Genomic DNA, 54,742 nt, shown 5'->3' with positions numbered 1-54,742 from the left:
GCATTTCCTCGAACTCGTCGCCGTAGCAGTTCAACCGAGCGGCACGCTTCCAGATGTAGTCGAACCACTCGTCACCAGCCGTCAGGCGGGGTGCCTGCGACTCTTTCAGTTTGTAGAAGACGACAGTCGAGTCGATTTTCGTTCGCATAAGGAAGTCGAACGGCAGGCTGTTAAGCAACCCGACGGCGACGAACAGTTCTTCGTCCGAATAGACCCGTTCGTAGGCACCATGTAGAGTTGGTTCCTCAAGGTCGTCCTCTTCAGGTTCGATTCGGTACGGGCGAAGCGTCGGGGCTTTGTCGTGGCACACTACTCCCTTCGGTAGCACCGAGGCAATCATCGTGCGCTCGTCGCTGGCACGGGCAATGTCACGGTATGAGATACGATATTCCGTGCAATCAAGCAGTACGTCGTCCTCTGACAGTGGTTCGCCCCGTCGCTCTTCCAGCAGTTCATTGACGAACCCGACTTGCGAACCGGACCCATCGAAGGCGTCGTATATCCCGCGTTTGAGTTTCGGCAGGCTCTTCTCCCGAATCCGCTTTTTGGCGCTCAACTCGGGGTCTTCGTCCTCTGGTACGCCCCAAAACTTCGGCCCTTCCAAGTCGTCCAAGAACGACGGGTCGTACATGAACTGGTAGATGTTGCTTCCGCCGAGAACCGGGTACTCTCCCTCGTCTTCCGATTCAACGAAGCGGTCCACATCATTCCCCCTGTCAAGTTCCCGATATGGCTCAACATACCATCTCTCTCCGACCCGTTCAGAGATTGACGGGTGCTGAAGAATCTGATTTAGGATACCGACTTCCTGTTGCGAATCTACGTATGGGAAGATAGCCGCTTCAGGCGAATAGTCACGAAGCACACGACGGGGGATAGAGAGGGCGCTCTCTTCGAGTTGTTGTAAGACTCCCACGTCGTGTTGTTGGAAGATTCCACGCAGTTCGTCAGTGGCCCCACGGTTCTCGAAGACGAGGGTACCGAAGTTGTAGCGGTTGTCAATTTCGGGGAAGATACCCTTGTTCTCGAAGGTCACGAGCGATTGAATCTCGGCTTCATCGAGAAGGTGTAGCCGCAGGTCTTTCGTGGAAGAGCCATTGAAGATTGCCCCCGGAAGAACTTGGGCAACGTAACCATCGTCACGGGCAATCTGAAAGACTCGTTCGAGGAAGAGGGCGGACAGGTCATTTTCTGTAGCCGAGGTTCGACCGGCTACCTTTGGACGCTGAAGTTCATACTCTTCGGAATTATTGAAGTAGTCCGCTTGAATCTCGACTTGGCGCTTGTACTCTTCCCACCCTTCCGCAATATCGGAGTCTTCCAGCAGTTCCTCTTGACGCTCTTGTTTTGCTTCGGGTAGCAGAGTTCGGAAATCGGAATCGAACCGGGTGAAATAGTCGTCGCGCTGTGGCGTGATACGGTCCCACGGCGGATTCCCCACAACCACGTCGAACCCACCATCTGCGTAGACTTCAGCGAACTCAAGCACCCAGTTGAACGGTTGCATTTCCGCGACCGTCTCCTGATTCAGCCCTTCGATACCGGCCTCAACGAAGTCTGCGTGAATATCGCTAATCAGGTCCTCGCGTGCTTCGCGTAGTTTCTCGAACGCTTTCTGCCGGTGGTCTTCGGCAACGTCAGTGTCCACCGCTTGCTCGTGCTTCTCGATTTCGTCTATGATACCCTGATAACGGTCCCGAACGCTGTCTTCGGTGAAACTCCCGAGCGTGTATTCGCCGTCGTCAGTCGTCTCGGGGAAACCAGTGTACCCGATTAGGCTGTTGCCTTCACGCAGGTTGAAGACGATGTTCGGTAGGGCGAGTTCGTCGTCGTCAAGGTCGTCCACTACGTCTTCGTCCAACTCCGATATGATGGACAACCACAGCCGGAGTTTGCCGATTTCGACGGCTGGTCCCATCAGGTCCACACCGTAGATATTGTTCAGAACCGTTGTCTTCTTCAGCCGATATTCCTGCGGGTAGTTCTCGTTCTGCGCGTACAGCGCCTTGCGGACGTTGACGATTTCTTCGAGAACCGACGTGAGGAAGTGTCCACTCCCACAGGCAGGGTCCACGACGCGGAACTCGTCTACCTCTGCGAGAAGGGCGCTAATCAGCCCCCAATTCCCCGGCAGGTCCTCAATGAGCGAGTACACCGAATCGTAGTTCTCGACTTCCGGCTCGGGCCAGTCACGCTCTTCGACCAGCACGCGACCGAAGCGGTCCAGTAGTGCCGGACGAACTGTCTCTTCGGCGCAGAAGCGCGTAATCTCGCTCGGCGTGTAGTAGGCCCCAAGTTCCTTGTTCGTATCCGCGTTGTCGCTGGTGATGTAGTTCACCGTCTTCTCGAAGACGTTACCGAGAACACTCGGGTCAAGGTCGGTCGGTGAGCCGCCCGCCGAGAAACTGTATCGTTCCAGCAGGTCGATAATAGACTTCAGCACCGAGTTCCGCACGTCGAAGTCCTCTTCATCGAACTCGTCCCCACCGAGCGACGGACGGAACAGCCCACCGTTCAGGTACGGAATGTCCTCGAACACCTCAATGTCTTGGACCGTCGGCGGTCGCTGGTCGGGCTTCTCGTTCATCACGTCGTAGAACAGCGGCTTGATGAAATCGTCGTAGAGCGACCCAGTGTGCATACCGTCTTCGTAGGCGTCCGTGAGTGTTTGTAGCAGGTCGGGGTGAACGATTGCCTTGTCTTCAAGGAACTTGATGAACACGAGCCGATTCATCAATTCGACGGCGAACAGTCGGGCGTCGTCCTCGGTCGCGCCGTCGGGTTTGACAACGCCGTCGCCAATCAGCGAGCGCGGCGTCTCTTCATCCTCGTCCACGATACCGAAGACGTAGCGAATGTAGTCGTCGTAGAACTCGTCAGTGATTTCCTCTTGAGTTCGCTTGATTACCTGCCGGGCCTCGACGGCGATGGAAACGAAGTTCTCGAACTCGAAGGTGCGGAGAAGATTGGCGACACGTTCGCGGTCGGCGTCGAAGACGGCTTCTTCGACAGATTCCCGCGCCCCGACTTGATTCTCGAAGAGCGCGAGGAAGACGGGCTGAAGGTCCACCTCTTCGATTACGTTGTGACTGTACGAATCGGGGTCGTACCGGACGAACGCCCACCGAAGCCCGTCGGTAGCGAACCCGAAATCAGACTCAAACTCACGTTGGCTCAACCAGTCCCGAACCTGCCCGATACCGTGTTCACGGGAGTCAAGGTCCTTGTTGATGGGTTCGGCTTCGATAAGGAGCCGGGTCGAATCCGTGTCGAAGTCGCGCAGGGAGACAGTGTAGTCCGCGACCATCGTCCGACCACCGGACAAGCCGCCAGCCTCGGTATCGAAGGAATGACCCAACTCCGAAAGCAGTGGTTCGATAACCGCCTGCTGTGTGAAGGGTTCGGGCTGAAGCCCGTCGCGGGTCATGCCGCCCCGAAGCCGATAGGACCCGGCGTCAGCCCGTAGGATGTTTTCGAGGGTATCGTCGTCTATCTGTTCGCGGAGTCGGGATACAGCGTTGTCTATGGCTTCGAGAAGCCGCTTCTCGTCGTCGGCTTCGACGGTCGTCTCGAAGGCTTCCTGAACGAACTCAGTTTGCGAGGTAGATGTAGTGGCAGGTGGCATATGACGTACACCGAAGGGATGTTTCAACCCAACCAAGCAAATCGGGTTAAAGATTTGGAACAAGTGGCGAACGCTGAATTACTACACGTCGGTCAACGAGGAAAGCGAGATTATCGAAACATACCTGCCCTGTTCAGGCCCGACTGGTAGGTCGCTCTATTTATTGGCCTGAACCGACGGGGGTACGCAACCTCTTCTGTATCTGCCGGAGTTCCCGCTTCTGGTCGTACTCGAAATCCGGTTGGTCAGTCGAGTTGAACGGCACACCGTCGTTCCGGTAGGCGTCCGATGGGGGTTCTTCGAGTGCGAAGTCGCCGGATTCGACAGCGGCCACGAACTCCCACGGAGCGTAATACGTCCACGGCCCTTCCTCTTCCAAGTCGCTCACATCCGCGTCGTCAACGACGACAAACCGGAAGTCCTCGTCGGGGAACGCTTCTTGATACACGTCCTGAATCAGTCGAAGACCGTCCCGGCGGCGTGGCTTGATGTGGTTCTCGAACTCCGAGTTTTCGTACTCGTACTCGTCCCCTTCGAGTTCTTCCCACAGCCGCTCGGCTTCTCGAATCCCCGGAATCTTCGCCTCGGTGCGTAAATGCTGGTTGCCCGTTGCGAAAACCGGAATTTCGAGTTCGTGCGCGTACCATTGGACGTACCCTATCGGCACCGCTCGGTGTTCCGGGTGCGGGTTGACCGAAAGGGTGTCGTCACGGTCGAAGCACAACACGACCCGAGTCGTCGTATCTACAGCGTTGCTCACTGGCGGGCCACCTCTATGTCATATTATCGGCAAGAAATATCAAAAGGATTCCGGCGGCCCCACTTGACACCGACGCGAGGTTGTCGAACCTATCTGCGTGTTTCCTCTCTCGGCTAGTCGGTCAATTCAGAGAGTGTTCTGATACCCCTATCGAGAGTCCGATACTCGCTATTATCCCTACCAGCGCGAAATTCTACACGCGAGCGTGAAGCCTTGAGGTACGCCTGTGCGACAGTTTTAATGTACGGAGAAGGAAGGTGAACCAACCACACGAAACGCACCGCTAATCAGTTAGTTGCGAGGAAGAGGGAAGGGCGACCTTGGCGGGCTGGCCCGTTCCCCTGTCGTGGACGTGAACGACAATGCAAAGTACGAACGCTGTCAGTAAGAATCCACCGTATCGGCCACCCACCTTGTCTGACGTTCGACACCGCGTGGAACAAGCAATCAGAGGAATCTACAACGGACACGGGAATGTGTTACTCGAAGCACTGCCCGTCTCGGGGAAGTCCTATTCGTCCCTGAACGTTGCCAGTGAGACAGAAACGCTGTTACTCTATCTTGCGTCCCGAGACTACCTAAAGAGGGACGCTGAAGAGTTGTGCGACCAGTTCGGACTCACTCATAAGTGTATCCCGACCCCGCACAAACACTGTCCTGCGTTCGATAAGAGCGACCAAGACCACTACGACTGGCGGGCTGTGAAGGCATACGAGAACGGCGTCGGCGGTCAGGAAATCCATGACCGACTTGACGATATACGGTGCGGCGAGGACTGTAGGTATCTTGACTTGCTTGATTTCGACCCGTCAGCACCCGACGTTCTGATTGGCGACCCGAGCCATGCCTACCGGGACGAGTACCTGAAGGGGCGCTTCGCCGTCAAAGACGAATTTTCGGTGAGTGAGTTTGAAACCGAGTTCGAGAACCCGGAACAGGTCGTTGACCGCTTCCTTCAGAATGTCACCCTACGCTACGACAGTTATCAGGACGTGCTGAACGCACAGTCCGACAGCGACAGGTACGCCGACGCCCTCGATTGGTTCCGAGAACACGGCCTCTATCAGGACACCAACAACGTTCTCAAATCTCCGAACGAAGAGTACCACGCGCTCGCCCCGACTTTGACGTTCGTGCTACTGGCAGGGCATGAGTTGGGGAACGGGTGGGAACGGCTACCCGTCTCGGATTGGGCTGACTTGCATGGTATCGACGCCTCGGGTATCAACTCGAACGCCATCTGCGTGCGCGACCGAGACGAAGATACGATGTACCTTCTCAATCCACCGAACTTCGAGATTGCTGACGGCTTCCTCGGATTGGACGGCACTCCGACGCCCGCGATGTGGCGAATAGCGACCGGCCTTGACCTTACGCACTGTGACGTTCTCGAAGACCACGAGAAGCGAAAGTACGTCTCGGACGTGCTGAACCACACCATCATTCGGACGAATGACGACCTGAAACCCTACCAGAACGACGCAGACGGGCGTATCACGGCTCCGAAAGATACCCAAATCGCGCATTGGATACACCGGAGAGAAGGCGAGAACCCCGGCTTAATCACGAGCAAGAAGGCGATTGACAACGTGTACCCGGAGTCCAACGACGGGGAGTTGTTCGACTACGTTGGTACCCCTCGGAACTTCAGCAACGTCTTGAGTTACCAAGGCTTCAAGAACAAGCACCTCGGGTTCGTCTCCGGCTCTCGGCACTACGGCGACCCATACATCAAGAAGTGGGGGGCGTATGCGGGTGAGACGGTCGTGTCAAACGGTAGGCGCGGGACAGCGAAGAGTTACGGCGAGTTCGGCAACAAGATTCACCGACATATGAGGCGGCAGACGCTTCAGGACGTGCTTCGGTTCGGACGAGATACCAAACCTACGACGGTCTACGTGAACACGGCGGCGCTTCCCGATTGGGTGCCGAGTAAAGCGGCACACCTCGTTCTGTTCAGCGAAGACGCCCGAGAGGTAGCCGAGTATCTTCAGGACGAAGGGGGCGCAGGTGGTACAGTGAACGAAATCGCTACCGAAACGAGTGTCCGGAAACGAAGCGCCCGAAAGAAGACCGAAGCACTCGCAGAAAACGGATTCGTGACCAAGTACGACGACCTTCCCGACGCGGCGGCGTATGTGTGGAACGACGCAGAATAACTCACAGTGATACCCATATCAGAATATATTATAGCGTCCGAACAGCCCTACTCATAGTTGTTATTAGAGGGTGCGTTCGACCCTGTTAATAGAAGTCGGTGTGGGGATTACCGAGAGTTATTTGACGGTAGCGACTCTCGGATTAAGGTGTCGGAGTCCCCTTCAGGGTTTGTGAGCGACGTATCCCGTGTCATTCCTAAATGGGGGATGGGGAGAGGGTGGATTGGTCATTTTTGGTTCGTCGGCTATCGCGGTATCCTTCACTCGAAACCCACCCGTAGAACAGGGCATTTCTACCCCTCTACGGCCCGCTAAGTCTTTCTAAGGCAGAATTAGCAGAAAGTAGCGGCCTGCTACGGGCCACAGGGGCCGTCTCTCTGGTGGGGCCAGTCCGACTCGTCCACTTTCCTACACACTCGCACAGCAGGTACAGGTACCGCACGAACGCTCTACAGAGGGGGCCAGTGGGGTACCCCGTAGGAGCGGGTGGGCTGGTAGGGGTGCGAGAGGGCGGGTGGCTGGCCCGGTAGAGGACGGGGTTCCGGGTCGGTCGGGCCGGGAGAGCCGGGGGTAGGGTGGGGTTCGAGCGGTGTCGAAAAGTCTGAACGGCTCCGGCTCTGACTCTGACAGTCATTTTCAGAGGGGGTGAATCGGCAGTAGTTTCATGCGCTCGTGAAGCCCGATAGCGGCTCATACGGACCGCATAGTCGTCGTGAGCGTCGTCCTCGTCGGTGTGGGCCACACGGCAGAGTCGTAATTCGAGGGCGAGAGCGATGGACTGCGAGCCGAGAATAGGTTGGCGAGGGTCGTCTGAACAAGGCGGTTGTGGCGGCGTCGTTGGGGCATGGCTCTTTAGTATTCTTATGTTGTCAGCGTGGGCGACTCGCTCTTTACCTTGCCCGAACGGTGGTGAATCGAGTTATTCGGCGGGATGTGATTAGCGATAATCGGCGTCAGAAAACTGGTCGGCATATCCTTTATCATATTCAACCAGCGCACCACGAACTTCCTCCGAGTTGAAGTGGGGATGTGCTTCCCAAACAAGGAGTACGTCGTCTACTTCTTTTTCATCTTCTTCCTCGGCTCGGCTTTTCGCACACTTCAACAGGTCTTCAGCCGTTCCTCGGACATGGATTGTTTCATCGAATTGCTCATTCCACTGGTCGTACTTCCACTCCGTATCCGGAGCGTAAACGGATAGGATATTGTGTTTCTGGTTTACATCTAACCGTGACATTTCGTCCATAGCCGAGAGGCCCAAGTACTTGAGCGGGTTTGGGGTCTGTCCAATGAAAATATCAGTGGTGAATCGACCTATTTGGTCGGCTTCCCTCTGTACTTGAACTGTTTCATCAGGAAATTCAGCGTCTCCGCGAGTACTAATCAGACCATCTGCTTCGCCTGTCTCAACCTCGTGAACACCTTCCATTTCGTCTTGTTTGTAAACCGGGATATTGACGTAGATTCTAACACTGCTGTCAGGTGTCTCGGACATACGCCACGAATAACATACTACCGTGTTGAAATTACTGGTTTGCTACTGACTCGTCACACCTCGTCCGAGTTCGTCCAATCGGCCATAGGTCACGTCGTCGGAGTCTTCATTGGTCAGGCCGTATTGAGAGAGGTACTTTCGCACCGTCACGGGGCTACAGTCGAACCCGTCGCGGGCCGCTATCTCGTCCGCTGACAGGCCTTCTTCGACGTACAGACGCCTTAGGGTTTCCTCATGACGCCACGGTCGGAGTACCCCCAAGCGCTCGGCGTGAACCGTCACGCGGCTCTTTGAGACACCGAGTTCGTAGGCGATAGTTCGAGAGGACAGCCCGCGTTCGTGGTAGCACTTCCACAGAAACTCGCGGTCACGGTGTGGTTTTTCGTCGGGGATATCGTCTTCGGAGAGCCTGAAGGCCATGTACATAACTACGTGATTCGTGCGAGTAATTGATTCGATAATCTCTCAAACGCCAGTACATTCAATATTCAGACCTACGGTATTCCTTTTGACCCGATTGAAATGAGTCTCAACAAAACCACTATTGAACGGCTGTCGTTCAATAAATACCTCGTCAGGATGGGTGAAGAACAGGCACAGGAACCACAGCCAATGGCGGCAACGGCTATTTTATCGTTTCACGACGCAGTTGAGTTGTTTCTACAACACGCCGCTGAGTACCTGAACTCACACCGTGCCGGAAAGAGCCATGTGAACTTCATGGAATATTGGGAAATCATTGGTAACGAACTTCCGGATGAACAAGAACTCGGGCAGAAACCAGCAATGCGTCGTTTGAATGATTCGAGAGTGAACCTAAAACATCAAGGTACAAGGCCCAATTCAGCAGATATTCAGTCTTTTAGCGTGGCTGTTCGAGATTTCTTCGAAGAGAACACTCCGAAGGTATTTGGAATTGAGTACACCGATATTTCAATGGTATCTTTGGTCGAATACGACAGTACAAGAGAGACACTACAGCAGGCAAAAGAGTATCTTGCAGATGGACAGAGGAAAGAAGCAATAAAGGAACTCGCTATCGCCTACGATAACCTATTCTTTGAATACAATCAACGAATGCAAGAAGAGTTTGGATACCAACCATTTTCTATCGATGATTCTGTTGGAATCTCGCCTTCAAGCAGAGATATGCGCGAGTTCGGTAGAGATATGGAAAAGTTTGTTGAGAGAGTGAATAGTTCGATAGACGCCATCGAAGACGCGATTCAGGTTCTTAGTCTTGGAATAGATTACAGACGGTATTCAAAGTTCGATTCGCTAACTCCGCGAGTTCTACGTAGCATTGGTGGCGGTGTTGATGTTCCGGACCTGCCAGACGAGGTGGAAATTACTGAAGATGATGTTGAGTTCTGCCTTGATTTTGTGATTGAAACAGCCATCGAACTACAGAAAATGGATGTTACTGAGGAACTCGAACGCTGATACTATTCGTAGTAACTCATGCGCTCGATAACTTCCGCGAAGGCGACGTTCTCACGAACATCAGTAATCTCGACGGTAACGCGCTCGCCCTGTTCGGTGTCGGGAACAATGACGACGAAACCACGCTCGACCCGAGTGATACCGTCGCCTTGGTCACCTATATCCTCGATTTCAACCGTTCGCTCTTCACCTTCCTCAACCGGTGGCTTCGGTGGGCCACGCTCGCGCTCTGATTCAGTGTACGTGTCGCTGGTGTCGTCAGTCGCAGGTGACGGCAGAACGGCCACACGGTACGTCTCGCCCGCCTGAAGGTCGCCAAGGCGAATCTCTTGCTCGGGGACTTCAACGACAAACGACTCGTCTTGCTCTTCGACAGTGGCAGAGAACAGACAGCGCAGTTGGTCGGAAATTTCCATCAGTGAGGTCTTGGACGAGGTAGCACAGGGAGAACACTTGGTTCTGCTGTCTCCGACTACTCCGGCGCTACAACATCCTCACAAGATGGACACTCCGCCCAAACGCCCTCGGTACCGTCGGCCCGTTCGTACTCGACAAGGAGCCACGCAGAGGGAATAGGCTCGCCGCAGTCCGGACAGCGACCGAGTGACGATTCGTCGGGGGTCATGGGTCGGTGGGCGTCGTCGGGCTACTCGTCCGGGTCAGAATCCCCGAAGGCGAACCTGTGCTTCAGCGAGATTACGACGCTGTTCATCGGTCATTCCGTCTTCCTCTTCTTCCTCGGCAATCTCGTAGACACCATCCATATCTTCGGGAATACGGAGAGGTGGGTTCTGGTCGTGGCTCATGCCTATCTGTTGGTAGCACGCCGACAATTATCCTTCGGCGTTGGACACGCTGGTTGCCAGTGTCTCGGAATCTGAAGGGCGTCACGGTGGACGCAGGTCACGCCAGCGGAAGTTCTCTACGTGGCCGTCTTCGAGTGCAATAGCAACGGACGGCGACGGGATTTGGTGGCTATTCAGTCCAAACCTATGGACACATATAAACCAGACCGGCAATCCACCCCTAAATTACGCTTACCGAGTTAAAGATAGGAACAACATAGGTCAGACTTATGAACCTATAATTTTATAAGTGCGAATCAACTATACACAAGGTAGAAGGCGCTTATCGGGTGATTTCACGGGGCCACAGGAATCCGTGAGGATACCTGCTTTCAAGGCAGGCGCAATAGGCCGCTCTGCCATCCCACCGCGCAGTCCTAAATTTCGCCTCGCCCGTCTAAGAACTGTCGGTCTGCGTTCGGGTCAACTCGGGGCCAGCGTCGCCCTCCTCGACGCGCAGGCCCCACTCCCGGAGGAGGCCCGCGGTGTGTCCCGGCACGATGCGCTCGGCCGTGACGCGGGCGTTGAGTTCCGGCACCAGCGAGACGAGGTCCGCGCCCGTGGCCACGCTGGTCGCGGTCGGCAGGAACCCGACCTCGTGGCCCGCGTCCGCGGCGCGCCGGGTCAGCGTTTCGATGGCTGGCGTGGCGTAGGCCTCCTCGAAGTCCACGGTCTCGGTGAAGCCCGCGAAGTGGACCCGGCCGCGCTCGCTCGGGCCGAGGACGACCTCGTTGCGCCGGAGCTTCATCGCGGCGCTGTCGATTTCCTTGCGCGTGAGCATCGGCGCGGTCCCCGGCACGACCGCGACCGACTGGGCGTCCTCCTCGCCGAGCAGGTGCGAGACGGTGTTTCCGGCGCGCGCCGAGAACGTCGAACCGACCTGCACCTCGAAGCGGGCCTCGTCGGGGTCTTCGAGCGCGTCGGCCGCGAGCGCGCGGACCTCGGCTTCGGCGCTCTCCTCGCCCGCGTCGGCGAACTCGTCTGGCAGGGTCTCGTCGTCGCGGTAGTTGACCAGCAGTTCGCCGCCGCTGCGCTCGGCCGCGCGCATCGTGTCTTTCACCATTGCGGCGTAGAGGTCGGCCGCCTCCTCGTCGGAGACCGGCGAGGAGTCGGCGAGGTTCGGCAGTACCAGTCCCGGTCGCGGCGGGTCGGCGAAGACGGCGATGACGGTCATACCTCCCTCTCGGTGGGCGCGACCCTTGAAGCTTTTAATCCGCGCCACCCTTCGTTCGCGTATGAACTGGTCGAGACTCCTCGGCGCGCTGGCGGTCGCGACGGTCGCGTTCGTCGCGGTCGGCGCGCTCGTCGGACTGGTCGGTGTAGTTCTCGGAAGCATCCCGGCGCTCGCGGTCGTCGCCCTCCTCGTCGTCGCGGTCGCCGCGGCGAGTCGCTTCGGGTCGTCGCCGAATCGCGAGCTGTCGAACCCCTACTGGGGGTAGCTCAGCGGCTTCGCCGCCCCTTCGTCTGGCGGTAGTCGCGGTCCATCAGCGACTCGAAGTGGTCTATGAACTCCTCGCGCTCGCTTTCGGCGAGGTCGAGCGGGTCGGCCATCGGGACGATTTCGAAGCCCCGGCCGCGAATCGTCGTCGCGTGGTCCGCAGTTACGTCGAACTCCTCGGCGGGCGTCGTGGTGTACTCGGTCGCTATCTCGGTCAAGGCACGCCCGCCGACCGGCACGAGGATTTCGGGGTTTATCATCCGAATCTCGGCGTTGAGATAGGGTTCGCAGGTCCGAATCTCGTCGTCGGTCGGCGGACGCTCGGGGTCTCGACACCGCGCCAGATACGTCAGAAAGGCGTTTTCGAGTTCCGGCTCGTCGTCGCTCGGCAGGGAGTTGTTGAGACCGAGGAGGCCGAGGAGGTGCTGAAGCTCCTCGCCCCGCTCGTCGCCCGTGAAGGGGACGCCCGTCCGGTCGGCACCCCGGCCGGGGACCTCACCGACGAACAGGAAGTCCGCGCCCACGTCGCCGTACCCGTGAACGACCTGCTCGCGGGTCGCACAGAGGGCCGGGCAGTTCTCGCAGTCGGCGTCCATCCCGAACGGGTTCGCCGGAGTCTGCTGGTTCGCGTCCATCGTCGGTATCGAGGAGCGCGCGAGATAAAAACCGGTCGGAGCGAAGCCGACCGGGCGGAGCGACGGACTGGTCGGAACAGGTCGGAGGTACAAATCGAACTGGGCGGAGAGTCCGGCTACGGCGAATCGGACCGAGGAGCGACGCCGCTCAGTATCGGTCGTCGTCGGCTCCGCGGAGCCGCCGGAGGTACGGTTCGACGCGCTCGAAGTAGTCGCCCGGTTCGACGCGGTCGGCCGCGCGGTCGTGGACGACGACGCCGTACTCGGCGAGTTTCGGCAGGTGGACGTGGCGAAGCGAGGTCGCGGCCCGGTCGCGGTCCACGGAACTCCGGTCGGCGATTCGGTCGGCCAGCGCCGGGACCGAGCGCGGGTCGCCGTCGGCCAGCGCGTCGAGGACGCACCGGCGTCGGGGGTCGGCGACGACGTGGAAACAGTCGTCCACCGAAGGGCGAGTCACCGACGGAGCCGCCGTTTCGACGGTCTCGACCACGGTGTCGAACAGCGAGGCGACCTCGCGGACGACCCGACGCTCGTGGGCGGCGGGGCGCAGACAGAAGTAGCCGACGGCGTCGCGGGTGTCCAGCGCACGGAGGAACTCCTCGAGGAACTCGGCGACCGCCGAGGAGTCCTCGCGTGCGAGGAGGTCGGACAGCGAGTCGAAGTAGACCATCGTGTCGCCGCCGGACGGCCACCCGTCGAGGTAGTTCGTCACGGCCGCGCGCATCCCGTCGGTGTCGGTCGGGTCCGCGACGCCGCGGAGCGGCGTCCGGTCGGCAGGCAACGGCGCGCTCGCGGCGGCCGACGAGCGCATCTGTTCGCCGACGCTGACGACGCCGACGTTTCGGGGCGGCCGGTCCACGCGCTCGCGCCACTCGTGGAGGAAGCGTTCGGACTGTCTGTACGTCACCGCGACCGCCTCCGTGGGGTCTTCGGTCAGCAAATCGAGCAGTACGTCGAATCGCGAATCGTCGTCGTTCGTCCGGCGCAGGACCAACTTGTGTGGGTCGCAGTCGATGCAGGTCCGGACGAGTTTCGTATCTTGCACACCACTCACCTCCTCAGTCGTCTGAAACGGGTTCGTCTACGATTCGGACGCGGCCGTCGCTCCGCACGAGGACTTCGAGACCGCAGACCCGAAACGCGGTCCGGGCCTTGCCCTCGTCGTCGGCGAACAGCGAGTCGAGTGCATCCGGGTCGATTCTCTCGGCGATGGGGATGACCGTCTCCGTCGGGTCTACGTCGGCGACTTCGGCGATAGCTTCGATGACGACATCGCTCAGCGTCGCCGGGCCGTCCGGGTCGTACGTCGCGCGGTAGACGCCGGAACGGTCGGGCGATTCGGTCAGCCCCGGATTTTCGTTGGTATCGTTTCCCATGTTACTTTTAGACACGTTTCCGACCCTACGTCGTATTCATCACGAAGGTCCAATAAATTTACGGGCAGATGGCTCGCGAGGGTCGAGCGGGCGAATCGCTCGACTGAATCGGGTCCCCCTGCGTAATAGAACAGTAATTTTAGCAACGGTGGGACGCTCGGCACCGCAAAACTGTTTTCGTCGATTGGAAAGGTTTCATTACGACTGTCCCGGCGACTGAGAGCGTACAACGATTGACCCCATTTAATCCGTTGGCGGAGGACTAGAGAGTGAGGGGTTTCATGACACAACAGTCATCCCGTCGTCGTTTCCTGAAAGCGACGGCAGCGACAGGCGCATTGGCGGGTATCAACGCGACGGTCCTCGCACAAGGCCAGAGCGGGAACGAGGAGGTCATCCTCCTCGGCGGATACACGAGAGCGTGGCAGGGGTATCGGCTCCCCGGAAGCGCAGAGGCGACCGGGAGCGCGAACCCGACCCTGAACCTACAGGCGGGGACGACCTACACGCTGATGTGGCAGAACGGCGACGGGGTGGGCCACAACTTCGCGATTCAGGACTCGCAGGGTAACAACCTCCAAGTCCTCGAACCGCTGTCGGTCCAGCCGGATGTCTTCGAGCAAATCAACCAGACCCAAGCGGGACAGAACGTCACGCTGGACGTATCGGGCGGCAACGTCACGGGCGTCAGTAACGGGACCGGCGGCAACGCGACCGGTGGCGGCGGCCAGCAGTCCACCGAATCGCTCGTCGCGCAGACGGAGATAATCTCCGAGCAGGGCGCGGTACAGGCCGTCCGGTTCACCGCGACCCAAGAGATGGCCCAGTACATCTGCATCGTCCACCCGAACACGATGGTCGGCGACGTGTCGGTGTCGGGCGGTGGCGGCGGCGCGGGCAACAACAGTTCCGGACAGTAGCGTTCCGGACAGGACCGCGCCGAATCGGGGTTCGACCGAACCGTCTCTTTTGCCATTTTCACGGTCTCTCGACCTCGCCGAGACGCTTCCCGACCTCGCTAGGACGCTACTCGTTGTGCGGACTGCTCGGGTGGTAGTCGGTGTCGTACTCGCCGGGTCGGTCGTCCACGCGGTCGGGGTTGATGCGACCGCCCAGCAGCATGAAGTCCACGAGCGTCAGCGCGAGCATCGACTCCACGACCGGGACGCCGCGAGGAGGTAACACCGGGTCGTGGCGGCCGATGACCTGTTCGTCTTTCTGTTCGCCGGTCTCCCAATCGACGGTGGTCTGGGTCTTGGGAATCGAGGTCGGCGCGTGGAGCGTCACCTCGCCGTAGATGGGTTCGCCGGTCGTGATGCCGCCCTGTAGCCCGCCGTGGTCGTTCTCGACGGGTACGGGGTCGCTCTCGTCGGGGTTTTCCGGGTCAGTGAATTTCCACTCGTCGTTGCGCTCGCTCCCGGTGTACTCGCGAGCCTCGCGGCCGAGACCGAACTCGAAGGCCGTCGCGGCGGGCACGCTCATCATCGCCTGCCCGAGTCGGGCCTGCACCGAGTCGAACCGCGGCGCGCCGAGTCCGCGCGGGACCCCGCGAGCCTCGAAGTAGATAGAGCCGCCGATGGAGTCGCCCTCCTGTTGGTACTCGTCGATGCGCTCGCGCATCTCGTCGGCGGTCTCGGGGTGAGCGCACCTGACCTCGTTCTCCTCGCTGTGTTCGAGTAGCTCCTCGAAGGAGACCGCCGGAGCCTCGATGTCGCCGATCTGGTTGACGTGGGCCTTGAGTTGCACCCCCTCGCTGGCGAGAATCTTCTTCGCTATCGCTCCGGCCGCGACCCAGTTGACCGTCTCGCGCGCGGACGACCGGCCGCCGCCGCCCCAGTTGCGTGTGCCGAACTTCGCCGAGTAGGTAAAATCGCCGTGGGAGGGCCGCGGCGCGGTGATGAAGGGTTCGTACTTCTCGGAGCGGGCGTCCTTGTTGTCGATGACCATCCCGATGGGCGTCCCCGTGGTGTAGCCGTCTTGGAGGCCGGACTTGATGGACACGTGGTCGGGTTCGCCTCGGCTGGTCGTTATCATCGACTGGCCGGGCTTCCGGCGGTCGAGGTCTTCCTGTACGTCCTCCTCGTCCAGTTCCAGTCCGGCCGGACAGCCCGAGACGGTGACACCCATCGCCTCGCCGTGGCTCTCGCCGAAGGTAGTCACCTGAAAGAGGCGTCCGAAGCTGTTTCCGTTCATTGCAGGAGTGTTGGTCGGCGCGGGTATTTATGGTTTGGAGATGCCGCAATCGGCGTCGGCGGCGGGTCGCCGACGATTCTTTGCCGTTCCGGCCGGTAGCGAACCCACGAACCTCATGGCAGGACAGTTGGTCGTGCAGGTCGGTCTCCTCGTCGCGACCGTCGTCGGTCTCTGGATAGGCGCGCGACTGCTGGTCGATTCGGTCGTTCGACTCGCCCGCGGGGCCGGACTCTCGGAGCTGGTCATCGGACTCACCGTCGTCGCGGTCGGCACCTCGACGCCGGAGTTGGCCGTCAGCCTCGACGCCGCGCTCGCCGGGGCGGGAGACATCGCGGTCGCCAACGTCGTCGGGTCGAACATCTACAACGTCGCGTTCATCCTCGGGGTGGTCTCGCTGGTCCGGGTCGTTCCCATCGAGCGGTCGCTGGTCCACCGCGACGGCCTCGCGCTCGCCGCGACGACGCTGGCCGGGGTCGCCGCGATGGCCGACCTGACTATCGGACGCGTCGAGGGACTGGTGTTCATCGCCTCGTTCGTCGCTTACACGTGGTATCTGATTCGCTCGGAGTCGAACCCCGAGGAGGGCGACGGCGGTCGGTCCCCGACCGGCGCGGCCCCGGACGACCGGGAGACCGTCCCCGTCGCCGGAGGGGCGGACAGGGCGACGACGGCCGACCGCGCGGAGACCGCGACCCCCAACGCGGAGCCGCCGGCCGACCGCGCGGAGACGCTGGCCGACGACGGCGAGCGGACCTCCTCGACCGCCCGGAACGCGGGCACGCTGGTCGCCGGACTCGCGGTCGTGTTGGTGAGCGGTCACTTCATGGTCGAGGCGGCGACCGAACTCGCGCTCGCGGCTGGCGTCTCCCCGTGGGTCGTCGGCGGGACCATCGTCGCCGCGGGGACCTCGACGCCCGAGTTCGCCGTCTCGCTGGTGGCGATGCGCCGGGGGAGCGTCGGCGTCTCGGTCGGGAACGTCGTCGGGAGCAACGTCTTCAACATGGTCGGCGTCCTCGGTCTGGCCGCGCTCGTCCGCCCGCTGGCGGTTCCGGCCGCGGCGCTGGAGAGTCTGGCGTGGCTCACCGTCGTCGTCGGCGTTTTCGTCGCGGCGCTGTGGTCCGGGCGCAGACTCTCGCGCGCCGAGGGCGGCCTGTTCGCGCTGTCGGAGATTCTGCGGTGGATTCTGGGACTCCTCGGCATAGTCGGGTAGTCGGCCCCGCGGGTCTCGTTACACTCCGACCGTCTCGGCAGGGTTCCGTCGCGGCGAACGTGGAACGTCCGATTGCCGACGGCCCGGCGTCGCCGACGCAGTAGAGACTTATTTACCGTTCTTTACGAAACATTCGTACGTGCGAAGACTCACTCAACCAGTTCGTCCGCGCGAACGGCGGCGAACGGAACCAGCATCTCGTCGGGGTGGAGACCGCCGTGCATCCCGACGTACGCGAGTTCGCCGGGTTCCTCGTCGCCCCACCAGACCCCGAGGTCCCGATGGCAGACGACCACGTCGCCGAGTCGCCGCCGGAACGTCTCGGACGCCGGAGCGTCACCGAACAGGTCCCCGTCGAACGCCTCGCCGCCGGACGCCTCGCCGCCGAGGAGGTCGCCCTTCTCGAACACCCGCGCGTCCAAGTCGGCGCGCAGGTCCGCGACCACCGCTTCGGCGGCGTCGGCTCGCTGGCCCTCCTCGGCGCGGTCGTCGCGCAGATGGAGGTGGACGTTCCGCATGCTCCCGGCGAACTTGACCGGCGCGCCGTCTGCGCGCCGCCGGAGCGCCGCGAGGAGGTCCTCGCGCCGGTCGAGGTTCACGTTGCGCTCGGGGTCGGTGTTCACGTGGCCGTGGTCGGCCGTGACGACCAGCAGGGTCTCGTCGGCGGTGCCGTCCGCGTCGAGCGCCGAGACGGCCCCGTCCAGCGCGTCGAACACCGCTCCGACCGTCTCGCGGTAGTTCGGCGACTCGGTGCCCGACTCGTGGGCCGCGGCGTCCACGTGGTCGAGGTAGGCGAAGCAGTAGGCGGGGTCGGCGGCGTCCGCGACCGCTTCGGCGACGACCGCCGGGAACTCGTCCAGCGACTCGTAGGAGCGCGTCGTCGCGCCCGGTTCGGCGTCCTCGAACGGGACGACGTGGTGAGACGACACGCCCGCGTCGGCCAACTTCGGATAGAGCGGGTCGGCGTCGGCCACCTCCGAGCGCGGGACCGACGGTTCGTCGCCGTCTTTCGTCCGATAGAGAAGCGACTCGAACTCCTCGTCCGCGGTCGGTTCGTAGACGTTCCACCCCACCACGCCGTGTTCGACCGGGAGCGTCCCGGTGTGGAACGTCGTCATCGCCGCGGCGGTCTCGCTCGGGTAGATGGACGTGAGTGGCGTCACCCGACCCGCGGAACTCAGGCGGTCGAGGAGCGCGTGGTGGTCTCGCTCGCGTCGCCACTGCCGGAAGCCGAAGCCGTCCACCAGCACCACGAGGACTCGCTCGAACTCGTCGGAGACTCCAGCCAGCACGTCGTCGGGCAAGGTCCGCCCGGTCTCGACGCCCAGCGCGTCGGTCACGGTGTGAGGGACGTTCCCGAAGCAGTACCCCTCGTAGTCGGGGAACAGATAGCCGTCCTCCTCGAACTCCCGACGGAGGTTCTCGGCCACGTCGGTTCGGAGCATTCGCTGGCGATTTGATTCGTCGGCGAAAGTACGTTTCGAAGGTGTGAGAGAGACTACCGTTCGACGGTCGCGCCGAGGTCGTACAGCACGTCGAAGAAGTCGGGGAACGACACGTCAACGTGTTCGCCGCCCGAAATCGTCGTCGGACCGTCGGCCGCCAGCGCCGCGACGGCCAGCGACATGACGACGCGGTGGTCACCCCGGCCGTCGAGTTGCGCACCGGTCAACGCCGACTCGTCGCCGCGGATGGTCAGGGTCTCCTCGGTCTCGCTGGTCTCCGCGCCCAACTTCTCCAACTCCTCGGCCATCGCGCTCACGCGGTCGGTCTCCTTGTACCGGACGTGTTCGCAGTTGACGATGCGGGTCTCGCCGTCGGCGACAGCGCCCAGCACCGCGATGGTCGGCAGGAGGTCGGGCGTGTCGCCCACGTCCACCTCGACGCCGGAGAGTTCGGAGCGTTCGACCGTCGCCACGCCGTCGTCGCGGTTCCAGTCCACGTCCGCACCCATCCGACCCAACACGCCGACTATCTTCGAATCGCCCTGCGCGCTCGGGTACGCGCCCCGCACGCGGACCTCGCTCCCGTCGTCGGCGGCCATCGCACCCGCCGCCAGCAGGTACGAAATCGAGGAGAAGTCGCCGGGGACGTGGTACTCGCCGTCTTCGGGTTCGTAGAACTGGCCGCCCTCGACGTGGTAGGTGCCGCCGCTCGGACCGTCGTCGCCGTCCGCGCCGACGCCGCGCTTCCCGGCTTCGACGCCGAACTCGTCCAGTAGTTCGAGCGTGATATCGACGTAGGGCGCGGACTTGAGTTCGGTTTCGAGTTCGACCTCGCACCCTTCGTCCGTCACGGCCCCGGCCATCAGCAGGGCGGTCACGAACTGCGAGGAGACATCGCCGGGCATCGAGACGGTTCCGCCGGAGATGGGGCCGTCCACGACGAGCGGAGCCTGCCCGTTCTTGCGCGTGCTTCGGGCGCTCCCGCCCAACTCGTCGATGGCCCGAAGGAGCGGACCGTGAGGGCGCGAGCGCAGGGACCCGTCGCCGGTCAGGACCGTCCCGCCGTCCGCGAGCGCGGCGGCTCCGGTCACGAGGCGCATCGTCGTCCCGCTGTTTCCGCAGTCGATAACGTCGCCGGGCACCTCGGGGCGGCCGTCGAAGCCGTCCACGTCGAGGTGGTCCGACTCGCGGGTGACATCGCCGCCGAAGGCGTCCACGGCCCGCATCGTCGCTTTCGTGTCGGCGCTCACCAGCGGGTCGTAGACCAGCGCGCCGCCGGAGTAGCCCGCGGCCAGAATTGCCCGGTGCGTGTAGCTCTTCGAGGAGGGCGCGCGCGCCGCCCCCGAGAGCGTCGAAGGAGTTATCGTTACGTCCATATCCCGGCCGACGGTCCGGGGGCGTATCAGAATACCGGAGGTGGCGAAGTATTCGTCCCGCGAGAGGTAGGGTCTCCTTACCCGACGACTGCGACCCCGAGCGGGCTACCGGACGACGGTCACGGGCACCGTCGCGCGCCCGACGATCTCCTTCGCGGTCGAACCGACCAGCCCCTCGTAGCGGTCCGAGAGGCCGCGGTGGCCGACGAAGATGGCGTCGTACTCCTCGTCGTCGGACCCCATCCGACTGCTCGAAGGGCCTCGCCCTTCGGCGAACTCGGTGACGACTTCGACCGGTTCGCCGTACAGGAGACCGGTCTCGACCTCGACGCCCGCCTCGTCGCCGACCTCGGCGGCGTCTTCGAGGGCGGCTTGGGCATCCTCCTCGGCATCTTGCACGTCCTCGGCGACGAGTTCGTCGGCGGCCTCGGCGTAGCTCGTCGGCGGGTCGTCCCCGCCGGTGAAGAACTGCTCGGGCACGACGACGCTGACCGCGGTCACGTCGGCCCCGGTCGCGGCCGCCTGCTCGACCGCGTACCGGAGCGCGTCCATGCTCGGTTCGGAGCCATCGACCGCGACGAGGTACTTCATGCGAGATACTTCGACGCGACGGACAATCTGGATTGCGGCTAGGTCCCGCGCTCAGCCGTCGGCTTCCATCGCGTCGGCGATGCGCTCTACCGCCGCGACGAACCGCACGCCGAGGAGGAACCACCGCCACGCGAGGTACGCGCCGAACACCAGAATCACCAGTAGCACGCCGAGGAGTGGCCGGGTAGCGACGAGGACGCTGTAGAGCAGGACGAGGGCCGCGATGACCCCGAGCGCGACCCGCGTGGCGGTTGAGGGTTCGGAGGCACCAGAGGGTTCGGGGCCACTGGAGGAGTCACGGTCGGCGGCGCGCGACGAGTCGTCTTCGAGTGACATGTTCCGGGGTTCGGAGTCGGGGGTCGAAAACCTTCGGTCCGACCCCCGGAGAAAATTTTTACCGCGCCCGCGAGAGTCGCCGGACGTGCCACCGTCGAGACGAACTGCCCTCCGACTCTGCGCGGCCGCGCTCGCCGGGTCCGTCGCCGGATGCGCGGGGGCGTTGGACGGCGAGTCCGGCACGAGTGCCACCGACGCGACGACGACGGACGCCGAGGCCGAGACGACCCACGCGCTCGGCGTCGATACCTCGCTTCCGGAGGGTTCCGTCGAGTTCCCGGAGGGACCGAAGTCCCGACCCGAGCGCCCGGCCGACCTGACCGCCGAATCGGTCCGGGAGTTCGTCGCCGACTTCGAGCGCCGGTGGGTGTACAACGAACTGTACCGCGGCGAGTCGAGTTCGGTGCATCGGGAGTGCGGCGTCGAGTCGGTGCGGGAGTACGGCGAGGAGTTCCGGGTCGTCGCGTGGTGTTCGGCGTGGGTGAACTCCGGCGCGGGCGAGACGACCGTTCACGCCGATTATTTCACGCAGTACGCGACGTACTTCGTGGGACCGGACTCGCTGGTTCGACGCGAGGGGAGGTCGAGGACAAGAGATTGAGGGACTGGATTATCGGTCGTGTGGAAAACTGCTGTGATGGTAGCAGTGAGGTCTCAGAAAGCCCCCGCCCGCTCGCGGTCGCTCGGCGGGATATTTCGGGCGCGCAGAATTGCGCGCCCGAAATACTGACCACGCCGAGACGACCACGGCGAACGCGAGCGGGCGGCCCCTTTCAGCCCACCCAAACTGTGGTCTGTGACACTCAGCCCATCCTCGTGGTCTGCGTCACGGAGCGCACGTCGGACAATCTGGCCCGGTTCCCGCGTTCCGGAACCCGTATCGTTTTCTCCTCGGCGAGGCTTGCTGTCGGTATGAACCCCGACCTGTCGCCGTTGGCGGACGCGCTGGACGCGACCGAGGTAGACGGCTACCTGCTGGACGCCAGTTCCGAGGAGTCCGACCAGTTGTACCTCTCGGGCTTCGACGCGCCCGACCCCTTCGTCACGCTCTACACCCCCGACGGGACGCACCTGCTGGTCTCCGGACTCGAATACGGTCGCGCGACCGACGAGAGTCGCGCGGACTCGGTGGCCCGTCTCTCGGAGTACGGCTATCAGGAGAAGGTCGCCGAGTACGGCCGCACCGAGGGCAAGCACCGCGTTGTGGCGGCGTTCTTGGACGACCGCGGCGTCGAGTCGGTCGCCGCGCCCGAGCGGTTCCCGCTGGGCACCGCCGACGACCTGCGCGAGCAGGGCGTCTCGGTCGAGGTGCTGGACGAGGACGCGCTGGCCGAGATTCGCGCGGTCAAGACCGACGACGAGGTAGATCACGTTCACGCCGCACAGCAGGCCAACGAGGAGGCCATGCGCGCGGCCGAAGACCTCATCGAAGCCGCCGCGGTCGAGGACGGCGTGCTGTACCACGACGGCGAGGAGTTGACCAGCGAGCGCGTCAAAGAGGAGATAGAGGTGACGCTCCTCCGGCAGGGCTGTGCGCTGGACGAGACCATCGTCGCCTGCGGCGCGGACGCCGCGGGGCCGCACAACCGCGGGAGCGGACCGCTCCGGGCGAACGAGACCATCGTCATCGACATCTTCCCGCGGGACAAGGAGACGAAGTACCACGGCGACATGACCCGGACGTTCGTCAAGGGCGAGGCCAGCGACGAAGTTCGCCGACGCTACGACGACACCTACGACGCCTTCGAGGCCGCACTCGACGCGGTGGAACCCGGCGCGACGGGCAAGGAGGTCCACGACGCGGTGTGCGACTGCTACGAGGAGCGCGGCTACGACACCCTCCGGAGCGACTCCTCGGCCGAGACGGGCTTCATCCACAGCACGGGCCACGGCATCGGACTGGACGTTCACGAGGAGCCGTCGGTCAGCCCGAGCGGCGAGGAACTGAAGCCGGGCCACGTCATCACCATCGAGCCGGGCCTCTACGACCCGGACGTGGGTGGCATCCGCATCGAGGACCTCGTGGTCGTGACCGAAGACGGCTACGAGAACCTGACCGACTACCCGATTCACTTGGAACTGGAGTGAGTCGCCTCGAAAGCCCCGGACGTTACCGCTGTCGTGACATTAGAACGACAACTTTCCGACGCTAGTTTTATGTCCGGGCGTTTTCCAAGTCGTTCCATGAACGCAGTGAGTAACGAGCCCCATCTGACAGATTTCGACACTTCGTCGGCGCTCTCGGCCGTCGAGGAGGTCGCTGGCGACGGCCTCCGGGCGTTCGTCGAGTACGACGACGAGACGTACAATCTCCTCTACATCGCGGAGCGGGTGGTCCAAGAGTTCGGCGACGAGGCGACGCTCGAGGAGTTCGCCGACAGGCTCCACTACAACTACAAACTCGACTTCAACGAGCGGGAGATGTACGCCGACCTCTACGGACCGCTCGGGGAACTGGCCGCGTTCGCGGTCTACTTGGACGACGAGACGCTCGTCAGGTACGTGGGCGAACGGGAGGGCATCTACGTCTCGGTCGAACCCGACGTGAGCGCGAACGGCGTCGTGGACGCGCTGACCGAGACGGCGGAGGCCGACCGATGACCGACGGAGTGATCGAGAAGCTTTCCGGGGCGCGCAACGTCCTCATGCTCGCGCCGTCCTTGAGTTCGAAGACCGACGACATCCACGACCACCTCATCGCCAAGCGGTCGCTCGACGAGGAGAACCTCCTCGTGTTGACGTTTCAGGACCCGGAGCGTTGGCTGGCCCGATTGGACCGCCACTACGACGGCCTCCCGAACAAAGTTACCATCGTCGCGATGGACGAGACGACGCGAACTCCGGCGGGGTACGGCGACGACGTTTCGGTGACGACGGTCAAGCCCGCGGACCTCACCAGCGTCGGGATGGCGGTCACCGACTGCATCACCGACTGGGCCGACAGCGACGCCGAGACCGTCGTCTGCTTCGATTCGGTGACCGACTTCCTCCAGTACGCCGACCGCTCGACGATGTACCGGTTCCTCCGGGTCGTGACGCGGCGCTTCGACGCGGTGGACGGGTTCGCGCACTTCCACATGGACCCATACGCCCACGACCGGGAGACCATCGCGACGCTGAAGTCGCCGTTCGACGCCGTGGTGGACGCCAGCGGCGAGGGCGACGAGTCCGTCACCGTCTCGACGCGCTATTAGACCGGAATCCGGTCCACGACGGTGTCCTCGTCCACGACGAGATTGTAGGCCTCCTCGTCGTCGTTCCAGAGTACCAGCACGTTCTCGAACGACAGTAGGTCCCCGTACTCCGCACCCGCGAGGTCGGCGTTCATCGCCGTCTCGCGGGTCAGGACCGCGAAGTGGTCGGTCTCCTCGCTCCCGTCGCTGACCTTGAACAAGGGATTCCGGTCGCCCTCCGACAGCGAGTGGCTGAGTTTGAGCGCCACGAGGTCGATGCGCCCGGTGACGTGGCGGTCCATGTCGGCCATCTTGGCGACGTGTTCGGTGTCGAGGTCGAACTCGACTTTCCGGGTCCCGTCGGTGCGCAGAATCGAGTAGGAGAACTGCACGTCCACGTTGACGAACTCGCCGGACGCGCCTGCCGCCTCGTCCAACTTGCGCTGGAACGCGGGCACCTCCACGTCGGGTTTCACGTCGAACGACCACCCGCGGTCGGTCGGGCGCTCGCCGGGCCAGAGCCGGAGCGTCGGGTAGAAGACGGTGGCCGCCCGCGCGTCGTCCACGACCGCGCGCTCGACGCTCCGGAGGCCGATGCTGGTCTCGCGGTCGGCGGGTTCGAGCGCGACGAGCGACCCGTCCTCGGCCACGAAATCGAGGTACCGGGTCACGACCGCGGCGGGGTCGTCCAACTCGTTGAGGACGTTGGCGAACAGCACGAGGTCGTACGGTTCGTCGGAGTCAGGTTCGAACTCCTCGGCGCGCTCCCGATGCACCTCGGCGTGGAAGTTCCGGTCGGCGTCCGCGAGCATGTGTTCGAAGATGTCGGCGGACGCGCTCGGTTCCACCGCGTCGTACTCCACGAGGGCGTCGTCGGGCAGGTAGTCGGCCAGACCGAGCGCCGGGCCGCCGACGCCCGCGCCCACGTCGAGAATCCGGAGTCGCCGGTCGAGGAGACCCTCCTCGGCGAGTTCGTGGACGACGTACTGGACCGCGGCGTAGTTGTCCGGCAGGTGGTAAATCGCGTAACCGAGCGCGGCCTCCTCGTCGTACTCGACGGGGTTGTTCCGGAAGTAGTCGGACTTGAGCCGCTGGATGGTGTTCCGGAGTCGGTTGCCCGACTCGCCCTCGTGCCAGTCGGGACCGAACCGCTCGACCAGCAGGTCTTCCAGTTCCATCCCGTACTCCGGCGGAAACGCCTCGACGCCGCGGAGCGAGGGCGTTATCGGCCCCTCGGCGACCGGCTCGAAGGTCCGGTCCTCGCGCTCGACCAGCCCGAGCGACGGGGCCTCCTCGCGGAGAATCTGGCGGACGACGCCGGGATGTGGCTGACTGTCGATGTACTCGGAAATCTCGTCGGCGTCGATGGGTCGGACTTCCCGGAGATACTTGGCGTTCTCCCGGACCCGCTGTCGTAGTTCGTCGTTCATGAATCGTCTGCCTCCGTCGGGGTCGCTTCGCTCGCGGTCGCGTCCTCGTCAGTCACGGCCTCGTCGGCCGCGTCCTGCATCGTCTCGGTCGCCTCGCGGTACAACTGCGCGAACGTCTCGTCGTCCCCGTCGTCCGCGTCGTCGGCCGCGGCGTCGGCGAGGAGGGCCGCCGCCTCGGCGACCCGGTCCGCGCCGTCGAAGGTCGTCTGAATCTCGGCGTAGACCGCCGGGTCGTTGCCCGTGACCTGCTCGGCGACCGCGGCTAGCTCCTCGAAAATCGGGGTCGTCAGCCCCTCGGGGACCTCCTCGGCCGTCAGCGCGAACGAGAGTACCGCGGCGTGGGTCCCGGCTTGGACGGTCTCCATCGCCGAGTCGTGTTCGTCGGGGGTCGTCTCGACCAGTCGGTTGCCCGCCGAGTCGAGCGCGTCCAGAAGTCGGTCGGTGACGGGACCCGACTCGTCGGTCACGACCGCAACGTTGCCCGGCGCGTTCGACGCCGCGAACAGCGGGTGGAGGCTCGCGCGCTCGCGGTCGGGCGCGGCCTCGGCCATCGCGGCCACGGGGTCGGCCATCCGACCGGTCACGTCCACCAGCGCCCGGTCGGCGTTGGGAGCGTGGCGTTCGATGGTCTCCTCGGCGACCGACATCGGGACCGCGACGCAGACCGCGTCGAATCGCTCGTCGGTCGAGAGCGCGACGGCGCGACCGCCGACCGCCTCGGCGGCCTGCCGGGCGACCTCGGGGTCGGTGTCGGCGAACGCGACGCTCGCCGGGTCGAGTTCCGCGGCGACGACGCCGCCGACCCACCGGCCCATCTCGCCCGCGCCGACGACCAGTAGCTTCATCGAGAGGAGGTAGCCGGTCGGGTCTCAAAAGGGGTTCGCTACGGAGCGCGTCACCGGAGCGAGCGCGCCATCTCCAGTTCGCCGAGTCCGCTGTCGGTCGGCTCGAACCCGGCCCCGCGGTAGAGGCTGACCGCCGGGCGGTTCGTGCGCTCGACCGAGAGCCAGACGCGCTCGACGCCCGCCGACCGCCCCTCGCCGAGGAGTGCCCGAACGAGCGCGGTCCCGATTCCTGCCCCGCGGTAGTCGGGGTGGACGAACAGCGCGAGTTCGTGGCCCGGCCCGCCGTCGAGCAGGATACCGTGGCCGACCGCGCGCTCGTCGTGGCAGGCGACGACCTCGATGCCCTCGCGGAGCCTGTCGAGCCACTCGCCGCGGCGTCGGGGGTTCGCGGGCGGGATGCCCTGCGCGCGGTCGCCCGACTCGAAGGCGTCGTACATCGCCGCTAGCTCCTCGTGGTGGTCCGAGGAGGGAGAATCGCTCGGGGACTCGTTGTCGGACGCCGCGGACGCCTCGCTGGCGAGCAGTCGGAGTACGCGCTCCTCGCCGTCGGTGAACGTCCGGGGCGGCGCGGGGAACTCGTCGCCGCCTACCTCGTCCCCGGTGGCGTCGCTCCCGGCGTCAGTGGCGTTCGCTTCGGCGTTGGCCGCGTCCAGTTCGGCGTCGGTGGCGTCCGCGCTCATCGTCCTCCGGCGCGGCCGCGCAGACCGAGCGGGTCCGAGAGCGGACCGTCGGTCGGTCCGATGCGAAGCGAGTTGTACGGGGCTATCGACGTGGGTCGTCGTCCCATTGCGACCCGACCGAGGACGTTCCGGGAGTTAAAGATAATGGTCTTTCATGATAAAAGTCGTAATATGCCCTTAGTTCACACACCCGTCGCAGAGCGCGTTCGTCCCTCCCCGTCGCCGAGGAGGGCGGTCGTTCTGCCCCATCGCCGACTCACTCGTTCCACGGCGCTTCGTCGGGGTCCACGATGCGGCGGCGCTCGTCGATGGCGTCGATTTTCTCCACGTCCTCGTCGTCCAACTCGACGCCGAGACTGAGCCAGTTCTCCCGGAGGTGGTCCTCGCCGGTCGCCTTCGGGATGGCCGTGACCTCCTTCTCGCGGAGCCACGCGAGGCTGACCTGCTGGGGCGTCGCGTCGTGCTTCTCGGCGACCTCCTGTAGCGCGTCCACGTCCGACACGTCGCCGCGGGCGATGGGTGAGTAGGCGACCAGTTCCACGTCCACGTCGTCTTGGGCACAGAACTGCTGGAGTTCGGTCTGGGGGAGCAGGGGGTGCATCTCGACCTGATTGGCGAAGATGGGTTCCTCCGATACTTCGATGGCCTCCTCCAGCAGGTCCACGGTGAAGTTGCTCACGCCGATTTCGTCTATCATTCCCTCCTCGCGGAGTTCCGCGAAGGCATCCAGCGTGTCCTCGGCCTCGTACTCGCCGAGCGGCCAGTGGACGTACAGCAGGTCCACCGACTCGACGCCGAGTCGGTCCAAGCTCTCCTCGGCGCTGGTCAGCACGTGGTCGAAGTCGAGATTGTCCGGGCTGACCTTCGTCGCCAAAAAGAGGTCCTCGCGGTCCACGTCGGCCTCCGCGATGGCGTCGCCGACGGCCTCCTCGTTCTCGTACCCCTCGGCGGTATCGACGTGCCGGTAGCCCATCTCGACCGCTCGCCGGACCGCATCGACGCACTCGTCGTACTCCTCCATCTGGTACGTGCCGAGACCGAGCATCGGCATCCCGTGAGCGGTCGGCGGCGAGAGCGCGGCGACCTCCTCGTCGGTCTCGGTTTCGGCTTGCTCGGTCTCGTCCGCTTCGGCTTCCGTCCCTTCGACGGCCTCCACGTCCTCGGACTCGACCTGACTCTCTGCGTCCATCTCCTCGCGGTCGGCCTCCCCGCGCTCGGGCGCTTCGGACTCTCCCTCGGCCTCCGCCTCGCTCTCGCCAGGGGTCGCGCGTTCCCGGACCTCGCTGGCGGCCTCGCTCAACTCGTCGCCCTCGATGGCCTCGGCCCCGTCGCCCCGCTGTCGGCCGAGGAGAAAGCCCATGGCGAAGGCGAACGCGAAGGGCAGGCCCTTCCGGAGAACGCCGCCGTCGCTCGGTTCTTCGCGTGGCTCCTCGGTCTGGAGTCGCTGTCGAAGCATGGTCTCAGTTCGGCGGTCCCACACTTGCCGGTTGTGGCTGGTCTCCGTGAGAAACAGGTTCTTTGCTCGGGAACCGGTGGTCTCGGTACTTCGAAGACTGTTGTTGACATCGAAAAGCTAGTTTCAGGCTTGAGCAGAGGAGTCTACCGCACCGCGTCCGCACGGCACCTCGTCCTCCCCATCCGATTGCGCTTCTCACTGCGTTGCGATGTCTGCGAACGACGTTCGCAGATGGGCGAGACGCGTCGTGTCTCGCAAGCCTCATCCCTCGCGCGGAAGGGCGCGGCCACTCGCGGGCCGCACCGTCGGGCAAACCGCGTCCGACGAGCCGTGCGCTCACGTCCGTTCGCGCAGACGCCCGCACGCGCCGAGAGGTCAGTATCTCGAAGTCCACGTGAGTCGAACGCCGAGGAGTTCCCGGAAACCCCCGACACCCCGAGTCGTCGCAGTCTCCGGACGGCTTTGCCGACTCGGACGACTTTTAGCGCGCGAGACGACAACCACGGGTATGGCAACCTTCCGCTCCTTCGAGGGACTCCGCGACGCGCTCGCGGACGCCGAGTTCGACCGACCGCCAGCAATCGTCTGTAACGCCCACGTCACCGGCCTGAGCGTAGCTCGCGCGCTTCAAGCCCGCGACGTGCCGGTAATCGCTATCGACCGCAACGAGAAGGGGGTCGCGCCCTACTCCGACGCGGTCGATTTCGCGGGACAGGTCACCTACCCGCTGGACGACGAGGAGGGCTTCCGTGAGGACGTGGAAGCCCTCGCCGCCGCGGTGGACCACGAACCGGTCGCCTTCGGGTGCATGGACGAGTGGGTCCACGCCTTCTCCCGAACCGAACCCGAGGGCGTCCGGCTCCCGTTCGCCGAGCGCGCGACCATCGACCGCGTGCTGGACAAAGAATCGCTGTACACCGTCGCCGAGAAGCTGGACGTTCCGTACCCCGAGACCTACCGCATCGCCGAGACCGACCCCGCCGAAACCGGCGGCGAGCAGGGGCCTGCCGGGCGCGAGGCCGGACCGGGCGACGCGGGCCGCGAGAGCGTCCCCGCCGCCGAGGCCGCCGAGCGACTGGGCTTCCCGCTCGTAATCAAGCCCGCGCTCAAGCGGAAGTTCTCCGAAGCCGTCGGCACGAACGTCATCGAAGTCGCCGACGAGGGCGAACTGGAAGACGTGGTGGCCAACGCCGCCGCGGAGGGCATCCGCGTGATGGCCCAAGAGAAGGTCCCGGCAGTACAGGGCGAGGACTGCTCGCTCGCCTCCTACGTGCCCGAGTCCGGCGAGGCGGTCTCGTTCGTCGGGAACGCCCGCGTCCGATACCCGCTGGGCTACGGCACCTCCTGCGTCGTCCGGCGCGCCACGGGCGAAGCCGCCCACGAGGTCGAAGAGAACGCGCTCGCGGTCTTGGACGAGACCGACTACTATGGCATCAGCGAGGCCGAGTTCCTCTACGACGGCGACCGCGAGGAGTACGTCCTCATCGACGTGAACACTCGCCCGTGGAAGTGGATTTCCCTGCCGGTGCAGGCCGGAGCGAACCTCCCGCTGGCGGCCTACAGCGACGCCGTGGGCGAGAGCTACGAGGCCGACGAGGTCCGCGACGCGAGTTGGGTCTACCTCGCCGACTACCTGCAACTGCTCTCGTCGGACGAGACTTTCGCGGACGTGCTGGCCCGCGACGACTGGCTCTCGCTGTTGTCCGGCGACTTCGAGTCGAGCGCCGACCTGACGACCGGCGTCTATCGGCCATCGGACCCCGCTCCGGCGTACCAACTCCTCTCGACAGAGTTCGGGACGAGCGAGTACTACTGTTCCTGCTAGCCGACCGCTCTCGTCGGTCGCGGCCGAGTCGGACGCCTCCGAGGTGGAAGCGTTCGAGTCGGGAGCGTCCGAGGTCGGCCGCACGTCTCGCCGGTTTCCCGGTCTTTTCCCGCGGGCGACCCCACCGACTCGACAATGAGTAGCGACTACATCCACCTCAACCTCTTCACGATGAACTCGGTCGAACACGTCACGACCGGCAACTGGCGGACGCCGGGCGACCAGTCCCACCGCTACACCGACGTGGAGTACTGGCTCGACGTGGCCCGGACCGCCGAGCGCGGCGGCTTCGACGCCGTGTTCTTCGCGGACGTGCGGGGCATCTACGACGTGTTCGGCGGCGACAGCGACACCGCCATCGAGAACGCGGTCCAGACGCCCGCCAACGACCCGCAAGCCCTCGTCCCGGCGATGGCGACCGTGACCGACAACCTCGGATTCGCCGTGACGCGCTCGACGACCTACGTCCACCCCTACCAGTTGGCCCGCGAACTCTCGACGCTCGACCACGTGACCGACGGCCGAGTGGCGTTCAACATCGTGACCTCCTATCTGGAGAGCGCGGCCCGCAACCTCGGGCTGGACGAGCGCATGGACCGCCAGACCAGATACGACCGCGCCGACGAGTTCATGGACGTGTGTCATCGGCTCTGGGAGGAGAGCTGGAGCGACGACGCAGTAGTCCGCGACAGGGAGTCCGGCGTCTACACTGATCCCGAGGAGGTCTCGGGCATCGACTTCGAGGGCGAGTACTTCGAGGTCCCCGACGCCCACAGTTGCGAACCCTCGCCACAGCGCACGCCCGTCTTGTATCAGGCTGGCTCCTCGGACCGCGGGCGGGACTTCGCCGCGGACAACGCGGAAGCCGTCTTCGTCAGCCAACCGACCGAGGAGGGCGTCCGGGACTACGTGGCGGACCTCCGCGAGCGCGCCGAAGCGCGCGGCCGGGACCCCGACGAACTGCGCTTCTTCCCCGGCGTCGTTCCCGTCGTCGGCGAGACCGAGGCGGTCGCCCGCGAGAAGTACGAGACCTACGCCGAGAACGTCGATTACGAGGCGACGCTGGCACTACTTGCCGGTTTCACTGACATCGACTTCTCCGAGTTGGACCCCGACCAGAAGGTCGAACACATCGAGACCGACGCGATTCAGGGCGCGGTCAACGCCTTCACGCAGAACGACCCCGACCGCGACTGGACGGTGGGCGAAGTCGCCGAGTTCGCTGGATTGGGGTCCACGTCGCCCGTCATCGTCGGGAGTCCCGAGCAGGTCGCCGACGAACTCCAGTACTGGTACGAGGAGGTCGGCGTGGACGGGTTCAACGTCAAGGAGGTCGTCCGGCCGGGCACCCTCCGGGACTTCGTGGACATGGTGGTGCCGGAACTGCGCGAGCGCGGACTGGTGCGCGACGAGTACGAGGGCGAGACCCTGCGCGAGAACCTGTTCGAGGAGGAAGGGCGGACGCGATTGGCCGACGACCATCCGGCGTGGGACTGAGGTCGGTCGCGCCCACTTCTCCCAAAACGGTGCTTCAGATGTAAATAACAATAATTTTTAACATCCGCCCGTGCGCGGCCTCTGGTAGAGTATGGCAACCGCATCGCGCAGTTTCGTCGGCGGTATGGCCGACCGGGCGAACCCGGCGTTCGCGGCGGGCGTCGTCGCGGTCCCGCTGGTCGCGCTGGCCTACGGGGTGACAGCCGGGCCGCTCCGCCACCTGATGTACGTCCACGTCATGGCCGGGGTCCTGTGGACCGGTATCGACCTGTTTCTCGGACTGGTCCTCGGGCCGGTCATCGGCGGCCTCTCTACCGAGGAGAAGGCGTCGGTGTTCCGGCGGCTTACCCCGAAGACGACGTTCTTGATGCCGTCGCTGGCGCTCGTCACCGTCTTCGGCGGGGTGACGTTAGCCGAGCGACTCGGCAAGTTCCCGCACGCGGAGCCGTGGATCGCGCTGATGAGTACCGCGATTTCGTTGCCGGTGATACTGCTGGTCGCGCGCCAGTTCGGCGCGCTGACCGACCGTCGCACGCTCACGGTCTTCGGCGTCGCGGGGGTCGGACACGCGGCGTGGCTGTTCCGGACGCTCCCCGAGTTTGCCATGACTGACCACGAAATTGCCGCGGCGCTCGGCATCGTGACCGCGCTGTCGATTCTCGGCTTCGGGGTGTTGCTCCCCGGCGAGGTTCGGATGTATCGGGAGATGACGACCGCGAACCCCGACGAGGAGCTAATCGGCGCTATCGGGATGCGCAACGCGAAGTTGGCGGGCGTGCAGGGCGCGCTCCAGTTGGCGATTATCTTCGTGATGGTCTACGTCCGGTTCTGAGTTCTCGCGGCGTCTCTTTTCCGATTCGGTCGGCGAGCGATTCGAGGTCCCGCGAGCGCGGCACCGAGAGCGGTAGGACTTTTGACCGGCCCCCGCAACCACGGACACATGAGCGAATCCCTCGAAATCCTGCTGACGAACGACGACGGGATAGACAGCCCCGGCATCCGCGCGCTCTACGACGCCCTCTCGGAGGTCGGCAACGTCACGACGGTCGCGCCCGCCGACGACCAGAGCGCGGTCGGCCGGGCGATGACCTACGAGGTCCCCGTCGAGGAACACGAACTCGGCTACGCCGTCGAGGGCACGCCCTCCGACTGCGTGGTCGCGGGACTCGCGGAACTCGGTCCCTACCCCGACATCGTGGTCTCGGGCATCAACGAGGGCGCGAACATCGGCGCGTACGTCCTCGGCCGCTCGGGCACCGTCAGCGCCGCGGTCGAGGCGGCGTTCTTCGGCGTCCCCGCAATCGCGGCGTCGCTCCACATCCCCCAAAGCGAGTGGCCCCGCGACACGACCGTCGAGGAGTACGCCGAAGTCGCGGAGTCGGTCCGCTACCTCGTGGAGCGCGCGCCCGAGGCGGGCGTCTTCGAGGAGGCCGAGTATCTGAACGTCAACGGCCCCTTGCCGAACGACGCGAGCGCGGTCGAAGACGGTGGCCGCGAGGCGACGACCGGGAACCGCACGCCGATGGAAGTCACGCGGCCCTCCCACGTCTACGACATGGACGCGACCGAGGAGGACGGCGTGGTGACGCTCCACGACCGGACGTGGGAGCAGATGGACGGCGACGCGCTCTCGGACCCCGAGGGCACCGACCGCCGGGCGGTCTTTGAGGGGAAAATAAGCGTCTCGCCGCTGACCGCGCCCCACACGACCGAGCATCACGAGGCGCTGGACGGACTCGCCGAGCGGTTCTGAGCGCGGCCGTCGGAATGAGAGAGTGAGTCGAAAGCAATATTTTCGTTCTTCTACGGTGGTTCGAGAGTGCTATTGAGCGGGTCGGTGGTGTCGGAACTGTCGCCGCTCGTCGGGACCTCCTCCTCGGAGCCTCGGAGTCGAAATCGCGATTCCGAACCGACTGTCTCCGGTTTCAGCGACTTCCGGTCCCGGAATTTCCGATTTCGGTTCCCCTCCAATTCCGGGATTCTCCGATTCCGGCGGTTTCCAACTCCGGCAACTGCCGACTACGACCCGTCGAAGCCGCTGTCGAAGCGGTTGCCGGTCTTGTTCAGGTGCTTGATACCCGGACAGTCGTGATTCTCCGGGAGTTGGTGGTGCGGACAGAACGTGCCTTCGCAGTACGAACAGCCACGCGTGCCGACCAGTTTCTCGCCGCACTCCTTGCAGGTGGCCATGAGTGATGTAGACAATGCACAACCAAGGAAGTATGGGTCAGGTTTTTCGGGCCTTCCCGAAACCAGATGCGCCGGGAAAAGCCCCAGCGGGCCAGCGAACGGCATCTCTCGGCCACCCGAGTCAGCTGTTGCCAAGGTTTATTTAACAGCCTTGAGAATAGTGTAGACACATGGTCAAGAGTACCGTCCGATTTCCCGAACCCGTCGTCGAGGAAATCGAAGCACTCGTCGAGGAGGGCGTCGTCGAGAGCAAATCGGAGTTCCACCGCTTCTGCTCGGAGTACGTCCTCGCGCAACTCGACCCGGACTTCGAACCGGAGACGCTGGATTTCGAGGAGTTGGAGGACGCGCTCATCCGCGACGCCGGTCCCTCGGAGGGCGAGGGGCTCTCCTTCCTCGAATCGGTTCTCTTCGTCCGCAAACACGCGCTCCGCGGGAACGTCCAAGACGCCGAGGACTTCATCGACCACCACTACGACCCCGCGGACCGCGACGCGGTACTCTTGGAGGAACTACTCTCGTTCTACCACGACTCGTCGCCCGACTCGGCCGCGACTCCTCGGCGGTCGGTCCACCCCGAACAGCGATAACGGGGGCGCGACGGGGCCGAATCGGAGCGCGACGCGACACGTTCGCTCGCCAGTGAGTCCGAACCCGAGGAGTAATTTTCCCCGAGTCCGTCGGTCCGAGCATGCAGGAGACGGTCATCGAACTCCTCGAAGGCAACGCCGACCACGCCGAGCAGTTCCAATCGCGCTTCGGCGACGTACAGGACTCCCAACACCCGGATGCGGTCACGGTCTGTTGTTCGGACTCGCGGGTCTTGCAGGACGCGATGTGGAACAACGACGAACCGGGCCACGTCTTCACCTGTAGCAACATCGGCAACCGCGTCGTCCAGCGGACCGACGCGGGCGAAGTCGTCTCGGGCGACGTTCTCTACCCCATCGCACACACCGGCACGGACACCGCCGTCGTCGTCGGCCACACCGGTTGTGGCGCGGTCACGGCGACCTACGACGCGCTGACCGACGGCCTCTCGGACTCGCCGGGCATCGAACACTGTATCGACCTGCTGGCCCCGCGCCTCGAATCGGGCGTCGAGGAGCTTCCCGACGGTCTGGACCGAGACGAAGCCATCAACCGACTCGTGGAGTACAACGTCGATAGGCAGGTCGAACTCCTCCGCGAGAGCGACGACGTTCCCGACGACACCACCGTCGTCGGCGTCGTCTACGACTTCCAAGACGTGTACGGCGACCGCCGGGGCGAGGTCCACGTCGTCAACGTCGGCGGCGAGCGAGACGCCGAGACGCTGCGCGACGCCCATCCCGAAATCGACTCCCGTATCGCGCGGCTCTGGGAGTACTGAGCGGCCGCGACCGAAGCGAGTAGCGGAACCGAGAAGTGTAATCTTTTCGTTGCCGGACCGGTAGTAACCGAACGTGAGAACAGCCGAAACGCGACCGGACTCGTGGCTCTGGGCAACAGTCGATGTATTCCTCGCTTTCGTCGGGTTCGTCGTCGTTTTCTATCCGCTCGTGACGTTCGGCAACGAGATTCTCGGCTTCCCGGTCACGCAATCGACGGTGAACCTCGTCGTCGCCGTGCTTGCGCTCGGGGGCGCGTACCCCGTCGTCGCGGGCGACTGGTCGCTCGGACGACTCGGCGAGTTCACGTTCGTCCTCGTCGCGTCGGCGATGGTGACAGCGGTCGCGGCGATGATATTCATGGTGGCGTCGGGAACCCAACTCGCCAGTGATACCCTACTTTTTCGAGTGGCCGTGTGGGGACTCGCGTACCTCTTGGCCTACGTCGTCTACAGGACCAATGTGTCGGTTCTCACGTGAACTCGTCGTCAGCGCGTCTCGCGCTGTTCGACCTTGTTCAGCTCTATCAACAGCCTGAAAATCGCTTTCACGAGGTTGGCGTCCACGTCGAACTGCTCGGCGTTGTCGCCCGCGCGGTCCATGACGCGCTGTTCTTGGTCCTCGTCGGTCGTGGGCATCTCCCGTTCGGCCTTGACCTGCGCGACCGTCTCGGCCACGTAGGTCCGGCGGGCGATGAGTTCCACTATCTCTCGGTCGATACTCTCTATCTCCTCGCGGAGTTCCGCGAGGTTCATCTCGTCCGGGCGCCGTCGTTCTGTGTCGTCGTGAGCCATGTCGTACCCTCTCGTTCGCTCCAGTGGTCGCGTACCTGTTCGACCGCCGTCTCCTCGCCGACCGCGACGAAACTCGGGCCGGTGCCCGACAGCGAGACGCCCGCCACGTCCGGCAGGGCCTCGACCATCGGGTCCGCGGAGAAGCCCAACGCCGCTGAGAAGGCGAAGCCGTTGACCGTCATCGCCTCGCCGTACCGCCCGTCCAGCGCGAGGTCCGCGACGAGTTCGGCGACGGGGGCGATTCGCTGGCATCGCTCCACGTCGGCGTCCGCGCTGTAGGCCTGCTCGGGCGGCGTCCAGACCGCCACGTCCCACTCGACGGGTTCGCGGGCCAGCAGTTCGTCGGTCCGGTTGTCGGTGACGGTCGCCCCGCCGAGCATGCTTGCGCTCGCGTCGTCGAACGCGCCGGTCACGGTCACGCCCGCGTCGCGGGCCGCCTCCACCCCGAGGAGACAGGCCTCCTCGTGAGCCACCTCGTCGGCGACCCCGAGCGCGTCGAGCGCGGCCAGCACGGTGGCGTTGGCGGCCGCGCTGGAACTCTTGAGTCCGGCCGCCATCGGGACCTCGCTCTCGGTGCGGACGTGGCCTCCGGAAATATCTGCTCCGTCGTCGGCGTACTCGGCGACGACCAACTCGACGCACCGCTCTATCAGCGTCGTGTCGGCGTCGGGGGCGTCCGCGATGTCCGCGTCGAACGACCCCGAGGAGTCCAACTCGACGGTGGCGGTCGTCTCGGCGTCGATGGCGAACGCCGACCCCTTCCCGCAGGCGAGGGCGTTGAGTATCGTGCCCGCCGCGGGTGCGGATGCTCGGCCGTCCATGCTCGGGACTCTCTCGCGGGGCGTAAAGACGCTGGTGGTTCGTGCAATCGGGGACCGTAGTCGATGCAGTCGGGACCGTGGTTCGTACGGTCGAAGCGGGAGCGTCCGAACTATAGTCCCGGAGCTTCGACGCTCGGAAACGGGAAGTGGAAATCGGTGACAGACCAGCGTTCGGAGCGAGCGACCGAGACGGCAGAACACGCGGAAGCCGAGGAGTTCACGACCGACGCGACGACCGCGCTCGCGGTGAGCGTCGTCGTCGCGCTCGTCACGGCCGGATACGTCCTGTCGATTCGAGGCGTGGCGGAGGCGCGATTCGTAGAACGGACCGTCCCGTTTCTCGCCGACAACGTCGGTCGGTCGCTGGCGTGGGTTGGCGCGTTCGCGGTAGTGAACCTCGTCGGGAGGCGGTTCGCCACGCCCGTCTCGGTGCGCTACCCCGGCCACGAATCGGCCGCCGCGAGCCTCGGTCGGCTCGCCGTCGTCGCCGCCGTCACCGCGGCGGTCCTCGGGGCGACGCTGGAGCTGACCGTCGGGTCACTCGACGACGCCGTCTATCGCTGGTTCGGCGGCGGTGGGGTCGCTCTCGCCGCCGCGGTGACGTACTACGTGTTGGTCCGAGCGCCCGACCTACAGCAGTGGGTCTCGTGGGCGAAATTTCTCGGAACCCTCCTCGTTCTCGGCGGGGCCTCCCTCGTCGTCTCGTGGTGGGAGACGACGAACCAAACGTGGGACATCTACGTCGCGGTCGTTCGGTGGGTCTACACGCCGGTCGTCTTCTGTTCCTTCGCGGTCTACTACCTCGTGGCGTTCGCGGATACCAGCCAGCGAAGCGACGACGAGGGCATCGGCGTACTCTCGTTGGCGGCACTGGTCGCGCTGGTCGAGTGCTATCGCGGCCCGACCGACTTCTGGAAGTTGCTGGAACGCGAGGACGACGAGACGGAGACGACGGTCTGACCCGCGCGCTCCTCGGCGCACTCGGCCGCCGAAACACGCACTTTTTCCCCCGCCCCGACGAAAATCCGGGCATGAGCGCACGCAACGACGTGGCCCCCGATACCCTCGGCGTCGAGTTGGCCGAGGACGGCATCGTCGTGGAGTACACCGACGGCCGGGAGGCCTACTACCGCGGCGTCCCGGAGAAGGAGTCGGGCACGCTCCGGACCAGCCCCGGCAAACTCGTCCAGATTCTCGTGACCGACCCGACCGAGACCGAGGGCGTGCTGACGTACGTCAACGACCGCAACACCCACGACGACATCCTCGAATCGACCGGCGTGGGCCGGGTGATGCTCGAACCCGACGAGGAGGAAGAGCTGTTCCCCGGCGTCACGGTGCGCGTGGACGGCTACGCCATCGAGGTCGAGGCCGACCCGGAGGTCGCTCGCGGCCGCGTGTTCGTCTTCGAGGAGGACGAACTCGGCGAACGCTCCTTCGAGTTGGTCAACGAGGACTGAGAGGCGAGAAGACAGATGCCGCTCCCGAAACGCTGGCAGACGCTGAATCGCCCGACGGTCGGCTCCGCGCCCGAGCAGTACGGCGTCTACGAACTCGGCGAGGAGGGCGAGGTCGTCGAAGTCGGCTGGGGCGTCCTCCGGGACGAACTCAAGGACGCGCTGGCCTACGGCTCGGGCGACGAAGTGCGCTGGGAGACTTGCCAGACGAAAGCCGAGGCGAAGGAACTGGCCGCCGAACACCGCGAGCGCGCCGGGTTGTAGGTCGGGAGTTCGGGGACTTCGGCACTCCTCGGACGCGCTCGACTAGATTTCCGACCCGGCGCGTGCGGGCGCGTCGCCCACGGCGACGCGCCCAGCGCGCGAGGGACGGCGGCCGCATCCGCGGCCGCCGAGGTTGGGGAGGCGTGAGGCTGGTGCGGTGCTGCGCGGTGACGGTTGCGGTGCTACGCGGTCAACTCCGTGTTGTCGGCGATAGCTAGCTTCTTTTTTACCTTCCACGTTCGATTTCCGCCGACCACACCGACCACCGAAACTCCACGACCACCGAAACTCCACGACCACCGAAACTCCACGACCACCGAAACACCGCGACCACTGAAACACCGCGTCCCGACTCACGAACACCCCGAGAGGAGCCGACCCCCGACTACTGGATGTACGAGGGGTCCTCGTGGTCGCAGTTCGCCTCGTGTTGCTTGGCGTCCTCCTCGTCGTCGAACATCATCCCACAGCCCTCACACTTGTACCACGTCATCTCGTCGCGCTCGGTTGTGACGACCATGTTCGTGGGTACGCCGGTCGAAAGTAAATCGTTTGCCCCGACGAGACCGACTGCTCGCCGGACCTCCTCGCGGTAGGGGAACCCTCAATACGGAAGAGCGACGAGAGGGTGTCATGAACGCGAAGGGTTCGGCCGCAGTCGAACTCACCGTACAGGGCGCGGAGAAGCGCGACGCGGGCCGGGGAATCGCGCGCATCCCCGAGTCGGCCCGGTCGGCGCTCGGCGTCCTGAGCGGCGACACCGTAGTGATAGAGGGCGAGCGAGAGACCGTCGTCAAGGTGTGGCCCGCGGGGACCGACGTGCAACGCGGCATCGTCCAAGTGGACGGCGAGACGCGGGCCAACGCCGGAATCAGCATCGGCGACACCGTGACCGTCCGCCAGATTTCGGTCGCGGACGCCGAGGCCGTGACGCTCGCGCCGACCGCGAAATTCGACGAGGAGGACCGCGAGACCCTCGAAACCGCGCTCAAGCGGACGCTCCGGGACCGGCCGGTCAAGGAGGGCGAGCGCGTCCGCATCGAGCGCCTCGGCGACGCCGGGACGTTCACCGTCGCGGGAACCGACCCCGACGGCGTGGTCCGCGTGACCGACGAGACCGACGTAGCAGTGACGGTGTCCGGCGGTTCCGGGTCGGGAGCGAGCGTCGGGTCGGTCGGTGGCCCCGGAACGAGTGCGGGGAGTGGAGAGGAGTCAGAAAGCGTCTCGATTCCCGTCGGCGGCGACGACGACGGGAGTCCCCAGCGACCGACCGGCGCGACTTACGAGGACATCGGCGGTCTCGAAGAGGAACTCGAACGCGTCCGCGAGATGGTCGAGTTGCCCCTCTCGAACCCCGCGCTGTTCCGGCGCTTGGGCATCGACCCGCCGAAGGGCGTCCTGCTGTACGGCCCGCCCGGCACCGGGAAGACGATGATAGCGAAGGCGGTCGCCAACGAGGTGGACGCTCACTTCGTCACGGTCTCCGGTCCCGAAATCATGAGCAAGTACAAGGGCGAGAGCGAGGAGCGCCTGCGCGAGGTGTTCGAGCAGGCCCGCGAGAACGCCCCGACCATCGTGTTCTTCGACGAGATAGACGCCATCGCGGGCGAGCGCGACGAGGACAGCGACGTGGAGAACCGCGTCGTCGCCCAGTTGCTCTCGATGATGGACGGACTGGAGTCGCGCGGCGAGGTCGTCGTCATCGGCGCGACCAACCGCGTGGACGCCATCGACCCGGCGCTCCGGCGCGGCGGGCGCTTCGACCGCGAAATCGAAATCGGCGTGCCCGGCGAGGCTGGCCGCCGCGAGATTCTGGACGTTCACACCCGCGGGATGCCGCTGGCCGAGGACGTGGACCTCGACAGACTCGCGGCCGGGACCCACGGCTTCGTCGGCGCGGACCTCCACACGCTCTCGACGGAGGCCGCGATGGCCGCGCTCCGGCGGGCGCGCGACGACGGGGCCGACGAGGAGGAACTGATGAACGTCGAGGTCACTCGCGCGGACTTCGAGACGGCGATGGCCTCCGTGGACCCCTCGGCGATGCGGGAGTTCGTCGCCGAGTCGCCAGAAATCGACTTCTCCGCGGTCGGCGACTTGGACGAGGCCAAGCAGACGCTGACCGAGGCCGTCGAGTGGCCGCTGGCGTACCGCAACCTCTTCGAGCAGACCGCGACCGAACCGCCGACGGGCATCCTGCTACACGGGCCGCCCGGTACCGGCAAGACTCTGCTGGCGCGGGCCTTGGCGGGTGAGAGCGGCGTGAACTTCATCCACGTGGACGGGCCGGAACTGCTGGACCGCTACGTCGGCGAGTCCGAGAAGGCCGTCCGGGAGATCTTCGACCGGGCGCGGCAGGCCTCCCCGGCGATCGTGTTCTTCGACGAGATAGACGCCATCGCGGGCGAACGCGGCGGCGGGATGGGCGGCGGCGCGGAGGTCAGCGAGCGCGTCGTCTCCCAACTCCTGACCGAGATGGACGGACTGGCCGAGAACCCCAACATGGTCGTGCTGGCCGCGACGAACCGGCGCGACGCGCTCGACCGCGCGCTCCTGCGGCCCGGCCGACTGGAGGAACACATCGAGGTGCCCGCGCCCGACGAGGAGGGCCGCCGCGCCATCCTCGCGGTCCACGCCGACGACAAACCGCTCGGCGACGACGTTGACTTGGACGAACTGGCCGCCGAGTTGGAGGGCTACAGCGGCGCGGACTTGGAGGCGGTCGTCCGGGACGCCTCGATGCGGGCGATTCGGGAGGCCGCCGACGCGTGGGGCGTCGAGCAGGCCGACGAGAACGCCGACGAGATAGCCATCGGGAAGAAGCACTTCGACGCCGCCGTCGAGAAGGTCCGGCCCTCCATCGACTGACCGAACCACGTCCCGCCGTCGTCCCGTCTTCGCCGAGTTTCCGGCTGGCTCCCTTTTCGTTGAATTACATTGACATACCGCGAGAGTGATATGAAAACGTCCGCGTACGTATTAAAAATATTTAGTTTACTTATAGAATATTTTATGTAGTGTCCGGAGAATTAAATGGCCGAAGTCATGACAGACGACTCCCCCGACCGTCGTTCGAGCGACGGCACTCGTCGGCAGTTCCTGCAAAGCATCGGTGCGGTAAGCGCGGGCGCGTTCGGTCTCTCGCTCGTCTCCGGCGAGGGCCGTGCGGCTTCGGACTCGACCGGTCCCGAGAAGTTCCGCGTCACCGGCCGTGAAATCGTCCAGACGAAGATTCGCCCCGAGGAGGTGACCGTCAGGACGAAGAAAATCAGTTCGGACCTGAAGAAACGCTACGGGCTGACCCCGCCGGTGTTGACGAAGACCGAGACGTTCCAGCGGCCCAAGCCCGAGGCCGACGACCTGCCCGAGCGCGACACGCGCACGGACAAGCGAAAGTGGGACACCTACTACGCGAAACCCGACGAGTGGAAAGACTACCACCAGCGAAGCGGCGGCGTGAGTATCCAGTCGAAAGACCCCGCCGAGGAGGACCACCCCTACGGCATCTGGGATTACGAGGCGGTGGACGGCGGCTACGAGACCTCGGCTCCGATGAACGTCATCTCCGAGCAGAGTACCGGCGACGTGGCGGGCGTCCTGACGAGCAACGGCTGGACCGACATCGTGATTCAGTACAACCGCTACGCCTACAACAGCGCGACCAACCGGTTCGAGCAACAGGACAAGTCCGTGGCGACGGGCACCTTCGGCTTCCTCGGTCGCAACCACCTCAAGATGTGGGAGTTCGAGGGCTACGTCTCCGGGTCGGCGCACACCGATAGCGCAGTCCCCCACGAGGCTACCGCCTTCGAGGACGCCGAGCAGGCCATCGAGGATATCTTCGACAACGCCTCGGGTTGGTACGGCTACAAGGACTACTACCAGATGGACAACGGCTACCAACTCGACCACGACAGCGAAGCGACGAAGCTCATCAAGTACTGAGTCCGTTCCCGACCGTCGGGTATCCGCGCGGCGGTCGAGCGCCCACCTTTATTTTTCCACCGCGCGTACGTCTCGGTATGAACCCGCGAGCCGTCTTCAAACCGCGCAGAAGTCTGGTCCTCCCGTTGCTCGTGTTGGCCGTTCCGACGCTGTACTTCGTCTACCGGGACGCCGCCATCGGCTGTCCGCCGGGCCGGACCTGTCTGGAACTCGCGCACCTCGGGGCGGTGGCCGGAGGGCTGGCGGTCGAGTACCTCGTCGCCAGCGTCGCGCTCGCAATCGTGGACGCGGACGCACTCGCCGACCGGTCGGCGCTCGCCCGCGTCGCGTTCCGGCCGACCGACCGCACGCTCGCGGTCCTCGCGCTCCTCGTCGCGGCGGTAGTGGCGTACGTCGTCGGGTCGGCCGCGACGACGCTTCCGGGGTGGCTCGACGCCGCGTTGGCTCCGGTCGGTCTCGTCGTCGGCCTGCCGTTCGCGGTCGCCGCCGTGGGGACGACGCTGGTCGGGAGCGCGCTCGGCTACGAACCCTCGCTGGCGGTCCAGTCGGCCGTCGTCGCAGTCGGTCTCGGAGCGACCGGCGCGTGGCTGTTCCTGTTGGCGACGGGCACCGCGGGACTCGTCGGGTCGTGGCTCCCCGCGAAGATTCGGTCCCAGTAGCGCATTCACTCCAAACTTGTCGCCGAACTCGGCGAGGAGGGCGCACGACGACGCGATAGCGGCCGGGGAGGCCGGACCAATTGTTTCGGCTCTCACGGCGGTAAACCAATATCTATCCTCTAAGGTAACTATTCATAGAAATTAAAACAGTGTAAGAGAGACTGACCATACGAATGTCTGGTGAGTCTCCCGAACTGACCCCCGAAACTCCTCGGCCCGAACCGACTTCCGAGGAGTACCGCCGCCGTCGTCTCATCGAGGACGACGAGACCGCGAGCGAGGCGGTCGTCGCCGCGGTCGCCAACGCCGAAGACGCGGAACGGGACGCGCTCCCGCCGCTGGGCGACCGGTTCGACGTGGAGAGTCTGGACGCGCTCGTGGACGCCGGAACCGCGCCGTCGGCGGGCGGGTTCGTCTTCACGCGCACCGAGGAGTTGACCGCGGAGATAGAAGTCTCGTTTCGCTACGCGGGCTACGACGTGACGGTCTCGGAACACTACGTCCTCGTCGAGTAGTGATTTCACTCTTCTCTCCGATAAGTCAAAAAGCGATTTGAGCTTACAGAAGGTCCTTTGAACTGGCTCTCGAACGACGAGGTATGAACCGACGCCAACTCCTCCGTCGCACCGGCGCGCTCGCGGCGGCAACCGGTCTCGCGGGCTGTATCGGCAGTTCCGGCACCGGCTCCGGTCCCGGTACGACCGGGGACGGGACGACCGAGCGAACGACGACCGAGGCCCGTGAGCGATTCTCGGGCGTCCGGTCCGACGACGACGAACCGTTCGAGACCGTCGCGGTCGGCGACCGCGAGTCGGTCCCCTTCCCCGACAACAACCGAGCGTACGGCGTCCGCGTCTGGAACGCGGCCGACGAAGCCCGGAGAATCGACCTGCAAGTCTCGACGGGTGCCGACATCCTCGTGGACCGGACCGCCGAGTTCGCGGCCGACGCGTACCTCGAACTCGCGCTGAACGAACCCGCCGACTACAGCGTCTCGGTCGGTCTCGCAGACGCCGACGACGAGACGACGTTCGAAATCGAGCGAAGCCGGTTCGACTGCAACCAGTCCGGAACCGACGTGGGCGTCACGGCCGACGGTCGCGTCGAGACCATGTCGATGTCCACCGCGATGGGCTGTCCCGGCCCGCGAGTCGCCGACAGCGATCTCTCGGTCGGCGAGGGCGAGTGCGGGAAGACCCACAGCGCGAGCGTCGCCTTCGAGGCCGAGGAGGCCGCGGTCGAGGGCGCGGTCAGGACGCCGACTCCTCGGTCGGACCTCGAACTCGCGGCCGCCAGCTACGACCGAGAGACCGGCACGCTCACCGTCCGAGTCGTGGAGAAAGAACCCGACGAATCCGGCGTCGGCACCCAGTGCATCGGCGAGGTGCCCTACGAGGCGACCGTGACCTTCGACAACGCGCTCCCGGAGACGGTCGTCGTGGTCCACGAGAGCATGGACGAGACCGTCGAAGTGACCGAGAAGACGCGATGAGGGCGCGCGCAGGGACGCGACAAGAGTGAGCGAGGAGACGCGGCGGGGCGGCTACCGCGACAACCGGATGCGTCCGCCCAGCACCGAGTTCACCACCGCGCCGACGAGGACGACAGCGCCCGCCAGATAGAGCCACGTCAAGAACAGCAACACCGCGCCGATGACGCCGTAGGCCCGATACTGCCCGGCGTACGTGAGGTAGAACTGGAAGACGGCGTGGAGGACGACCCAGCCGACTCCCGCGACGACCGCGCCGGGAACCGCCTCCCGGACGGTCATCTCGACCGGCGGCATGACGTAGTACAGCGGGAGGAACGCGACGACGAGTCCGCCGACCAGCGCGATATTTCCGACGAGATTCCTGAACGGGACGTTCGCGGCGAGAGAGGGCGTCCGCAGGGCGTAGCCGACCGCCGCGACGAGACCGACCGCGACGACGACGAGGCCGATAGTGACCGCGCCGTCCACCAACTGTTCGACCAGCGAGGGGTCGCGCTCGGTGCCGTACGCCTCCGAGAACGCGATGTCGAGTCCGCGGAACAGTTTGAGCGCGCTCCACGCCACCGTGACGAATCCGACGACGCCCGCGCCGGTCCGGCCGCTCGAACTCGTCAGCGCCTGCTGGAGGACGCGCTCGCCCGACGTAGAGAGCGAACTCGCGACCTGCTGGACCACGAAGTCCGCGAACGCCTGCCCGCCGACGACACTCCCGACGACGATGACCAACAGCGTCAGCGGAATCAGCGAGACGAACGCGTAGTAGGCGACGCTCGCCGCCAGAAACGTGACGTTCCGGTCGCGCGCAACGTCGAAGACTCGCTTGACCCGACTCCGGGAAGTAGCCATGTGCGACAAGCAGACGCCAGCCACGCCTAAAGGCGACACGGCCGACTGGCGGTTTTCGGCCGGTAGAGGCGTCACCGAGGCATCGACTCGTCGGGTGGTCGGCTCGCCGAGCCATCAGCCCGCCGAGGAGTCGGTCGCTACTCCGTCGTCGTCTCGCCGCCAGAGGGCGTCGCGGTCGTCTCGGGCGGGTCGCTCGCCTCGACGGTGAGCGCATTCAGGCCGTCGCACGGGTCCGCGCTGGCGACCCGGTACCACGCCCCGAGTTGGATTTCGGGGAGTTGGCCCGGTGCGACGGTGGTCTGCTGGCCCGCCGCGGTCGTGGTCTCCCCACCTGCCGCAGTCGTCGTCTGGTCCTGCAAGGCGGCTTGGGTCGTCGTCTCACCGGCGGGCGTGGTCTCGGTCATCCCGCTCTCCTCGGTGGTTTCGGTCATCCCGCCCGCCTCGGTGGTCTCCCCACCTGCCGCAGTCGTCGTCTGGAGCAGGTCCTCGGCGAGCGCCTGTTGGGGTGCCAGCAGGCCCCGGAAGCCGAGGTCGGTCCCTCCTCGGAACACCCGGACGATGAACAGTTGGTACTCCTCGGACTGCTCGGTGCCGAGACATCCCGCCGGGACCGTCTCGGTCGCCGGTTCTCCGAAGGGGTCTCGCGGCCGGAACCGGACCCGGAACAGGTCGCCGTCTTCGAGGCTGAAACTGAAGACCCCCGTACCGCCCTCGCCCTCCGCCGGTGTCGTCGTCTGCTGGGTCGTCGTCTCTTGGGCCGAGGCCCCGTTCAGCGAGAGGCCCGCCACCCCGAGGAGGCCCGCGGTCGCTCCGGCCTTGAGCAGGTCGCGCCGTCGTGGTGAGTTATCGTCCGTCATGCCAGAGAAGCCACTACGTCCCGAGTTATAGAGAATCGGCCGTTTCTCTGCCGCAGCGTGCGGCTATTTCGGGGAACGAGGATTACGGCAGCGGAATCGACGCGACGCCGCGGTGCAATCGTGGTTACGCCGCGGAAAGGAGCGGTTTCGTTAGTCCCAGAACGACTGGGTGCGGGCGTACTGACGCTCCTGTTCCAGAATGTCGCGGTAGAACTCGTCTTCGTCCTCGCGCAGTTTGGCGATGATGCGCGCGGCGTTCCGGGGACCGACCCCGCGGGCCGCGAGGGCTATCACGGCCTGCTTGCCGTGGCTCTGGACGAGGTTCGCGGCCTTGTGCGCTCGCCGGGTCATCTTCTCCTGCTCGTCGTCCTTCTCGGGGGCACGGACCGCTTTGACCACCTCGTCGGCCCACGGGTTCAGCGCGGCGACTCTGGTCGAGTCGCACTCGGGACACTTCGGCTGGTCGCGGACGCGCCGGACCGGTTTCTTGCGCCGGTACTCCTCGCAGTGGAGACAGAACAGGATGACCTCGTCGTCCCGGATGCGGTCTTTGACGGTCTGGATGACGCTGGCGTCGGCGTTCTCCGGCGCGAGGAGTTCCCGGCCCGACGAGCGCCCGCCCGACCCGACCGGGGTGCGCCCACCCGTGGTCACGACCTCGATCTCCTTCTCTCGAATCCGCCGCAGAACGTCGGCGGCGGCCTCGACCGCGAGGTCGTCGTGGAACACCTCGCGGACCGCCTCGTCGTACATCGGCGTGCCTTCGAGCGCGGCCATCAGTCGGGAGATTTGCGGTCCACCGGCGCTGTTTCCCTCCCACGTGCGGAGCGCGCCGAACTTCGCGGCGACTTGCGAGAGCTTGAACTTGAGGGTGTCGGAGTGCTTGAGGCTCAACTCGATGATGGCCTCGACGTGGCCGGGGTCGGTCTCTCGGAGGACCCCCGCGACTTCCTGTCCGTTGACCTTCGCGGGTACGTCCAACTCGATGCGGTAGGGGTCCACTTCGAGGCCGACCGACGAACCGGTGCGCTGGCCCACCAGCGACGAGAGGACCCGGCCGAGCGTCTCGTTGACCTTGTGGCCGAAACAGGAGTTGACGACCACGGTGTTAGCGGCGTGTTCGACCACGATTCGGTCCGCGGTCGGGAGCGGGGCCTCGGTCTCGGCGTGGCGGTCGAGTTGCGAGAGGGCTTCGCTGGCGGTGTACTCGTCGGTCGGGTAGCGGTTCGTGAACTCGCGGGCGACGCCCTCGCGGGGCGCACCGCGCTCGAACTGCGGACCGGCGACGGCGCGCATCTCGCCGACCTCTTGGGCCACGTCGTAGGGCACCGGAATCTCTTGGCCGACCCACGAGGGAATCTCGCCGCCGGGGTCCTCGATGGGCGAGACCTTGACGGTCTCCTCGTCGTCCTCGACCTCCGTAATCCGCCACATCTCGCCACGCTGGACGAAGATTTCGCCGGGTTGGGCGAAGTTGACGACGAACCGCTCGTCCAGCGTCCCGACCTGCGACCCCGACGCGATGTCCTCGACGGTGTACTTCTGTTCGTCGGGAATCATCGACAGGTTGGCGTAGAAGTACTGCCACGTCTTGCTGGACTTCTCCAATTGGTCGTGCTGTTCGTCCAGCCAGACGAGTCGGTTGCTCTTCAGTTCGCGGCAGACCTCCTTGAACTCCGATTCGGACAGGTCCCGGAAGGGATACGCGCGGGTCACGATGTCGTAGGCCCGCATCGCCGACAGCTCGCCGAAGTCCATGACGAGACCCACTATCTGGTTGGCCACGGTGTCGAGGCTCCCGTCGTGAATCTCGGCGGCCTCCACGTCGCCCTGCTTGGCCCGGCGCGCGATGGCCAGCGCTTCGAGGGTGTCGTCGGGGTGCTTGGTGATGATGGTGCCGTGGGAGACCTCCTCGCTCCGGTGGCCCGCGCGCCCGACCCGCTGGAGGAGGCGCGCGACCTCGCGGGGACTCGAATACTGGACCACGTGGTCGATGCGGCCCACGTCGATGCCCAATTCCATCGAGGAGGTACAGAGAAGCGCGTCCAGTTCCCCGGCCTTGAACCGGTCCTCCACGTCGATGCGGGCCTCCTTCGACAGCGACCCGTGGTGGACCCCGACGTTCGCGTCCAATTTCTTGAAGCGCGAACCGAGGGCTTCGGCGGTCTGACGCGTGTTGACGAATATCAGCGTCGAGTCGTTGGCCGCCACGACCTCCAGAATCGCCCGGACGTGGCTGGCGACCGACTCGTCAGTGACGAGTTCGCCCGCCAGACGCTCGTCCTCGTCGGTTATCTCGGGTTCCCGGACCTCGAACTCGACTTTGCTCCCCACGTCCACCTCCACGATTTCGCACTCCTCGGCGTCGCCGTCGTCACCGTCGCCTCCGTCGTCGGCCGCGCGTCCGGTCAGAAATCGCCCGACTTCTGCCGGGTCGCCGACCGTCGCCGAGAGGCCGATTCGCTGGAAGTCGCCCGCCAACTCGCGCAGGCGTTCGAGTCCGACGGTCAACTGCGCGCCGCGCTTCGCGCTGGCGAGTTCGTGGACCTCGTCCACGACGACGTGATGCACGTCTTCGAGTGCCTCCCGGAGTTTCGACCCGGTGAGCATCGCTTGCAGGGTCTCGGGCGTCGTGACCAGCACGTCGGGCGGGTCGTTGGCCTGCTTCTGGCGCTGGTAGTCGGTGGTGTCGCCGTGGCGCACGTCCACGTCCAGATTCAACTCCTCGCCCCACCACTCCAGTCGCTGGCGCATGTCGCGGTTCAGCGCGCGCAGTGGCGTGACGTACAGCGCCGAGATGCCGAACCGCGGCCCGTTCTCGGTCTGGTTCCGAGCGATGGCGTCGAGGACGGGCAACATCGCCGTCTCGGTCTTGCCGGTCCCGGTCGGCGCGACGACCAGCGCGTGGTCGCCCCGAGCGAGCGGCGGGATGGCCCGACGCTGTGGCTCGGTCGGGGTCGAGAACCCGCGCTCCGAGAGCGCCGCCCGCACCTCCTCGCCGAGTTGCGCGAAGGCCGCAGAACCCGCGGCCCGGTGGTCGCTCATTGGTCGTTTTTAGCGGTTAGAGGGTCATAAGCACGTTGCCTTCGAAATTCGAGAAGTCGACTTCGAGGGTTGTTCCGGCCGCTGAGTTTATAATATACTGCCCTGTCTTTGAACCGGAATGAGGTACAAATGAACTCCGAGCGGAGTACCGACGGGAGCGCGACGAGCGACGGCGTGTTCACGACCGAGGAGGCCGTCGAACTCTACACCGAGCGAATCCGAAACCCGACGCTGTTCCCGCAGGAAGAGAAGATAGTCGAGCGATACTTCGGCGACGCGGAGGGGTCCGTGCTGGACGTTGGATGCGGCGTCGGGCGCGTCTCGTCGCTGCTCGCCGACCGGGGCTTCGACGTGACCGGCATCGACGTGAGCGAACCGCTGGTCGAGAAGGCCCGGTCGCTGTTCCCGGACGTGGAGTTTCACGTCGGCGACGTGCGGGACACCGACTTCGAGTCGGCGTCGTTCGACTACGCCGTCTTCTCGTACTACGGTCTCGACTACCTCCTGCCGAAGACCGAGCGCGTGGCCGCGCTCCGGGAACTCTACCGCGTGTTGAAACCCTCGGGCATCGTCGCGTTCTCGTCGCACAACAACTGGTCGCCGCTGGTGCCGCTATCGGCTGGCGACTTCCGGCGGGCGGTCGGCGACGTGGGCGACTTCTACAAGAAGCCCAAGAACCACGCCCGCCTGTTCTCCAGATACAAGTTCGAGACGGTGCCGCTGGGCGAACTGGAGGTCTACCTCTCGAACCCGCTCCACCAGTGGCTCCAGCTTCGGAAGTGCGGGTTCACCCTCCTCGACGTGGTCGGCGAGCGGGAGAGCGTCGCCCGGTTCTTCGAGCGCGACACGCACTACGTCGCCAAGAAGTGAGTAGCGTCCGCCGAACGTATTCGGGAAAATAACTTTATTTCTGACGCGTTGATGTCCGTTCGCGCCGGTCGCTTTCCGACCGGGAATCGAGTCACGACTATCGCAGGGTCGCCCTCTGGCGGCCACGACGAACACGGATGTCTTCAGGAGATACCCTCTACCATCGGTTAGGCGGCGACGAACAGATTTCGAACATCGTGGACGAGTTCTACGAGCGCGTGCTGGCCGACGAGTCGGTCGCGCACTTCTTCGACGACGTGGACATGGCGGCCCAGCGCGCCCACCAGACGCAGTTCCTGAGCGCGGTCGCTGGCGGACCGGTCGAGTACGACGGCGAGGAGATGCGCGCGGCCCACGAGGGACTGGGACTCGAACCCCAACACTTCGAGGCCATCGCCACCCACCTCGACGCCGCGCTCCGGGAGTTCGACGTATCGGACGACGCGAGAGACGACATCATGTCGGAGGTCGCCGCGCTGGAAGACGACGTGCTGGTTCGCTAACCCTCCTCCGGGGACGCTCCGTCGTTCGGCGGGGCGGCCTCCTCCGGCGAAGCCTTTTCTCCGCGAACGTCGAAGTCGTCGCATGGAGACCGAAGTCCACTTTCGGGAGACCCAGCGGTTCGACCAGCCGTGGCTCTGGGGCCTGCTCGCGCTCCGGACGTTCGCGGACCTCGTGGCCCTCGTGCGCGGGAAGCGAAGCCTCGGCGAGACCGTCCGCCGACTCGCCGCCGTCGGCGCGGCCGCGCTGTTCTTCCGGGTCGCGCGCCTCGACACGGAGGTCCGCGACGACGGCCTCTACGTGAAGTTCGCGCCGCTCCACCGGTCGGCCAAGCGCGTCCCCTTCGCGGACCTCGCTGACGTGCAGGAGACGGGCTACAGCCCCCTGCGCTACGGCGGTTGGGGCCTGCGCTGGACGCCGAGCGGGACGGCCTACACGGTCCGGGGCAACAGCGGCGTCCGGTTCGAGCGGACCGGCGGGAAGTCGCTGGTCGTGGGTTCGTCGCGCCCGGACGAACTCGTCGCCGCGGTGCAGGAGGCGACCGAGCGAACGGTGTGACGAATCGAAAATCGGCCGCCGAGTGCGCTACACGTCCCGGTATCTTCCGAGTCGCGTCCCGTCGAGGAGATACGCCTGTCCGTCGGCCAACCCGGCGGGCAGGAAGGGAGCCAGAAACTCCTGTCCCGGAACGTTGACCCACGTCTTGCCCACGAGGTCGTTGAAGGCGGGGAAGACGACCAACTCCGCGCCGGGGCGAACCGCGCCCTCGCGGTCGGCGAACGCCTCGGGAGCGAGCGACCCGCGGAGCCAGACGCGCTCGGCGCGGCTCCCGCCCACCTCGTCTTCGAGTCGGACCGCGGGGTGTTCGTGGCCGACGCAGACGACTTCGCCGTCCAGCACCTCGGGCGCGGGCCACGTGTGGCCGTGGGCGAAGCCCACGTCGCCGAGTCGGACGCCCGCACCGTCGGTCACGTCGAGGTCGGCCCACGACTCTATCGCGCCGTCGTGGTTGCCCTTGACCAGCGTCGCGGCCACGCCGCGGTCGGCGAGGCGTTCGAGGAGGACCTCGATTTCGCCGCGCTCCGCGCCGCCGGGGTCGCCGATGGCGTGCATCAGGTCGCCCAAGAAGACGACGCGCTCGGCGTCGGTCCGGGCCACGAGCGCGAGGAGGCGGTCGCGGCGCTCGCCCGCGCGGCTGTCGATGGAGACGCCATCGGCGCGAAGCGCCTGCTCGACGCCCGCGTGGAAGTCCGCGACGACCAGCGCGCGCTCGCCGCCCAACTCGGCGACCGCGGCCGGGTCGCCGGGGACCGGCTCCACGAGGCTCATCAGATGGGCTTGAGGGTGTCCTCGCCGGACTCGTAGCACCGGCCCGCCATCAGCGCGGCTTCGAGAGCGTCGTCCACGTCGGCGGGCGTCACGTCGTAGTCCTGCACGACCGCGGCCAGTAGCGTCTCGCGTTCCACGCCGTCGCCGTCGTTCAACTCGCGCATCTCGGTCATCACGGTGTCTTCGAGGTTCGCGGGCGCTTCCTGCTCGCCGTCGTCGGCCGAGTCGGTCTCCACCGCGGCGTCGGCCGTCTCGGTCGGCGTCTCGTCGGCCGCGCCTACACCGCCGTCGTCGGTCGAGTCGGCGGCGTCAGCGTCCGGCGTGTCGGACGCGGGTTCCTCGTCGGAGCCGCCCCCGAAGTCGCCGAGGTCGTCGCCGTCGCTCTCGTCGGTTCCCGCCTCGGGTTCGGCTTCGTTATCGAGTCCGGCCTCGGGGTCGGGTGCGTCAAGGTCGGACTCCTCGGGACTCTCGACTTCCGAGCCCGAGGAGAACTCCAGTCCGTACTCCGCTTCGACCTGTTCGCGCTCCTCGTCGTCGAACTCGTACATCTCGTCGCCAGCGCCCGCGGTGCCGATGTCCGGCCCCTCGCTGTCGTCGCCGGTCTCGGGCGCGAACTCGTCGTCGGTCGAGGTCGCCTGCTCGTCCTCGACGGTCGGCGGTTCGTCGGTGCCGATGTCGTCCTGTAGCTCCGCGGCGTCCTCCGCGTCCTCGACGGTGTGGTCCTCGGGTTCGGTCGCGGACTCGTCGGCCGTGCCGGTCGGCGCGTCGCCGAGTTCGGTGTCTGCGGTCGCGGACTCGTCGGCGGTCGATTCCGCGTCGGCGGTCGATTCCGCGTCGGCGGTCGTCTCGGTCTCGGGTTCGGGAGTCTCACCGAGGTCCGTGTCGGCCGATTCCGGTTCGGATGCGGTCGAATCCGGTTCGGACGTGGGCGACTCCTCGGCGGTCTCCTCGGACAGCTCCGTCGTGCTTTTGGAAACTTTTGCCGTTTCGTCGGCACTATCTGGCGTGCTTTCGCTCGGTTCCGCATCGGTCTGCGTGGTCTCCTCGGCCTCGGTGTCGAGGGCAGAGACCTCGTCGGTCGCGTCCGGGAGCGCGTAGTCGAAGTCCACGGCCGCGTCGTCGCCGCCCTCGCCGGGCGCGAGTTCGAGCGGTCCCACGTCGTCGGCCGCGAGTTCGCCCGAGACGACGCGGGCCGAATCGACCGCGAGGTCCCACATCTCCGCGAGGTACGCCTTCGTCGTGCCGTAGTGGTCGAGCGCGAGCGGGATGCCCGACGCGAGTCCCGCGTCCACGCCGTTTTGCTCCAGCGCCGTCCGGAGCGCGTCGCCGCGTTCGCCGGAGTCGATGGCGTCGGCGACCGTCGAGACCCGCGAGAGGGTCTGCTCGGCGGTCTGGACCACCCAGCGGTCGCGGGTATCGGCGTCCACGCGGTTGATGGACTCGGGACGGATCGAGGTGAACACGCGGTCCGAGTCGTCGGGTTGGAAGGTCCGGGCCTTGCCCGTCACCGCGACGAACGCCGGAGGAGAAGCCTTCTCCAAGAAAGCCATCTCGTCGGGCTGGTACTGCCCGGCGTAGAGGACGAACGCGCCGGTCGGGTCCACGACCCGGCCGCGCAACACGTCGTCGCTGACCGCCTCGACCTCCGTCAGGACCCCGACCACGAACAGGCGGTTGACGCGGGCACCGGTCGGCGTGACCACGTAGTTGGGCGCGCGCTCCTCGTCGCTCTCCGAGTAGTCGAAGTCCGAGTCGTCGTACTCCGCGGCGAAGACGCGCCACGCGACCTCGCGGCGGCCCGCGCCGCCTTGGTCGTCGCCGTCGCCGTCTCCGTTGGAACTCATTCTGCCACCTCCGCCAGCAGGGCGTCCGCGCGGTCGGCGGGCGAGTCCTCAGAGCGGGCGAACTCGGTGACTTCGAGGTTCGCGCCGTAGTCGTCCACCGAGAGGTTCCCCCGGACGCGGTACTCGTGGCCGACGACGCGCTCGCGGATGCTGTCGGCGACGACTTCCTTGTCCATCGCGTCGCGGGCTTGGGCCTTGGCGTCGTCCACGTCGCCGCCGTAGACCTCCTCGGTGCGCTCGGCGTCGAGGACCGCCGTGACCGTTCCGGTCCCGTCGTCCACGATGGCCTTCACGCGCAGGTCGTCCTGCCCGTCCACGTCGCCGTGGCTCCGACACTGGCCGTTCTGGATGACCCGACCGCACTCGGGACACCGCTCGATGAGGCCCGACCCGTCCCGGACCGCCACGATGCTCCCGACGACCTCCACGTCGTAGGCACCGCCGGTCTCGACGGCGTCCCGGACGGTCATCCGCGTGCCGGTGTCGCTGATGGCCAACTCGCGGTCGAGGGGCGCGACTTCGGTGAACTCCGAGAGGTTGACCGAGGGCACCCCGCGGAACTCCCGGACGTACACGTCTTCGAGTCGCAACGTCTTGCCCTCCGCGACCTCGGGGCGAGCCTCCC

The 54,742-nt window shown here is 65.2% G+C and carries 57 protein-coding genes (2 of these 57 cut by a window edge); 27 read left to right on the top strand and 30 right to left on the bottom strand.

Features of this window, described 5'->3' with window-relative positions:
* Nucleotides 1–3,625, bottom strand: the 5' portion of a protein-coding gene (locus EPL00_RS11090) for an Eco57I restriction-modification methylase domain-containing protein (protein WP_135852646.1). It extends 224 nt beyond the left edge of the window; the window shows 3,625 of its 3,849 coding nt (coding positions 1–3,625); its start codon is at nt 3,623–3,625; its stop codon lies off the left edge, out of view.
* Between the two features lie 160 nt (nt 3,626–3,785).
* Nucleotides 3,786–4,385 (bottom strand): hypothetical protein, encoded by a 600-nt coding sequence (locus EPL00_RS11085; RefSeq protein ID WP_202932602.1) that lies wholly within the window; start codon nt 4,383–4,385, stop codon nt 3,786–3,788.
* Between the two features lie 434 nt (nt 4,386–4,819).
* Here EPL00_RS11085 and EPL00_RS11080 point away from each other — a divergent pair, with 434 nt between their 5' ends.
* Nucleotides 4,820–6,544, top strand: coding sequence for a hypothetical protein (locus tag EPL00_RS11080; protein ID WP_135852647.1), 1,725 nt, complete (start codon nt 4,820–4,822; stop codon nt 6,542–6,544).
* A gap of 937 nt (nt 6,545–7,481) precedes the next feature.
* Here the strand turns inward: EPL00_RS11080 and EPL00_RS11075 are convergent.
* On the bottom strand, nt 7,482–8,039 hold the full coding sequence (locus EPL00_RS11075; protein ID WP_135852648.1) for a hypothetical protein: 558 nt from the start codon (nt 8,037–8,039) through the stop codon (nt 7,482–7,484).
* A 42-nt stretch (nt 8,040–8,081) separates the two neighbouring features.
* Nucleotides 8,082–8,459, bottom strand: a complete 378-nt coding sequence (locus tag EPL00_RS11070; RefSeq protein ID WP_135852649.1) for a hypothetical protein — start codon at nt 8,457–8,459, stop codon at nt 8,082–8,084.
* A gap of 102 nt (nt 8,460–8,561) precedes the next feature.
* On the opposite strand from EPL00_RS11070, the gene EPL00_RS11065 reads away from it, so the two are divergent.
* The gene (locus tag EPL00_RS11065) at nt 8,562–9,482 is read left to right on the top strand and encodes a hypothetical protein (RefSeq protein ID WP_135852650.1); all 921 of its coding nucleotides are present in this window, start codon (nt 8,562–8,564) and stop codon (nt 9,480–9,482) included.
* 2 nt (nt 9,483–9,484) lie between these two features.
* Here EPL00_RS11065 and EPL00_RS11060 read toward each other — a convergent pair whose 3' ends face one another.
* The 4 genes from EPL00_RS11060 to EPL00_RS11050 all read right to left on the bottom strand — a co-directional run bounded on the left by EPL00_RS11060 (nt 9,485) and on the right by EPL00_RS11050 (nt 11,501).
* On the bottom strand, nt 9,485–9,898 hold the full coding sequence (locus EPL00_RS11060; RefSeq protein WP_135852651.1) for a TRAM domain-containing protein: 414 nt from the start codon (nt 9,896–9,898) through the stop codon (nt 9,485–9,487).
* A 56-nt stretch (nt 9,899–9,954) separates the two neighbouring features.
* Nucleotides 9,955–10,107 (bottom strand): phage terminase large subunit family protein, encoded by a 153-nt coding sequence (locus tag EPL00_RS23795; protein WP_238398176.1) that lies wholly within the window; start codon nt 10,105–10,107, stop codon nt 9,955–9,957.
* A 34-nt stretch (nt 10,108–10,141) separates the two neighbouring features.
* Nucleotides 10,142–10,288 (bottom strand): hypothetical protein, encoded by a 147-nt coding sequence (locus EPL00_RS11055; RefSeq protein WP_162224199.1) that lies wholly within the window; start codon nt 10,286–10,288, stop codon nt 10,142–10,144.
* A gap of 436 nt (nt 10,289–10,724) precedes the next feature.
* Nucleotides 10,725–11,501, bottom strand: a complete 777-nt coding sequence (locus EPL00_RS11050; RefSeq protein ID WP_135852652.1) for a TIGR04282 family arsenosugar biosynthesis glycosyltransferase — start codon at nt 11,499–11,501, stop codon at nt 10,725–10,727.
* Nucleotides 11,502–11,562: 61 nt separating this feature from the next.
* Here EPL00_RS11050 and EPL00_RS11045 point away from each other — a divergent pair, with 61 nt between their 5' ends.
* Nucleotides 11,563–11,766, top strand: coding sequence for a hypothetical protein (locus tag EPL00_RS11045; protein WP_135852653.1), 204 nt, complete (start codon nt 11,563–11,565; stop codon nt 11,764–11,766).
* A gap of 1 nt (nt 11,767) precedes the next feature.
* On the opposite strand, the gene EPL00_RS11040 is transcribed toward EPL00_RS11045, so the two are convergent.
* From EPL00_RS11040 to EPL00_RS11030, 3 genes are all read right to left on the bottom strand, one after another.
* On the bottom strand, nt 11,768–12,400 hold the full coding sequence (locus tag EPL00_RS11040; protein ID WP_135852654.1) for a uracil-DNA glycosylase: 633 nt from the start codon (nt 12,398–12,400) through the stop codon (nt 11,768–11,770).
* A gap of 148 nt (nt 12,401–12,548) precedes the next feature.
* The gene (locus tag EPL00_RS11035; RefSeq protein WP_135852655.1) at nt 12,549–13,445 is read right to left on the bottom strand and encodes a winged helix-turn-helix domain-containing protein; all 897 of its coding nucleotides are present in this window, start codon (nt 13,443–13,445) and stop codon (nt 12,549–12,551) included.
* 13 nt (nt 13,446–13,458) lie between these two features.
* Nucleotides 13,459–13,776: a HalOD1 output domain-containing protein gene (locus EPL00_RS11030; protein WP_135852656.1), complete on the bottom strand. Its 318-nt coding sequence runs from the start codon at nt 13,774–13,776 to the stop codon at nt 13,459–13,461.
* Between the two features lie 281 nt (nt 13,777–14,057).
* Here EPL00_RS11030 and EPL00_RS11025 point away from each other — a divergent pair, with 281 nt between their 5' ends.
* Nucleotides 14,058–14,696, top strand: a complete 639-nt coding sequence (locus EPL00_RS11025) for a twin-arginine translocation signal domain-containing protein (protein ID WP_135852657.1) — start codon at nt 14,058–14,060, stop codon at nt 14,694–14,696.
* A 106-nt stretch (nt 14,697–14,802) separates the two neighbouring features.
* On the opposite strand, the gene aroC is transcribed toward EPL00_RS11025, so the two are convergent.
* A complete protein-coding gene (gene aroC / locus EPL00_RS11020) occupies nt 14,803–15,969 on the bottom strand; it encodes a chorismate synthase (RefSeq protein WP_135852658.1) in 1,167 nt (388 codons plus the stop codon).
* 115 nt (nt 15,970–16,084) lie between these two features.
* On the opposite strand from aroC, the gene EPL00_RS11015 reads away from it, so the two are divergent.
* Nucleotides 16,085–17,179: a calcium/sodium antiporter gene (locus tag EPL00_RS11015; RefSeq protein ID WP_135852659.1), complete on the top strand. Its 1,095-nt coding sequence runs from the start codon at nt 16,085–16,087 to the stop codon at nt 17,177–17,179.
* A gap of 149 nt (nt 17,180–17,328) precedes the next feature.
* Here EPL00_RS11015 and EPL00_RS11010 read toward each other — a convergent pair whose 3' ends face one another.
* From EPL00_RS11010 to EPL00_RS10995, 4 genes are all read right to left on the bottom strand, one after another.
* Nucleotides 17,329–18,624 carry an alkaline phosphatase family protein gene (locus EPL00_RS11010; RefSeq protein ID WP_135852660.1) on the bottom strand — a complete coding sequence of 432 codons (1,296 nt, stop codon included), beginning with the start codon at nt 18,622–18,624 and terminating at the stop codon, nt 17,329–17,331.
* A 53-nt stretch (nt 18,625–18,677) separates the two neighbouring features.
* Nucleotides 18,678–20,000, bottom strand: coding sequence for a 3-phosphoshikimate 1-carboxyvinyltransferase (aroA, locus tag EPL00_RS11005; protein WP_135852661.1), 1,323 nt, complete (start codon nt 19,998–20,000; stop codon nt 18,678–18,680).
* A 105-nt stretch (nt 20,001–20,105) separates the two neighbouring features.
* Nucleotides 20,106–20,591, bottom strand: a complete 486-nt coding sequence (locus tag EPL00_RS11000; protein ID WP_135852662.1) for a universal stress protein — start codon at nt 20,589–20,591, stop codon at nt 20,106–20,108.
* 51 nt (nt 20,592–20,642) lie between these two features.
* The gene (locus tag EPL00_RS10995) at nt 20,643–20,927 is read right to left on the bottom strand and encodes a hypothetical protein (protein ID WP_135852663.1); all 285 of its coding nucleotides are present in this window, start codon (nt 20,925–20,927) and stop codon (nt 20,643–20,645) included.
* A gap of 85 nt (nt 20,928–21,012) precedes the next feature.
* Between EPL00_RS10995 and EPL00_RS10990 the strand changes: the two genes are divergently transcribed.
* The 4 genes from EPL00_RS10990 to EPL00_RS10975 all read left to right on the top strand — a co-directional run bounded on the left by EPL00_RS10990 (nt 21,013) and on the right by EPL00_RS10975 (nt 24,121).
* Nucleotides 21,013–21,528: a hypothetical protein gene (locus tag EPL00_RS10990; RefSeq protein WP_135852664.1), complete on the top strand. Its 516-nt coding sequence runs from the start codon at nt 21,013–21,015 to the stop codon at nt 21,526–21,528.
* Nucleotides 21,529–21,839: 311 nt separating this feature from the next.
* Nucleotides 21,840–23,015, top strand: coding sequence for a M24 family metallopeptidase (locus EPL00_RS10985; protein ID WP_135852665.1), 1,176 nt, complete (start codon nt 21,840–21,842; stop codon nt 23,013–23,015).
* Between the two features lie 96 nt (nt 23,016–23,111).
* The gene (locus EPL00_RS10980) at nt 23,112–23,528 is read left to right on the top strand and encodes a hypothetical protein (RefSeq protein WP_135852666.1); all 417 of its coding nucleotides are present in this window, start codon (nt 23,112–23,114) and stop codon (nt 23,526–23,528) included.
* A complete protein-coding gene (locus tag EPL00_RS10975) occupies nt 23,525–24,121 on the top strand; it encodes a DUF7504 family protein (protein WP_135852667.1) in 597 nt (198 codons plus the stop codon). Before EPL00_RS10980 ends, EPL00_RS10975 begins: the two co-directional genes overlap by 4 nt.
* On the opposite strand, the gene EPL00_RS10970 is transcribed toward EPL00_RS10975, so the two are convergent.
* The 4 genes from EPL00_RS10970 to EPL00_RS10955 all read right to left on the bottom strand — a co-directional run bounded on the left by EPL00_RS10970 (nt 24,118) and on the right by EPL00_RS10955 (nt 28,106).
* Complete coding sequence (locus EPL00_RS10970) at nt 24,118–25,530, bottom strand: small ribosomal subunit Rsm22 family protein (RefSeq protein ID WP_135852668.1); 1,413 nt, start codon at nt 25,528–25,530, stop codon at nt 24,118–24,120. The genes EPL00_RS10975 and EPL00_RS10970 overlap by 4 nt on opposite strands.
* Nucleotides 25,527–26,375 carry an NAD(P)-binding domain-containing protein gene (locus EPL00_RS10965; RefSeq protein WP_135852669.1) on the bottom strand — a complete coding sequence of 283 codons (849 nt, stop codon included), beginning with the start codon at nt 26,373–26,375 and terminating at the stop codon, nt 25,527–25,529. The genes EPL00_RS10970 and EPL00_RS10965 overlap by 4 nt, the downstream gene beginning before the upstream one ends.
* Before the next feature lie 50 nt (nt 26,376–26,425).
* A complete protein-coding gene (locus tag EPL00_RS10960) occupies nt 26,426–27,055 on the bottom strand; it encodes a GNAT family N-acetyltransferase (RefSeq protein WP_135852670.1) in 630 nt (209 codons plus the stop codon).
* A 256-nt stretch (nt 27,056–27,311) separates the two neighbouring features.
* Entirely contained in the window at nt 27,312–28,106 is a 795-nt protein-coding gene (locus tag EPL00_RS10955) for an aldo/keto reductase (protein ID WP_202932624.1), read from the bottom strand.
* A 913-nt stretch (nt 28,107–29,019) separates the two neighbouring features.
* On the opposite strand from EPL00_RS10955, the gene EPL00_RS10950 reads away from it, so the two are divergent.
* The 4 genes from EPL00_RS10950 to surE all read left to right on the top strand — a co-directional run bounded on the left by EPL00_RS10950 (nt 29,020) and on the right by surE (nt 33,586).
* Entirely contained in the window at nt 29,020–30,336 is a 1,317-nt protein-coding gene (locus EPL00_RS10950) for a carboxylate--amine ligase (RefSeq protein ID WP_135852671.1), read from the top strand.
* A gap of 135 nt (nt 30,337–30,471) precedes the next feature.
* Nucleotides 30,472–31,833 carry an LLM class flavin-dependent oxidoreductase gene (locus EPL00_RS10945; RefSeq protein ID WP_135852672.1) on the top strand — a complete coding sequence of 454 codons (1,362 nt, stop codon included), beginning with the start codon at nt 30,472–30,474 and terminating at the stop codon, nt 31,831–31,833.
* A gap of 124 nt (nt 31,834–31,957) precedes the next feature.
* Complete coding sequence (locus EPL00_RS10940; RefSeq protein ID WP_135853223.1) at nt 31,958–32,665, top strand: hypothetical protein; 708 nt, start codon at nt 31,958–31,960, stop codon at nt 32,663–32,665.
* Between the two features lie 108 nt (nt 32,666–32,773).
* Nucleotides 32,774–33,586: a 5'/3'-nucleotidase SurE gene (gene surE / locus EPL00_RS10935; RefSeq protein WP_135852673.1), complete on the top strand. Its 813-nt coding sequence runs from the start codon at nt 32,774–32,776 to the stop codon at nt 33,584–33,586.
* A 266-nt stretch (nt 33,587–33,852) separates the two neighbouring features.
* Here surE and EPL00_RS10930 read toward each other — a convergent pair whose 3' ends face one another.
* Nucleotides 33,853–34,023 (bottom strand): AN1-type zinc finger domain-containing protein, encoded by a 171-nt coding sequence (locus EPL00_RS10930; RefSeq protein ID WP_135852674.1) that lies wholly within the window; start codon nt 34,021–34,023, stop codon nt 33,853–33,855.
* A 170-nt stretch (nt 34,024–34,193) separates the two neighbouring features.
* On the opposite strand from EPL00_RS10930, the gene EPL00_RS10925 reads away from it, so the two are divergent.
* From EPL00_RS10925 to EPL00_RS10915, 3 genes are all read left to right on the top strand, one after another.
* Entirely contained in the window at nt 34,194–34,613 is a 420-nt protein-coding gene (locus EPL00_RS10925; protein ID WP_135852675.1) for a ribbon-helix-helix domain-containing protein, read from the top strand.
* Nucleotides 34,614–34,714: 101 nt separating this feature from the next.
* Complete coding sequence (locus EPL00_RS10920; RefSeq protein ID WP_135852676.1) at nt 34,715–35,395, top strand: carbonic anhydrase; 681 nt, start codon at nt 34,715–34,717, stop codon at nt 35,393–35,395.
* 73 nt (nt 35,396–35,468) lie between these two features.
* A complete protein-coding gene (locus EPL00_RS10915; protein WP_135852677.1) occupies nt 35,469–35,873 on the top strand; it encodes a hypothetical protein in 405 nt (134 codons plus the stop codon).
* A gap of 8 nt (nt 35,874–35,881) precedes the next feature.
* Here EPL00_RS10915 and EPL00_RS10910 read toward each other — a convergent pair whose 3' ends face one another.
* Nucleotides 35,882–36,187 carry a chorismate mutase gene (locus tag EPL00_RS10910; RefSeq protein ID WP_135852678.1) on the bottom strand — a complete coding sequence of 102 codons (306 nt, stop codon included), beginning with the start codon at nt 36,185–36,187 and terminating at the stop codon, nt 35,882–35,884.
* Nucleotides 36,145–37,008, bottom strand: coding sequence for a shikimate kinase (locus tag EPL00_RS10905; protein WP_135852679.1), 864 nt, complete (start codon nt 37,006–37,008; stop codon nt 36,145–36,147). Before EPL00_RS10905 ends, EPL00_RS10910 begins: the two co-directional genes overlap by 43 nt.
* A gap of 156 nt (nt 37,009–37,164) precedes the next feature.
* Between EPL00_RS10905 and EPL00_RS10900 the strand changes: the two genes are divergently transcribed.
* The 3 genes from EPL00_RS10900 to EPL00_RS10890 all read left to right on the top strand — a co-directional run bounded on the left by EPL00_RS10900 (nt 37,165) and on the right by EPL00_RS10890 (nt 38,729).
* Complete coding sequence (locus tag EPL00_RS10900) at nt 37,165–37,968, top strand: hypothetical protein (RefSeq protein WP_135852680.1); 804 nt, start codon at nt 37,165–37,167, stop codon at nt 37,966–37,968.
* A gap of 71 nt (nt 37,969–38,039) precedes the next feature.
* Nucleotides 38,040–38,468, top strand: coding sequence for a DUF5796 family protein (locus EPL00_RS10895; protein WP_135852681.1), 429 nt, complete (start codon nt 38,040–38,042; stop codon nt 38,466–38,468).
* Between the two features lie 15 nt (nt 38,469–38,483).
* The gene (locus tag EPL00_RS10890; RefSeq protein WP_135852682.1) at nt 38,484–38,729 is read left to right on the top strand and encodes a DUF7508 domain-containing protein; all 246 of its coding nucleotides are present in this window, start codon (nt 38,484–38,486) and stop codon (nt 38,727–38,729) included.
* A 385-nt stretch (nt 38,730–39,114) separates the two neighbouring features.
* Here the strand turns inward: EPL00_RS10890 and EPL00_RS24035 are convergent, their stop codons facing one another.
* On the bottom strand, nt 39,115–39,249 hold the full coding sequence (locus EPL00_RS24035; RefSeq protein ID WP_255457510.1) for a DUF7128 family protein: 135 nt from the start codon (nt 39,247–39,249) through the stop codon (nt 39,115–39,117).
* Between the two features lie 113 nt (nt 39,250–39,362).
* Here EPL00_RS24035 and EPL00_RS10885 point away from each other — a divergent pair, with 113 nt between their 5' ends.
* The 5 genes from EPL00_RS10885 (at nt 39,363) to EPL00_RS10865 (ending at nt 44,825) form a co-directional block, all read left to right on the top strand.
* Nucleotides 39,363–41,597: an AAA family ATPase gene (locus EPL00_RS10885; protein ID WP_135852683.1), complete on the top strand. Its 2,235-nt coding sequence runs from the start codon at nt 39,363–39,365 to the stop codon at nt 41,595–41,597.
* Nucleotides 41,598–41,774: 177 nt separating this feature from the next.
* The gene (locus tag EPL00_RS10880) at nt 41,775–42,674 is read left to right on the top strand and encodes a hypothetical protein (RefSeq protein WP_135852684.1); all 900 of its coding nucleotides are present in this window, start codon (nt 41,775–41,777) and stop codon (nt 42,672–42,674) included.
* 77 nt (nt 42,675–42,751) lie between these two features.
* A complete protein-coding gene (locus EPL00_RS10875; RefSeq protein ID WP_135852685.1) occupies nt 42,752–43,333 on the top strand; it encodes a hypothetical protein in 582 nt (193 codons plus the stop codon).
* 173 nt (nt 43,334–43,506) lie between these two features.
* On the top strand, nt 43,507–43,848 hold the full coding sequence (locus EPL00_RS10870) for a HalOD1 output domain-containing protein (RefSeq protein ID WP_135852686.1): 342 nt from the start codon (nt 43,507–43,509) through the stop codon (nt 43,846–43,848).
* A gap of 83 nt (nt 43,849–43,931) precedes the next feature.
* Nucleotides 43,932–44,825 carry a hypothetical protein gene (locus EPL00_RS10865; RefSeq protein ID WP_135852687.1) on the top strand — a complete coding sequence of 298 codons (894 nt, stop codon included), beginning with the start codon at nt 43,932–43,934 and terminating at the stop codon, nt 44,823–44,825.
* Between the two features lie 51 nt (nt 44,826–44,876).
* Here EPL00_RS10865 and EPL00_RS10860 read toward each other — a convergent pair whose 3' ends face one another.
* The 3 genes from EPL00_RS10860 to EPL00_RS10850 form a co-directional block, all read right to left on the bottom strand.
* Complete coding sequence (locus EPL00_RS10860) at nt 44,877–45,671, bottom strand: YihY/virulence factor BrkB family protein (RefSeq protein ID WP_135852688.1); 795 nt, start codon at nt 45,669–45,671, stop codon at nt 44,877–44,879.
* Nucleotides 45,672–45,808: 137 nt separating this feature from the next.
* Nucleotides 45,809–46,528: a hypothetical protein gene (locus EPL00_RS10855; RefSeq protein WP_135852689.1), complete on the bottom strand. Its 720-nt coding sequence runs from the start codon at nt 46,526–46,528 to the stop codon at nt 45,809–45,811.
* A gap of 150 nt (nt 46,529–46,678) precedes the next feature.
* Nucleotides 46,679–49,573 (bottom strand): DEAD/DEAH box helicase, encoded by a 2,895-nt coding sequence (locus EPL00_RS10850; protein WP_135852690.1) that lies wholly within the window; start codon nt 49,571–49,573, stop codon nt 46,679–46,681.
* Nucleotides 49,574–49,702: 129 nt separating this feature from the next.
* On the opposite strand from EPL00_RS10850, the gene EPL00_RS10845 reads away from it, so the two are divergent.
* The 3 genes from EPL00_RS10845 to EPL00_RS10835 all read left to right on the top strand — a co-directional run bounded on the left by EPL00_RS10845 (nt 49,703) and on the right by EPL00_RS10835 (nt 51,502).
* Nucleotides 49,703–50,443, top strand: a complete 741-nt coding sequence (locus EPL00_RS10845; RefSeq protein ID WP_135852691.1) for a class I SAM-dependent methyltransferase — start codon at nt 49,703–49,705, stop codon at nt 50,441–50,443.
* A gap of 137 nt (nt 50,444–50,580) precedes the next feature.
* Nucleotides 50,581–50,946, top strand: a complete 366-nt coding sequence (locus EPL00_RS10840; protein ID WP_135852692.1) for a group I truncated hemoglobin — start codon at nt 50,581–50,583, stop codon at nt 50,944–50,946.
* A gap of 82 nt (nt 50,947–51,028) precedes the next feature.
* Nucleotides 51,029–51,502 carry a DUF6141 family protein gene (locus tag EPL00_RS10835; RefSeq protein WP_135852693.1) on the top strand — a complete coding sequence of 158 codons (474 nt, stop codon included), beginning with the start codon at nt 51,029–51,031 and terminating at the stop codon, nt 51,500–51,502.
* Nucleotides 51,503–51,529: 27 nt separating this feature from the next.
* Here EPL00_RS10835 and EPL00_RS10830 read toward each other — a convergent pair whose 3' ends face one another.
* The 3 genes in view from EPL00_RS10830 to EPL00_RS10820 are tightly spaced (each overlapping or abutting the next) and all read right to left on the bottom strand, a layout consistent with a single transcriptional unit that may run on beyond the window.
* Nucleotides 51,530–52,273, bottom strand: a complete 744-nt coding sequence (locus EPL00_RS10830; protein ID WP_135852694.1) for a metallophosphoesterase — start codon at nt 52,271–52,273, stop codon at nt 51,530–51,532.
* A complete protein-coding gene (locus EPL00_RS10825; protein ID WP_135852695.1) occupies nt 52,273–54,117 on the bottom strand; it encodes a hypothetical protein in 1,845 nt (614 codons plus the stop codon). Before EPL00_RS10825 ends, EPL00_RS10830 begins: the two co-directional genes overlap by 1 nt.
* Nucleotides 54,114–54,742, bottom strand: the 3' portion of a protein-coding gene (locus tag EPL00_RS10820) for a Single-stranded DNA binding protein (RefSeq protein WP_135852696.1). Its footprint extends 640 nt past the window's final position; the window shows 629 of its 1,269 coding nt (coding positions 641–1,269); the start codon falls outside the window, past its right edge; the stop codon is at nt 54,114–54,116. The genes EPL00_RS10825 and EPL00_RS10820 overlap by 4 nt, the downstream gene beginning before the upstream one ends.

The sequence above is a fragment of the Halorussus salinus genome (genome assembly GCF_004765815.2).
GTDB classification, from domain to species: domain Archaea; phylum Halobacteriota; class Halobacteria; order Halobacteriales; family Haladaptataceae; genus Halorussus; species Halorussus salinus.
This window is presented reverse-complemented; position numbering and strand designations above follow the sequence as displayed.

Coding starts and splice junctions, on each gene's coding strand:
- EPL00_RS11050 (WP_135852652.1), bottom strand. CDS start 11,501: ATGACCGTCATCGCCGTCTTCGCCGACCCGCCGCGACCGGGACTGGTA.
- EPL00_RS10885 (WP_135852683.1), top strand. CDS start 39,363: ATGAACGCGAAGGGTTCGGCCGCAGTCGAACTCACCGTACAGGGCGCG.
- EPL00_RS11065 (WP_135852650.1), top strand. CDS start 8,562: ATGAGTCTCAACAAAACCACTATTGAACGGCTGTCGTTCAATAAATAC.
- EPL00_RS10870 (WP_135852686.1), top strand. CDS start 43,507: ATGTCTGGTGAGTCTCCCGAACTGACCCCCGAAACTCCTCGGCCCGAA.
- surE (WP_135852673.1), top strand. CDS start 32,774: ATGAGCGAATCCCTCGAAATCCTGCTGACGAACGACGACGGGATAGAC.
- EPL00_RS10865 (WP_135852687.1), top strand. CDS start 43,932: ATGAACCGACGCCAACTCCTCCGTCGCACCGGCGCGCTCGCGGCGGCA.
- EPL00_RS10890 (WP_135852682.1), top strand. CDS start 38,484: ATGCCGCTCCCGAAACGCTGGCAGACGCTGAATCGCCCGACGGTCGGC.
- EPL00_RS10970 (WP_135852668.1), bottom strand. CDS start 25,530: ATGAACGACGAACTACGACAGCGGGTCCGGGAGAACGCCAAGTATCTC.
- EPL00_RS11055 (WP_162224199.1), bottom strand. CDS start 10,288: ATGAGCCACGACCAGAACCCACCTCTCCGTATTCCCGAAGATATGGAT.
- EPL00_RS10895 (WP_135852681.1), top strand. CDS start 38,040: ATGAGCGCACGCAACGACGTGGCCCCCGATACCCTCGGCGTCGAGTTG.
- EPL00_RS10965 (WP_135852669.1), bottom strand. CDS start 26,375: ATGAAGCTACTGGTCGTCGGCGCGGGCGAGATGGGCCGGTGGGTCGGC.
- EPL00_RS10845 (WP_135852691.1), top strand. CDS start 49,703: ATGAACTCCGAGCGGAGTACCGACGGGAGCGCGACGAGCGACGGCGTG.
- EPL00_RS10850 (WP_135852690.1), bottom strand. CDS start 49,573: ATGAGCGACCACCGGGCCGCGGGTTCTGCGGCCTTCGCGCAACTCGGC.
- EPL00_RS11040 (WP_135852654.1), bottom strand. CDS start 12,400: ATGGACGCGAACCAGCAGACTCCGGCGAACCCGTTCGGGATGGACGCC.
- EPL00_RS10905 (WP_135852679.1), bottom strand. CDS start 37,008: ATGGACGGCCGAGCATCCGCACCCGCGGCGGGCACGATACTCAACGCC.
- EPL00_RS11030 (WP_135852656.1), bottom strand. CDS start 13,776: ATGGGAAACGATACCAACGAAAATCCGGGGCTGACCGAATCGCCCGAC.
- EPL00_RS10960 (WP_135852670.1), bottom strand. CDS start 27,055: ATGAGCGCGGACGCCACCGACGCCGAACTGGACGCGGCCAACGCCGAA.
- aroA (WP_135852661.1), bottom strand. CDS start 20,000: ATGGACGTAACGATAACTCCTTCGACGCTCTCGGGGGCGGCGCGCGCG.
- EPL00_RS10910 (WP_135852678.1), bottom strand. CDS start 36,187: ATGGCTCACGACGACACAGAACGACGGCGCCCGGACGAGATGAACCTC.
- EPL00_RS10855 (WP_135852689.1), bottom strand. CDS start 46,528: ATGACGGACGATAACTCACCACGACGGCGCGACCTGCTCAAGGCCGGA.
- EPL00_RS10920 (WP_135852676.1), top strand. CDS start 34,715: ATGCAGGAGACGGTCATCGAACTCCTCGAAGGCAACGCCGACCACGCC.
- EPL00_RS23795 (WP_238398176.1), bottom strand. CDS start 10,107: ATGACCCCCGACGAATCGTCACTCGGTCGCTGTCCGGACTGCGGCGAG.
- EPL00_RS11060 (WP_135852651.1), bottom strand. CDS start 9,898: ATGGAAATTTCCGACCAACTGCGCTGTCTGTTCTCTGCCACTGTCGAA.
- EPL00_RS10980 (WP_135852666.1), top strand. CDS start 23,112: ATGAACGCAGTGAGTAACGAGCCCCATCTGACAGATTTCGACACTTCG.
- EPL00_RS10940 (WP_135853223.1), top strand. CDS start 31,958: ATGGCCGACCGGGCGAACCCGGCGTTCGCGGCGGGCGTCGTCGCGGTC.
- EPL00_RS10835 (WP_135852693.1), top strand. CDS start 51,029: ATGGAGACCGAAGTCCACTTTCGGGAGACCCAGCGGTTCGACCAGCCG.
- EPL00_RS10925 (WP_135852675.1), top strand. CDS start 34,194: ATGGTCAAGAGTACCGTCCGATTTCCCGAACCCGTCGTCGAGGAAATC.
- EPL00_RS11010 (WP_135852660.1), bottom strand. CDS start 18,624: ATGCTCCGAACCGACGTGGCCGAGAACCTCCGTCGGGAGTTCGAGGAG.
- EPL00_RS10995 (WP_135852663.1), bottom strand. CDS start 20,927: ATGTCACTCGAAGACGACTCGTCGCGCGCCGCCGACCGTGACTCCTCC.
- EPL00_RS10985 (WP_135852665.1), top strand. CDS start 21,840: ATGAACCCCGACCTGTCGCCGTTGGCGGACGCGCTGGACGCGACCGAG.
- EPL00_RS10950 (WP_135852671.1), top strand. CDS start 29,020: ATGGCAACCTTCCGCTCCTTCGAGGGACTCCGCGACGCGCTCGCGGAC.
- EPL00_RS10930 (WP_135852674.1), bottom strand. CDS start 34,023: ATGGCCACCTGCAAGGAGTGCGGCGAGAAACTGGTCGGCACGCGTGGC.
- EPL00_RS24035 (WP_255457510.1), bottom strand. CDS start 39,249: ATGGTCGTCACAACCGAGCGCGACGAGATGACGTGGTACAAGTGTGAG.
- EPL00_RS11000 (WP_135852662.1), bottom strand. CDS start 20,591: ATGAAGTACCTCGTCGCGGTCGATGGCTCCGAACCGAGCATGGACGCG.
- EPL00_RS11025 (WP_135852657.1), top strand. CDS start 14,058: ATGACACAACAGTCATCCCGTCGTCGTTTCCTGAAAGCGACGGCAGCG.
- EPL00_RS10860 (WP_135852688.1), bottom strand. CDS start 45,671: ATGGCTACTTCCCGGAGTCGGGTCAAGCGAGTCTTCGACGTTGCGCGC.
- EPL00_RS10945 (WP_135852672.1), top strand. CDS start 30,472: ATGAGTAGCGACTACATCCACCTCAACCTCTTCACGATGAACTCGGTC.
- EPL00_RS11075 (WP_135852648.1), bottom strand. CDS start 8,039: ATGTCCGAGACACCTGACAGCAGTGTTAGAATCTACGTCAATATCCCG.
- EPL00_RS11070 (WP_135852649.1), bottom strand. CDS start 8,459: ATGGCCTTCAGGCTCTCCGAAGACGATATCCCCGACGAAAAACCACAC.
- EPL00_RS11015 (WP_135852659.1), top strand. CDS start 16,085: ATGGCAGGACAGTTGGTCGTGCAGGTCGGTCTCCTCGTCGCGACCGTC.
- EPL00_RS10880 (WP_135852684.1), top strand. CDS start 41,775: ATGACAGACGACTCCCCCGACCGTCGTTCGAGCGACGGCACTCGTCGG.
- EPL00_RS10975 (WP_135852667.1), top strand. CDS start 23,525: ATGACCGACGGAGTGATCGAGAAGCTTTCCGGGGCGCGCAACGTCCTC.
- EPL00_RS10840 (WP_135852692.1), top strand. CDS start 50,581: ATGTCTTCAGGAGATACCCTCTACCATCGGTTAGGCGGCGACGAACAG.
- EPL00_RS11045 (WP_135852653.1), top strand. CDS start 11,563: ATGAACTGGTCGAGACTCCTCGGCGCGCTGGCGGTCGCGACGGTCGCG.
- EPL00_RS10825 (WP_135852695.1), bottom strand. CDS start 54,117: ATGAGTTCCAACGGAGACGGCGACGGCGACGACCAAGGCGGCGCGGGC.
- aroC (WP_135852658.1), bottom strand. CDS start 15,969: ATGAACGGAAACAGCTTCGGACGCCTCTTTCAGGTGACTACCTTCGGC.
- EPL00_RS10830 (WP_135852694.1), bottom strand. CDS start 52,273: ATGAGCCTCGTGGAGCCGGTCCCCGGCGACCCGGCCGCGGTCGCCGAG.
- EPL00_RS10875 (WP_135852685.1), top strand. CDS start 42,752: ATGAACCCGCGAGCCGTCTTCAAACCGCGCAGAAGTCTGGTCCTCCCG.
- EPL00_RS10955 (WP_202932624.1), bottom strand. CDS start 28,106: ATGCCGATGCTCGGTCTCGGCACGTACCAGATGGAGGAGTACGACGAG.